General features: G+C 61.7%; 45 protein-coding genes. 15 read left to right on the plus strand and 30 right to left on the minus strand.

Annotated elements, in window-relative coordinates:
- Window positions 1-139: 139 nt before the first annotated feature.
- The gene (locus tag Q1A32_RS23095) at window positions 140-1,861 is read right to left on the minus strand and encodes a calcium-binding protein (RefSeq protein ID WP_299658187.1); all 1,722 of its coding nucleotides are present in this window, start codon (window positions 1,859-1,861) and stop codon (window positions 140-142) included.
- Window positions 1,862-2,168: 307 nt separating this feature from the next.
- On the minus strand, window positions 2,169-3,305 hold the full coding sequence (gene glf, locus Q1A32_RS23100; RefSeq protein ID WP_299658189.1) for a UDP-galactopyranose mutase: 1,137 nt from the start codon (window positions 3,303-3,305) through the stop codon (window positions 2,169-2,171).
- Between the two features lie 161 nt (window positions 3,306-3,466).
- Here glf and Q1A32_RS23105 point away from each other — a divergent pair, with 161 nt between their 5' ends.
- The 3 genes from Q1A32_RS23105 (at window position 3,467) to Q1A32_RS23115 (ending at window position 7,367) form a co-directional block, all read left to right on the plus strand.
- Window positions 3,467-3,901, plus strand: coding sequence for a hypothetical protein (locus Q1A32_RS23105; protein ID WP_299658191.1), 435 nt, complete (start codon window positions 3,467-3,469; stop codon window positions 3,899-3,901).
- A 13-nt stretch (window positions 3,902-3,914) separates the two neighbouring features.
- On the plus strand, window positions 3,915-6,224 hold the full coding sequence (locus Q1A32_RS23110) for a M10 family metallopeptidase C-terminal domain-containing protein (protein ID WP_299658193.1): 2,310 nt from the start codon (window positions 3,915-3,917) through the stop codon (window positions 6,222-6,224).
- 105 nt (window positions 6,225-6,329) lie between these two features.
- Entirely contained in the window at window positions 6,330-7,367 is a 1,038-nt protein-coding gene (locus tag Q1A32_RS23115) for a hypothetical protein (protein ID WP_299615892.1), read from the plus strand.
- Window positions 7,368-7,372: 5 nt separating this feature from the next.
- Here the strand turns inward: Q1A32_RS23115 and Q1A32_RS23120 are convergent, their stop codons facing one another.
- Both Q1A32_RS23120 and Q1A32_RS23125 read right to left on the minus strand, forming a co-directional pair.
- On the minus strand, window positions 7,373-9,412 hold the full coding sequence (locus Q1A32_RS23120; RefSeq protein WP_299658196.1) for a glycosyltransferase: 2,040 nt from the start codon (window positions 9,410-9,412) through the stop codon (window positions 7,373-7,375).
- Entirely contained in the window at window positions 9,402-10,460 is a 1,059-nt protein-coding gene (locus Q1A32_RS23125; protein WP_299658198.1) for a hypothetical protein, read from the minus strand. The genes Q1A32_RS23120 and Q1A32_RS23125 overlap by 11 nt, the downstream gene beginning before the upstream one ends.
- A 429-nt stretch (window positions 10,461-10,889) precedes the next feature.
- On the opposite strand from Q1A32_RS23125, the gene Q1A32_RS23130 reads away from it, so the two are divergent.
- Window positions 10,890-15,242 (plus strand): calcium-binding protein, encoded by a 4,353-nt coding sequence (locus Q1A32_RS23130; RefSeq protein WP_299658200.1) that lies wholly within the window; start codon window positions 10,890-10,892, stop codon window positions 15,240-15,242.
- 75 nt (window positions 15,243-15,317) lie between these two features.
- Here the strand turns inward: Q1A32_RS23130 and Q1A32_RS23135 are convergent, their stop codons facing one another.
- Window positions 15,318-16,193 carry a hypothetical protein gene (locus Q1A32_RS23135; protein ID WP_299658202.1) on the minus strand — a complete coding sequence of 292 codons (876 nt, stop codon included), beginning with the start codon at window positions 16,191-16,193 and terminating at the stop codon, window positions 15,318-15,320.
- 264 nt (window positions 16,194-16,457) lie between these two features.
- Between Q1A32_RS23135 and Q1A32_RS23140 the strand changes: the two genes are divergently transcribed.
- Window positions 16,458-17,513, plus strand: coding sequence for a hypothetical protein (locus Q1A32_RS23140; protein WP_299658204.1), 1,056 nt, complete (start codon window positions 16,458-16,460; stop codon window positions 17,511-17,513).
- Window positions 17,514-17,538: 25 nt separating this feature from the next.
- Here Q1A32_RS23140 and Q1A32_RS23145 read toward each other — a convergent pair whose 3' ends face one another.
- The 8 genes from Q1A32_RS23145 to Q1A32_RS23180 form a co-directional block, all read right to left on the minus strand.
- Complete coding sequence (locus Q1A32_RS23145; RefSeq protein WP_299658206.1) at window positions 17,539-18,525, minus strand: glycosyltransferase family 2 protein; 987 nt, start codon at window positions 18,523-18,525, stop codon at window positions 17,539-17,541.
- 20 nt (window positions 18,526-18,545) lie between these two features.
- Window positions 18,546-19,097 carry a hypothetical protein gene (locus Q1A32_RS23150; protein ID WP_299658208.1) on the minus strand — a complete coding sequence of 184 codons (552 nt, stop codon included), beginning with the start codon at window positions 19,095-19,097 and terminating at the stop codon, window positions 18,546-18,548.
- A gap of 24 nt (window positions 19,098-19,121) precedes the next feature.
- Window positions 19,122-20,291, minus strand: a complete 1,170-nt coding sequence (locus Q1A32_RS23155) for a glycosyltransferase family 2 protein (RefSeq protein WP_299658210.1) — start codon at window positions 20,289-20,291, stop codon at window positions 19,122-19,124.
- Window positions 20,292-20,480: 189 nt separating this feature from the next.
- The gene (locus tag Q1A32_RS23160; protein WP_299658212.1) at window positions 20,481-21,485 is read right to left on the minus strand and encodes a hypothetical protein; all 1,005 of its coding nucleotides are present in this window, start codon (window positions 21,483-21,485) and stop codon (window positions 20,481-20,483) included.
- 75 nt (window positions 21,486-21,560) lie between these two features.
- Window positions 21,561-23,444 carry an FkbM family methyltransferase gene (locus Q1A32_RS23165; protein WP_299658214.1) on the minus strand — a complete coding sequence of 628 codons (1,884 nt, stop codon included), beginning with the start codon at window positions 23,442-23,444 and terminating at the stop codon, window positions 21,561-21,563.
- 2 nt (window positions 23,445-23,446) lie between these two features.
- Complete coding sequence (locus Q1A32_RS23170; protein ID WP_299658216.1) at window positions 23,447-24,409, minus strand: glycosyltransferase family 2 protein; 963 nt, start codon at window positions 24,407-24,409, stop codon at window positions 23,447-23,449.
- A 24-nt stretch (window positions 24,410-24,433) separates the two neighbouring features.
- Window positions 24,434-24,973 carry a hypothetical protein gene (locus Q1A32_RS23175; protein WP_299615917.1) on the minus strand — a complete coding sequence of 180 codons (540 nt, stop codon included), beginning with the start codon at window positions 24,971-24,973 and terminating at the stop codon, window positions 24,434-24,436.
- Window positions 24,974-25,104: 131 nt separating this feature from the next.
- Entirely contained in the window at window positions 25,105-26,004 is a 900-nt protein-coding gene (locus tag Q1A32_RS23180; RefSeq protein WP_299658218.1) for a Hint domain-containing protein, read from the minus strand.
- Window positions 26,005-26,190: 186 nt separating this feature from the next.
- Between Q1A32_RS23180 and Q1A32_RS23185 the strand changes: the two genes are divergently transcribed.
- On the plus strand, window positions 26,191-26,526 hold the full coding sequence (locus tag Q1A32_RS23185) for a hypothetical protein (protein ID WP_299658220.1): 336 nt from the start codon (window positions 26,191-26,193) through the stop codon (window positions 26,524-26,526).
- 36 nt (window positions 26,527-26,562) lie between these two features.
- Here Q1A32_RS23185 and Q1A32_RS23190 read toward each other — a convergent pair whose 3' ends face one another.
- From Q1A32_RS23190 to Q1A32_RS23230, 9 genes are all read right to left on the minus strand, one after another.
- A complete protein-coding gene (locus Q1A32_RS23190; RefSeq protein ID WP_299615923.1) occupies window positions 26,563-27,063 on the minus strand; it encodes a GNAT family N-acetyltransferase in 501 nt (166 codons plus the stop codon).
- A 75-nt stretch (window positions 27,064-27,138) separates the two neighbouring features.
- Complete coding sequence (locus Q1A32_RS23195) at window positions 27,139-27,588, minus strand: hypothetical protein (RefSeq protein ID WP_299658222.1); 450 nt, start codon at window positions 27,586-27,588, stop codon at window positions 27,139-27,141.
- Window positions 27,589-27,650: 62 nt separating this feature from the next.
- Window positions 27,651-28,178: a phage tail protein gene (locus Q1A32_RS23200; protein WP_299658224.1), complete on the minus strand. Its 528-nt coding sequence runs from the start codon at window positions 28,176-28,178 to the stop codon at window positions 27,651-27,653.
- A 176-nt stretch (window positions 28,179-28,354) separates the two neighbouring features.
- Window positions 28,355-30,049, minus strand: a complete 1,695-nt coding sequence (locus tag Q1A32_RS23205; protein ID WP_299658226.1) for a glycosyltransferase — start codon at window positions 30,047-30,049, stop codon at window positions 28,355-28,357.
- Window positions 30,039-31,286, minus strand: a complete 1,248-nt coding sequence (locus Q1A32_RS23210) for a tetratricopeptide repeat protein (protein WP_299658228.1) — start codon at window positions 31,284-31,286, stop codon at window positions 30,039-30,041. Before Q1A32_RS23210 ends, Q1A32_RS23205 begins: the two co-directional genes overlap by 11 nt.
- A 217-nt stretch (window positions 31,287-31,503) precedes the next feature.
- Window positions 31,504-32,487 carry a UDP-glucose 4-epimerase GalE gene (gene galE, locus Q1A32_RS23215; protein ID WP_299615934.1) on the minus strand — a complete coding sequence of 328 codons (984 nt, stop codon included), beginning with the start codon at window positions 32,485-32,487 and terminating at the stop codon, window positions 31,504-31,506.
- Window positions 32,488-32,493: 6 nt separating this feature from the next.
- Window positions 32,494-33,390 (minus strand): UTP--glucose-1-phosphate uridylyltransferase GalU, encoded by an 897-nt coding sequence (gene galU, locus Q1A32_RS23220; protein WP_299615936.1) that lies wholly within the window; start codon window positions 33,388-33,390, stop codon window positions 32,494-32,496.
- 210 nt (window positions 33,391-33,600) lie between these two features.
- The gene (locus tag Q1A32_RS23225; protein ID WP_299658230.1) at window positions 33,601-34,470 is read right to left on the minus strand and encodes a sulfotransferase family 2 domain-containing protein; all 870 of its coding nucleotides are present in this window, start codon (window positions 34,468-34,470) and stop codon (window positions 33,601-33,603) included.
- Between the two features lie 28 nt (window positions 34,471-34,498).
- On the minus strand, window positions 34,499-35,668 hold the full coding sequence (locus Q1A32_RS23230) for a nucleotide sugar dehydrogenase (protein WP_299658232.1): 1,170 nt from the start codon (window positions 35,666-35,668) through the stop codon (window positions 34,499-34,501).
- Window positions 35,669-35,841: 173 nt separating this feature from the next.
- Here Q1A32_RS23230 and Q1A32_RS23235 point away from each other — a divergent pair, with 173 nt between their 5' ends.
- Complete coding sequence (locus Q1A32_RS23235; protein WP_299658235.1) at window positions 35,842-36,900, plus strand: NAD-dependent epimerase/dehydratase family protein; 1,059 nt, start codon at window positions 35,842-35,844, stop codon at window positions 36,898-36,900.
- A 661-nt stretch (window positions 36,901-37,561) separates the two neighbouring features.
- Here Q1A32_RS23235 and Q1A32_RS23240 read toward each other — a convergent pair.
- From Q1A32_RS23240 to Q1A32_RS23250, 3 genes are all read right to left on the minus strand, one after another.
- On the minus strand, window positions 37,562-38,602 hold the full coding sequence (locus Q1A32_RS23240; RefSeq protein ID WP_299658237.1) for a DUF2793 domain-containing protein: 1,041 nt from the start codon (window positions 38,600-38,602) through the stop codon (window positions 37,562-37,564).
- A gap of 313 nt (window positions 38,603-38,915) precedes the next feature.
- A complete protein-coding gene (locus Q1A32_RS23245) occupies window positions 38,916-39,455 on the minus strand; it encodes a GNAT family N-acetyltransferase (protein WP_299658239.1) in 540 nt (179 codons plus the stop codon).
- A 69-nt stretch (window positions 39,456-39,524) separates the two neighbouring features.
- Window positions 39,525-40,541 (minus strand): replication initiator protein A, encoded by a 1,017-nt coding sequence (locus tag Q1A32_RS23250; RefSeq protein WP_299658241.1) that lies wholly within the window; start codon window positions 40,539-40,541, stop codon window positions 39,525-39,527.
- Window positions 40,542-40,948: 407 nt separating this feature from the next.
- On the opposite strand from Q1A32_RS23250, the gene Q1A32_RS23255 reads away from it, so the two are divergent.
- Both Q1A32_RS23255 and Q1A32_RS23260 read left to right on the plus strand, forming a co-directional pair.
- The gene (locus Q1A32_RS23255; RefSeq protein WP_299658242.1) at window positions 40,949-42,331 is read left to right on the plus strand and encodes an AAA family ATPase; all 1,383 of its coding nucleotides are present in this window, start codon (window positions 40,949-40,951) and stop codon (window positions 42,329-42,331) included.
- 28 nt (window positions 42,332-42,359) lie between these two features.
- On the plus strand, window positions 42,360-43,412 hold the full coding sequence (locus Q1A32_RS23260) for a ParB N-terminal domain-containing protein (protein WP_299658245.1): 1,053 nt from the start codon (window positions 42,360-42,362) through the stop codon (window positions 43,410-43,412).
- A gap of 38 nt (window positions 43,413-43,450) precedes the next feature.
- Here Q1A32_RS23260 and rfbA read toward each other — a convergent pair whose 3' ends face one another.
- Genes rfbA through rfbB form a run of 3 tightly spaced genes read right to left on the minus strand, consistent with a single transcriptional unit; the run spans window position 43,451 to window position 46,208 of the window.
- A complete protein-coding gene (gene rfbA, locus Q1A32_RS23265) occupies window positions 43,451-44,323 on the minus strand; it encodes a glucose-1-phosphate thymidylyltransferase RfbA (RefSeq protein ID WP_299658247.1) in 873 nt (290 codons plus the stop codon).
- A complete protein-coding gene (gene rfbD, locus Q1A32_RS23270) occupies window positions 44,320-45,165 on the minus strand; it encodes a dTDP-4-dehydrorhamnose reductase (RefSeq protein ID WP_299658249.1) in 846 nt (281 codons plus the stop codon). The genes rfbA and rfbD overlap by 4 nt, the downstream gene beginning before the upstream one ends.
- A complete protein-coding gene (gene rfbB, locus Q1A32_RS23275; RefSeq protein ID WP_299658251.1) occupies window positions 45,162-46,208 on the minus strand; it encodes a dTDP-glucose 4,6-dehydratase in 1,047 nt (348 codons plus the stop codon). The genes rfbD and rfbB overlap by 4 nt, the downstream gene beginning before the upstream one ends.
- 186 nt (window positions 46,209-46,394) lie before the next feature.
- Between rfbB and Q1A32_RS23280 the strand changes: the two genes are divergently transcribed.
- Window positions 46,395-46,607, plus strand: coding sequence for a hypothetical protein (locus tag Q1A32_RS23280; RefSeq protein WP_299658253.1), 213 nt, complete (start codon window positions 46,395-46,397; stop codon window positions 46,605-46,607).
- Here Q1A32_RS23280 and rfbC read toward each other — a convergent pair.
- Window positions 46,581-47,126 (minus strand): dTDP-4-dehydrorhamnose 3,5-epimerase, encoded by a 546-nt coding sequence (gene rfbC / locus Q1A32_RS23285; RefSeq protein WP_299658255.1) that lies wholly within the window; start codon window positions 47,124-47,126, stop codon window positions 46,581-46,583. The two genes, Q1A32_RS23280 and rfbC, sit on opposite strands and share 27 nt — an antisense overlap.
- 133 nt (window positions 47,127-47,259) lie before the next feature.
- Here rfbC and Q1A32_RS23290 point away from each other — a divergent pair, with 133 nt between their 5' ends.
- The gene (locus Q1A32_RS23290; protein WP_299658257.1) at window positions 47,260-48,261 is read left to right on the plus strand and encodes a glycosyltransferase; all 1,002 of its coding nucleotides are present in this window, start codon (window positions 47,260-47,262) and stop codon (window positions 48,259-48,261) included.
- 9 nt (window positions 48,262-48,270) lie between these two features.
- Here the strand turns inward: Q1A32_RS23290 and Q1A32_RS23295 are convergent, their stop codons facing one another.
- Window positions 48,271-49,095 (minus strand): ABC transporter permease, encoded by an 825-nt coding sequence (locus Q1A32_RS23295; protein ID WP_299658259.1) that lies wholly within the window; start codon window positions 49,093-49,095, stop codon window positions 48,271-48,273.
- A 93-nt stretch (window positions 49,096-49,188) separates the two neighbouring features.
- Between Q1A32_RS23295 and Q1A32_RS23300 the strand changes: the two genes are divergently transcribed.
- From Q1A32_RS23300 to Q1A32_RS23315, 4 genes are all read left to right on the plus strand, one after another.
- Window positions 49,189-50,628 carry a sugar transporter gene (locus Q1A32_RS23300; protein ID WP_299658261.1) on the plus strand — a complete coding sequence of 480 codons (1,440 nt, stop codon included), beginning with the start codon at window positions 49,189-49,191 and terminating at the stop codon, window positions 50,626-50,628.
- An 11-nt stretch (window positions 50,629-50,639) separates the two neighbouring features.
- Window positions 50,640-51,293 (plus strand): ABC transporter ATP-binding protein, encoded by a 654-nt coding sequence (locus Q1A32_RS23305; protein ID WP_299615973.1) that lies wholly within the window; start codon window positions 50,640-50,642, stop codon window positions 51,291-51,293.
- Window positions 51,294-51,454: 161 nt separating this feature from the next.
- Window positions 51,455-54,313, plus strand: coding sequence for a hypothetical protein (locus Q1A32_RS23310; protein ID WP_299658263.1), 2,859 nt, complete (start codon window positions 51,455-51,457; stop codon window positions 54,311-54,313).
- Window positions 54,314-54,408: 95 nt separating this feature from the next.
- The coding region (locus tag Q1A32_RS23315) for a calcium-binding protein (RefSeq protein ID WP_369427639.1) at window positions 54,409-55,967 on the plus strand (1,559 nt) is incomplete at its 3' end.

Here is a 55,967-nt window from a genome sequence, read left to right on the forward strand (position 1 = left end):
CGGCGACGTGGCCGTGCTGCGCTCGGACAGCGACCTGTCGGGCTTTGGTACGGATGACATTCTGTTCGGGTGAACGGCCACATATACGACACTCAAAAGGCGCCCGTCGGGGCGCCTTTTTCATTGCGGGGACGCGGTGTCAGATGATGTCGATGTCATCCCCAAGACCAACCGTGCTCATCATGCCTTCAAGCAGGACCGACTGACCGGCGCCAAAGCTCAGCAGAACCCCCTGCCCCGTCACCTCGCCCGCCGCGGCCACCTGCGCCGCATCCAGGCCACCCACAAGGCCCGAGGCCAGTTCCAGCGTATCCACGCCCAGCTCGAAATCGGTGATCACCTCGGTCGAGATCACCGTGCCAAACACAAACGTATCGGCACCCGCGCCGCCCGTCACCGTGTCCCGGCCCAGATCTCCGCCCTGATCGGTGTCCACGAAGCGGTCATCGCCCGCCCCCAGATCCACGCTGTCCTGACCGTTGCCACCAAAGACAAGATCGGCACCGCCGCCCCCGAAGATGCTGTCATTGCCGTTGCCGCCATAGAATGCATCATCGCCGCCGCCACCATTGATCGTGTCGAACCCGTTGCCCGCAAACACCGTATCCCGGCCCGCATCGCCACCCTGCGTGTTGTCGTTGAACACGTCGGCACCCTGGTTGAGGAACACCTCGTCCCGGCCATTGCCGCCAAAGACGGTGTCATCGCCGGCGCCCGCCCGGATCGTGTCGGCCTGGTTGCCGCCAAAGATCAGATCAAAGCCCAGCCCGCCGAAAATGAGGTCGAACCCGTCCCCGCCCGCAAACTCGTCCGCGCCCGCACCGCCGTTGATGGTGTCGTCGCCCAGACCGCCATTGACGGTATCGCGGCCCGCATCACCGCCCTGATCGTTGTCGTTGAAGACGTCATTGCCCTGGTTCAGGGTCACATTGTCCCGCCCATTGCCACCGTCAACCGTGTCGTTGCCGTCACCGCCTATGATCGTGTCGCCCTGATTGCCCCCGAAGATACTGTCATTGCCAGCGCCGCCCTCGATCAGGTCGAACCCGTCATTGCCGAGAAGGGTGTCGTTGCCGCCAAGACCCCTGATTGTGTCATTGCCCGCAAGCGCGTCGATCTCTTCCGGATCGTCGGTGCCCAAAGAAAGATCATCACCCGTCGTGATCGACACTCCGGACGATTTAACGGTAAAAGTGGTTCCGACAGTTGTAATTTCTCTGACCAAGACCAGATTTGACGTCGCACTCAGAACTGGGGCGGAATAACGAGACCCCGCTGCATGAAATTCAATTCTACCATTGGATATCTCGAAGTCGGCATAATCTGCCGAAGAACCATTTATCTTAATCATATCCCCTGCATTAAGCTCTGTGAACGTTGTCCAATCTAAAGCTGAAAGAGAGCTGAGAACGAATACATCATTGCCTTGTCCCCCCGATAACGTTGCAGCGCCAACGCCTCCGATGAGAGTATCGTCGCCTGTACCGCCTATAAGAAAATCGTCACCCTCAAATCCTAAAATACGGTCGTCTCCGCCTGCGCCATTCAAGGTGTCATCGCTGTGAAACCCTTCCAGAAACTCACCGGCTTCGGTGCCAACCTGGTCCACTTCAGCAGCATTAAGAAGTGTGAATAGGTCGCCGCCGCTAATCACAGAATAAAAATCTGGAAAGGTGAATCGATTGATAACCGTACTGGGGCCGGGCTGTGCGCCGCTCAGTCCCGCCTGCCAATCCAGAATTAGCGCGTCGTGCGACAAGGTGATGTCGGTGCTGTCGCCGGTCGCAGACAGAAGGGTGATCTGTCGCACCGGGCTTTGCTGAAAACTCACATCGTCCTGCCGTTCCACCTCAACGATCATCGTCGTGGTTCGCAGATCTGGGTGCGCGCTATTACTTAGGCTGACCACCACCGTGGATGAGCCATCTTGCGGTTCAACAACACTGCTACCATTGAACGCACGCATGAGGACTTGGAATATGCTTTCGCCTTCAATTGGGTGATAGTTTCCGCGAATAGTAAACATTTCTTCTCACTCATCATAAAGGCGCAGAACACATCTGTGCATTGCGTTCGATAGAAATTCAAGCGCTTCTATTCTTCTTCGAAGCGCTCAATTTTTATGAGTTGCTTGTTTCTCGCGGTTTCGACAAGCAGCGCCGTTGCACCTAAAGCGGCGCTTTCACAAATACCGGAGTTTCTGCGCCTTTTTCCAGAAATACCGCTGCCGTATCCAGGGCTTCGCGAATTGTGACGTCCATATCCAGATATCGGTATGTCCCCAGACGTCCCACGAATGTCACGCCACTTTCGGCTTCGGCCTTGGCGACGTAATCGGCCAAAAGCGCTTTTTCGTCCACCTGCCGGATCGGGTAATAGGGGATGTCGTCCGGTTCGGCCAAGCGGGAGAACTCGCGATAGAGCACCGAGCCGTCGTGGCTTTCCCAAGGGGAGAAATGCTTGTGTTCGGTGATGCGGGTGTGGGGCACGGTCTCTTCCCCGTAATTCATCACCGCGCAGCCCTGGTAATCGCCGTCATAGGTGAAGCGTTCGAAGTCGAGCGTGCGGTAGCCCAGACGTCCCAGATCGTAGTCGAACCAGCCATCGAGCGGGCCGGCATAGAACACGTGGTCATAATCTGCGGCCTGATCGCGGGTGAAGGTCGTGTTCAGGTGCACCGTGATGGCCTCGTGATCGAGGATGCGTTCGACCATGGCCGTATACCCGTTTTCCGGCATGCCCTGGAACTGGTGGAAGAAGTAGTTGTCGTCGTAGTTGAAGCGCACCGGCAGGCGTTTGAGGATCGAGGCGGGCAGGGCCGACGGCTGCATGCCCCATTGCTTGATCGTGTAGCCCTTGAAGAACGCCTCGTAGAGGTCGGGGCCGACAAAGCGCAGCGCCTGTTCCTCGAAGGTTTGCGGGTCTTCGATGCTGGTGTCGGCCTGATCCTCGATAAAGCTCCTGGCCTCGTCCGGGCGCAGGGTCTTGCCGTAGAACTGGTTGATCGTGTGCAGGTTGATGGGCAGGGAAAACACCTGCCCCTTGGAGGTGGTTTTCACCCGGTTCTTGTAGGGCAGGAAGGTCTCGAAGCTGTTCACATAGTTCCACACCTCTTCGTCGTCGGTATGAAAGATGTGGGGGCCATAGACATGCACCATGACCCCGGTGTCGGCATCGCGCGTGGTGTGACAGTTTCCGGCAACGTGATCGCGGGATTCCACAATGGTGATCTGGTGGCCGGCTTCTGCCAATGTGCGCCCGATGACAGCGCCGGAGAGGCCCGCGCCGACAAGAAGAATGTGCATCCGAAAACTCCTTAGATTTCGCTTGTGTTTGGCAGGTCCACCAGACAGCGGCAACGGAAATATCCGGCGCATCCCGTGGTATGGGCGCGGTTTCCCGCCGCAAACATGATGACGCCCCATGTCACATTGTGGGCCGTCTTAAAATTGACCAAGTTTTGCATATGATGCCGAGAAGTTTGATCTGTCTGGGGATTTTCGTTGCCATGATCGGTGGTGAGAGCACAAGTGCGCGCAGCGTGGACCGGCCTGCCGTGCGCGTCCAATGCGTGTCGGTCAACGGGTCTGACCGGGATATGCGCCCGTTGTGCCAGCAGATGGTGCAATCGCTGGCGCAGATCATCCCGCAGGCCGCCTTTCGGCAGGTGAGCCAGGCGCAGTGGCGCCCCCACGGCTCAAGAGATATCTCTGTCCGGCTGGAGATGTCCGCAGAGTCCGGCAAGCTCCTGTGGCAAATGGGCCCCATGGGCGAATTGCACACTGGGCCGGACCACCCATTCCATGCCAATAGCTCGGCGCGCGCGTCGGATCTTCGTCAGTTTACCGATGATCTGGTCGCGTCGACGCAGCCGATGTTGGCCGCCACCGCATTGAAGTAACGAGGACAGTTTTATGTGCACAGTTTGTATGATGACGCAGACGTTTGATCCGCTGCGTCACGACCCGGATCAGCCGATCTTTGCGGATGTCGACGAAACGACGGATGCCGCCGAAAATACATCGACCACATATTCGATGTCGGTGGGCGACACGTTCAACGGCACGATTTCGTCGTCCTCGGACGAAGACTGGATCAGGGTCGAGCTGACGGCGGGTGAAGCCTATGAAATCAGGCATAACGGCGTCTCGCTCAGGGATCCGCTGGTCCGGCTCTATGATGCGTCGGGCACGGAAATCACGTCGGATGATGACAGCGGTGGAAATCTGAACTCCCTGCTGGTTTACACACCCACCTCGTCGGGCACCTACTATATTTCAGCCGATGCCTATGGCTTCAACACCGGCACATACGAGCTGTCACTTTCTGAAAACATCCCGACACCGCCGCCCGGCACGCTCGGCACGCTGGACGAGTTGGCGACCTTCCTTCAGGAGGGGACACAAGGGTTCAGCCGGTCCTACAACACCAACCAGTCCAACCAGATCACGGTCAACCTGTCCGGTCTGACCGCTGATGGCCAGCAACTGGCCCGCTGGGCGATGGAGGCCTGGGAGATGGTGGCCGATCTCGACTTTGTCGAGGTCAGTTCGGGCGAGATGATCACTGTCGATGACGAGGATGACGGGGCCTTTGCCTACTATCCCAATGCCGGCTCGACCGATGATGGGGTCGAGTTGAATGTGTCCCGGCAATGGCTGGTCAACTCCGGCACCACGATCGACAGCTATTCCTTCCAGACCTATGTGCACGAGTTCGGCCACGCGCTGGGGCTGCGTCACCAGGGCAATTACGACGCCTCGCAAGGGCCCGTCACCTATAATGACGACGCCTATTTCACCAATGACAGCTGGCAGATGACAGTGATGTCCTATTTCAGCCAGACCGAGAACACCTCGACCGATGCGTCCTATGCCTATCTCAGCGGGGCGATGATGGCCGACATCGTCGCGATTCAGGATTATTACGGCGCGCCGGGCGCCAGCACCGCGACCACGGGCAATACGGTCTATGGGCAGGGCTCCAATCTGGGCAACTACCTGGACGAGGTGTTCGACTGGTTCGCCAACGGCACGACAAGCGATGACATCGAAGGCAACCTGATGGCGTTTACGGTCTATGACCGGGGCGGCTATGACACGTTCAATTTCGGGTTCCTGACGGATGACGCGCGCCTTGATATGCGCGACGCGCAGTTTTCGGATTTCGGGTCCTATGTCGGGATCCTGGGCATCGCGCGGGACACGGTGATCGAAAACGCGATTGTGGGCAGTGGCGATGACACCGTCACCGGCAATGCCGTTGCCAATACGCTGACCACCAATGGGGGCGATGACAGTGTTTCGGCGAATGCGGGCAATGATACTGTCTATGCCGGGGCAGGTGATGACACCGTCTATGCCGGTGAGGGCGACGACATGGTCTGGGGCGGGGACGGGCAGGACCTGATCTACCTCAACCAGGGCAATGACGTGTTCAACGACAACGGCCAGGGCGGCGATGCAGGCCGCGATACCGTGTTCACGGGGCTGGGTGACGACACGATCGAGGGCGGCAATGGCGATGACGAGTTCCATGGCCAGCAGGGCAATGACGTGATCAACGCGCGGCTGGGCAATGACGATGTCTTTGGCGGCGGCGGCAGCGACACGATCAGCACCGGCGAAGGCAACGATACCGTGGCAGGTGGCAACGGGCGTGATCTGGTGTTCCTGAACCAGGGCGACGACGTGTTCAACGACAACAGCCAGGGCGGCGAGTTGGGCCGCGACACGGTGTTCGGCGGCAGCGGCAACGACACCATCAACGGCGGCAGCGGCAGTGATCTGTTCAACGGCGGGGATGGCGACGACGTGATCGCTGGCGGCGACGGGTTCGACACGATCTATGGCGGCGACGGGAACGATGTGATCACCGGCGGCAACGGTCAGGACCGCATCTATATGGGTGCGGGCGATGACCGCTATGTGGATACGGGTCAGGCGGGCGATCTGGGCCGCGACGGCATCAACGGCGGTGAGGGCGCGGATACATTCGTGTTCGGTGCGGTCATTTCCGAGGACACGATCTTTGATTTCGAGCTGGGCGTGGACACGCTGGAACTGGCGTCGGAGCTTGTGGGAGGCCTGAGTGCCGCACAGGTGGCCGCAGCCGCGTCCGCCGTTGGCGCAGGTGTGTTGCTGAGCTTCGGTGCAAGCCAATCCATCCTGCTTGAGGGGCTGCTGAGCACGACCGGGCTGGAGGATGATATCAGCATCGTCTAGGGCCACGCCCCCGGGGGGCGCCGATCGCGCGCCCGGGCGCTTGTGCACGTTGCACGTATTGGTAAGAGAGGGGGGACGATAGGTTCGCGACCTCGGAGGTTTCTCATGTCCAAACGCACCCTGTTTCTGCACATCGGTGCACAGCGCACGGCAACCACATCCATCCAATCCTTCATGCACGCAAATATCGATGCGTTGATGCCCCTGGGCATTTTCTACCCGCTCCGGGTGGCGCGCCATATCGAGGTGATGGATCAGATGATGCCGCGCCATCCCGATGGGCGGCCCCGGCCCGGGGTCCCGGCCCGTGCGCCCTCCGATGTGGCCGCCGAGATCACGCGTCTGGCAGACAAGAAGCAGCACCCGCTGGACCGTGTCGTGCTGAGCGACGAAGGGCTGTCGCTGCGCCGGGATCTCAAGGCGCTGGTGCCGCTGAACGATCATTTCGACGTCAAGGTGATCTTCTTCCTGCGCCGTCAGGATCTGTGGCTTGAAAGCTGGTATTTCCAGAACATCAAATGGCAGTGGAACCGGGCGCTGGCGCATCTGACCTTCAACCAGTTCCTTGCCGGGATGGAGCAGTTCCACTGGATCGACTACGACCGGCATGTGACCATGCTGGAAAACTGTTTCGGCGCGGAAAACGTGCATCTGGCCGTGTTCGAGCCGGGGCAGATGCCGGACGGGCCCGTGGTGGAGTTCTGCCGTCTGATCGGTCTGAACGATCTGACGGGGCTGGCCCAGCCAAGTCATGAGAATGCCAGTCTGTCCCCGACGATGGTGGAATTTCTGCGTCATCTGCCATTGGATCAGGCCAATGACGGGGTGCGCGACAGCATCCTCGCGGCGTGCCGTCATGTCGACAGCGTGGTTCTGGGCAATGATCAGCGCAGCAGCGAACGCATCCTGGGCCTTCAGGATCGCCAGAAACTGCTCAATCTGTTCGAAGCGTCCAACCGCCGGTTGGCGCGGCGCTATTTCAACCGCGATGCCCTGTTTCAGGAGCCGTTGCCCGGCGCGGATGTTCCATTGGCAAAGCTGCGCCTGCCCGACAACAGCGCAGAGCTGATGGGGCAGCTTGTCGGCCCCCTGTTCGAACAGCTGATCGCAACGCAGACCCTGCAGCGGCCTGCGGGCAAGTAGCTCCGTTACTCCGCGGCCTTGGTCAGGCGGTTGCCGTCGTCGGATGTCTCCGAGGCCGGGACCGGACCGGCGGCCTTGATGTCGGTGTTGGCCGGGACAGTGTCCGCGCCTGCGCCATCCAGCTTCAGCGCGCCCTGCCAGAAGCCGGTGCCCGTCAGTTCGGGATAGGCTTTCTGCCAACGGTCCTTGAGGCTGTCATAGTCTTTCCAGAACTGGCGCATCAAACGGTAGGTTTTCAGGCTTTCGCTCAGCGCGCGCCACTTGGAATGGGTCACCGTATAGGCCTGGCCGTTGGCCTCGTTGCGATAGGTGATCTGGGCGGCCCCCCAGATCTCGCGCGGGTTCCAGCGCTTCTCTGCGGGCACGGTGACCCTGTTGCCGAAGCGGCTGAAGAAGGGCAGCAGGTGCCCGTTCAGGGTGATCTTCATCAGGCCCCGCTGCCAGCTTCGATGCGGGTTGAGCCACCGCCGCTCGGCCGGGGGTTCGGGCATGGCCTGCCAGGCCTCGATCTTGCGCAGGGCACCGATCTGGCCGCGCCGGGCCGCCATGTCGGCGTTTTCGGCAAAGAATTCGGGGCCGCGCATGACGTCTTCGAGGGCCAGGTTGATGGCGGCCATCGTCTCGTAATGGTGCGGGATCAGCGTGCGCGCCCAGAACCACAGCGCAATGCGCGCAGTGCCCCGCTTGCCGATGTCCATCGACGGCAGGCTGAGGTGGTGCGCCAGATGGCTGCGCAGGTCCAGATACCAGGTCAGGGGGCTGTCTTTTTCGGTAAAGCTTTCCTGAAACGACACCACGCCGGGCAGGGTCACGATGTTGAAATCATGCGCCAGGCTAAAGCTCACATCGTCGCCCCGCACGAAGAACGGGAAGGGCATGTGTTTCACTTCGTCCACGGGGAAGGCGAAATACCACCAGCCGCCATAGAAGTTGTGCGGATTGCGCGGGGTCGAGGCAAATTCCATGTCAAAGACCTGGGCCTGGTCCCGCAGGTCCGTGCCCCCGTATAGCGGTTTGCAGGCCCCATCGAAGGTGGCCCCGTTTTCCCACAGCGCCCAGGCATGGCGGGTCGAGATCATGGCCCCCGCCACGGCGGTGCCGGGGTCGCGCGCATAGGCCAGAAAGGTCCATGTCCGTTCAAAGGCATCCATGGGCGTGGCGGCGTCATCATCCGTGAACAGACAGTGGCTGTGCCCGCGTTCCCTGGCAGCCAGCAGCCCGCGCGAGAACCCGCCTGCACCGCCGAGGTTTTCGTTGTCGATGGCGGTCACATGGCTGTCGCTTTGAATGCCGGCGCTGCGCCCGTTGTCCACCACGATCATGTGCAGGTGGTTGCGCAATTTGGACTTGGCCATGAAGGCGCGGAACCGCTCCACGGTTTCGGCCACCGCGTCTTCGCGCCGAAATGTCGTGACGGCCAGCGCCAGGTCCGGTGTGCGGCGCGGGGCCTGGGTCGTGTCCCAGGCGGCCCAGTTCAACAGCCCGTCGCTCAAGGTTTTCACCTCGAAGAACAGGATCCCCTGCTCGGGCGCGTAGGGTGTCAGGTCCATTTCGAACCGCTGCGCCCGATCCGGCGACAGATCGACCACTTCGTTGACCAGCCGCCCCCAGGACCGGTCCGGAAAGGCGAGGAAAACGGTCAGCTCGACCGTGCCCCGTCCCGCCAGTTGCAGACCGATCGTTTTCAGGCCGCAATGGGTGTACCATTTGCCGACGTTGAACAGGTTGAAATAGGTGTTGAACTGCAGGTGCGCCCCTTTGGAGAAATGTATCTTCTGCGCTTGCAGGGAGACACCCGAGGGCCCGTGTGCACGAAAGTAGAGATCCTGTTCCGAACACAGGGCGGGCTCTGGCCAGGACAGCGGCTGCAGAAGCTGGCTGTTGGGCAGAGCGGGTTCGGCGGGCTGTTGTGCATACGATCCGCCGGATGGCGCAGTGTGCGCGGCCCGTGGTCCGGCGACAGGCCCGCGCTTTGGGGCAGGGCTTCCTGCCGGGCGAATGCGTTTCTTGGATTTGGGCGCCAGACGGGATGCTTTAAAGGTCATTGCTGTTCACAATCCAGATTTTAGAAAGCAATTGAGAGGTGAGGTCCACGATCTCTTCTTCGGTGATCCGGCCCAGGTTGCCCTGGGCTGGATGGTCGGGGCGTTCGGGAAAGAACGGCCCCTCGAGATCGGGAAAGAAGGTCTGTTTGAGCCAGGAATTCGCAGGTTCGAAATGGCGTATGATATGACGTGCGGTGCCGGCCGCCATGACGGGGCGCGGATGTGTCGGCATCTGGCTGATATACGGGGTCAAGAGCGTACGCTGCGGATTGGGCTGGCCGTCCTTCATGAAGGCGATGTTGGGGTGCAGCCGTCGTAGCAGTTCCAGCATGGGGGCGGAAAGACCGCGGTTGTCGTCCCGGGACGGCTCGAACCCATCGAGGTTGGGGTCCCATGTATTCAGCACGATGCCCAGGAAATCAGCAAGAATGTCACCGTTGATGAAATCGACAGACGAGAAGCGGCGTACGATCATGTTGTCCGCGCCCCAGACCTTGACCCATTTCGACAGCTCGCGGCGGTAGTAGAGATAGGGTGTCGGACTGTCAGGACCCATGCAGACATCCACGAAATCCCGGAACAGGTCATTGCTGAAGCCCCGGCGCATATACTCCCCATACATCGACAGGATCGCATCATCCTGCCGACGCACGTAGATCACGATCTTGATGTCGTCGAAATGCTGCTCCAGAAGCTGCTTGAGGCGCGCGATCTCTTCGGGGTGGTACATGTTCCCGGTCAGGTTTTCCGAGGACATGATCATGGTGTCGATGCTGTCGTCCAGCTGACCCTTGTGCCACTCGATCCGGTCCGACACCCTTTGGCGGAACTCTGCCAGCTCTTCCATCGAATGCAGCCCGTAATCGCGCGCAAAGTCGTGCACTGCGTTTGCGCAGGCAAAGAACAAGGTGATGTGGTTGGCGTCAGGTGACAGGACCTTGCCATAAGCCAGCCCATGTTCCGCCAGCCACTCCGGATTGTTTTCCAGACTGTTCTGTATAAGCGTCGATGCGGTCTTGGGCGTCCCGATGTGCAGAATGAGTTTCACTTTCCGCCTCTTGGTTTTGATCACGTCACATGCGGGATATCGCAGGTTGACCTGAAACCACCACCGCTAAAATTCACGGGACCGCCGCCATGTGGGTGCAGTGTTGGATTCGTGGGCAGACCCGGCCGATCATGAGCATGGAAGCGCTGCTTGTCTCACCTTTCGGGTGCGCCCATCCCGCGCCGGTTCCGCCACGTCCCTGTTGTACTTGGTCAGCGTGTCGTCCCTTGGTCGCGCGTCTTTTCCGAGACCCTGGAAAAGCGGGCGCGGCACGGGGTCGTAAACGCTTAGAGATTAAGTCAAATGTGACGTCAAACTGCCGTTTTATTCCGGAGTTTTTACACGCCCCAGACATAAATTAGTCACGTTTTTCCCCGACAAAAACGCTCTTGAAGCACGAGTTTTGAAAAGCGGGACATAGGCGGGTTTATGACGGAAACGGTGGTCGTATCTGACAACAGCAGTATCTGGATTGGCATTGATGGGTGGTACGCCCACAACAGCGCGTGGAACCGCCGCGATCTGGAAAACGGGACGGATTTCACGCAAAGCATAACCGTGCCCGGCGTTATGTCAGTCACGGAGGCGACAGTTGATGGCTCCACCATCGACTGGGATTGGCCGGAAGAGGCCAATGACGCCTTTGTCTATGGCTATCCCACGCTGGTCATCGGCCAGGTGCCCTATAACCCGCTGCCCACCACTTTTGACCATTTCCCGATCCAGGTGGACGACATTGTCGACCTGACGCTTGATTTCGACATGGACTGGACGCCGCAGGGACCCGATGACGATTTCAACGTCTCGGTGTCGATGTGGCTGACCAGTGATCCCGACGGGGGCGCAGGCGCCATCGAGGAAGAGATCATGATCTGGTTGCGCAACAGCGACCACACCCCGGCGGGCGACTTCACCGGCATTCAGGTCGAGGACAACCTTGGCACTTACGAGCTGTGGGCCCAACCCGACCAGACGGACGCGTCGGGCCAGACGGACAATGTATGGGACTTCTATATCCCGACCTATTGGACCCAGTCGCTGACGGAGGGCACGCTGGATCTGGATGACATCCTTCAGGTGATGATCGACAACGGTCTGATCTCCGGTGATCGCTGGCTGCACTCGGTCGAGCTGGGCCCTGAAATCGTGCATGGCGCAGGCAGCCTGACCATCAACGAGATCGATCTCAACCTTGTTGAGGTCGAGGGTCTGGGCGAGGAAATGAACGGCGATGGCGGCGACAACGCCCTCAATGGCCGGCACGGCAACGACACCATCATCGGTCTGGACGGCAATGACAGCCTGACCGGCATGAGCGGCGATGACAGCATTTCCGGCGGGGCAGGTCAGGACACCCTGCGCGGCGGCTGGGGCGATGACACGCTGGATGCCGGGGCGGACAACCAGCGCGATCTGATCGATCCGGGCCGGGGCAACAACCACGTGATCATGTCCGGCACGGACGGGGCGTGGGACAACCTGTTCTTCACCGATATCGGCCAGACCACGGTCACCGGCACCGGCACCGGCGATGACCGGATCGGCCACCACATGACCTTTACCGACCAGCGCGTCGGCATCACTCTGGATCTGACCACCGGCTTTGCGACCAGCAGCCTGCTCAGCGTCGATTTCTCGGCCGCGGGTGTGTTCAATGTGATCGCGGCCACCGGTTTTGACGACATCCTGACGGGCGGCAACACGGCCTTTGACAGCTGGGAACAGTTCACCGGCTATGCGGGCAACGACGCCTTTGACGGCGGCACCGGCACGGATGCGGTCAGCTTCGTGGCCGAAGAGACGCAAGGCTACTGGGACGTGGCCAACAACCAGCTGTATCTCGGCACGCAGGGCGCAGTCGTGGATCTGGCCCTTGGCACCGGCACGGACCTTTATGGCGACGCCGATACATTTGCCAATATCGAAGTGCTGCTGGGCTCGGGCTTTGGCGACAGCTTTACCGGCGGGGCCGAGGACAACTACTTTGTCGGCTACGACGGCAATGACACGCTGATCGGCGGCGAGGGCGGGGATTCCTTCCTTGGTGGCCGCGACAGCGACAGCATCGACGGCGGGCTGGGGATCGATACGATCAACTTCCAGTTCGAGATCAACAATCTGGGCGGCACGCAAGCCGTCAACGTCAACCTGGACACAGGTGTTGTCATCGACACGTTTGGCAACACAGACACGGTGCTGGGTGTCGAGGATATCGTTGGCACGCATATGAACGACACCATCATCGGCGGTGCTGCGGGCGAATTCCTGTTCGGTCGGCAGGGCGATGACACGCTGGCCGGTGGCGCGGGCGACGATTCCGTCGCGGGCGGCGAGGGCACGGACAGCCTGCGGGGCGGGGCTGGCAATGACAGCCTGACCGGCGGGGCCGAAAACGACACGGTCGAAGGCGGCGAGGGCGACGACCTTGTCAACGGCGACGCGGGCAATGATCTGGCAATCGGCCAGGGCGGCAATGACACCGTCTTTGGCGGTGAGGGTCTGGACACCCTGTTCGGCGGCGGCGGTGCGGATTCACTGTTCGGCGGCACAGAGGATGACACCCTGTTCGGTGTGGATGGGGACGACAACCTGCAAGGCGAACAGGGCAATGACGCAGCCTATGGCGGTGCGGGCAATGACGCGCTTTATGGTCACGAGGGCAACGACACGCTGCAGGGCGGCAATGGCCAGGATTCCGTCTATGGCGGTCTTGGCAACGACCTTATTCAGGATACGGGTGAGGATGGTCCGGCCGGGTCCGACCTTCTGGTCGGCAACGAGGGTGAAGACACCATCTTTGGCTGGGGCGGTGATGACACCGTGTCCGGGGGCGCTGATGCGGACCTTGCCTATGGCGGTCGCGGCAATGACACCCTGTATGGCGGAAGCGGCAATGACACCCTGTCCGGTGGGGTCGGCAATGACAGCATGTTCGGCGGGGATGACGACGACACGCTGTATGGCGCAGCTGGTGACGACAACGTCCAGGGCAATGGCGGCAATGACGAGATCTATGCCGGGGCGGGCAGCGATTCCGTCTACGGTCACGAAGGGTTCGACACGTTGCAGGCCGGCAATGGCCGGGATTCCGTTTATGCCGGGGGCGATGCCGACATCATCTATGACACCGAAGAGGGCGGAGATGCAGGCGCGGACCTGTTTGTCGGCGGCGGTGGCGATGACAGCATCTATGCCTGGGGCGGTCACGATGAAATCGCGGGCGGGGCCGGCAACGACCTGGCCTTTGGCGGCGTCGACAATGACACGCTCTATGGCGATGACGGCGACGATACGCTGTCGGGCAACCAGGGCGATGACCACCTGCATGGTGGCGCAGGCCGGGACACCCTGTACGGGGGCCTTGGCAATGACGAGTTCTTTGACGTGGCCGAAACCGGCCCCGAGGGCAACGACCAGTTCTTTGCGGGACAAGGCGATGACACCGTGCGCGGTGGCGGCGGCAACGACACCGCCTGGGGCGGCGACGGCAACGACCTGCTCTTTGGGGGTGTCGGCAATGACCGCGTGATCGGCAACCAGGGCGATGACACCCTGGCCGGAAACGAGGGCGCGGACGAAGTCTTTGGCGGGTATGGCAATGACCTTATCCTCGACGAAACCGTCGAAAGCGGCGCGGGTGACGACACCCTGCGCGGTGACTGGGGTGACGATTCCATCTATGGCGGTTTCGGCAATGACCTGGCCATTGGCGGTGAGGGCGCGGACCTGATCTATGGCGGCGCAGGCAATGACACGCTGATCGGCAACCAGGGCAATGACACCCTGTCGGGCAACACGGGCATGGACCTGGTCTTTGGCGGCTTGGGCGACGACATGATCTTTGATGCGGCCGAGGATGTCAGCGACATCCTGCATGGTGAAGCGGGCAACGACACCATTGTGGCATCGGGCGGCGACGACACGCTCTATGGTGGCGATGGCAGTGACGAACTGACCGGCGGCGAAGGTGACGATGTGATCTATGCCGGGGGCCAGGCCGACGTGGCCTATGGCGGCGCGGGCAACGACACGCTCTATGGCGGCGGCGGGCTTGATACGTTGTACGGTGGCAATGGCGACGATGTCTTTGTCGACACGGACCAGAACGATGCCTTTGGCGCGGATGCGTTTTACGGCGGGGCCGGCAATGATGATCTGCAAGGCGCGGGGGGCAATGACACCCTGTCCGGCGGTGACGACAATGACACGCTGACCGGCGGTGTCGGCGATGATGTCCTGTCTGGTGATGACGGGCAGGATCTCCTGAACGGCGGCGACGGCAATGACAGCCTGTTCGGCAACCTTGGCGACGACACGTTGGAGGGCGGCGCCGGGGCGGACAGTCTCTTTGGGGGCGGTGGCAATGACATCCTCACCAGCGGCGATGCCACGGACCTGACCACGAACGAGCTGCATGGCGCTGCGGGCAATGACACGCTGATCGGCGGCGGCGGCGATGACAGCCTCTTTGGCGGCGATGGCGATGACGTGTTCAACGGCGGTCTGGGTGATGACTTCATGCGCGGCGATGCCGGCATCGACACCTTCATCTTCGACGACACCAGCGGCAACGATACGGTTGGCGCCTTTGACACCAGCGGCGATCTGCTCGACTTCTCGGGCCTGACCGAGGTCACGGGATACCTGCAGGGCTTCAGCCTGTTCCAGGTCGGCGGCAACGTGGAAGCCCGGATCTTCGGCGATGACGACGTCGTGGATCAGGTGGTCACGCTGAACTTCACCTTCCGGGGCGACTTCTCGGCGGATGACTTCATCTTCTGAGCGGATGCCTGATGTTTGACCCCTGTCCTGTGGCGGCCCTTGGTGCGCCACAGGGCGCACGGCACCCCGTGGCTGTCAGCTGTCGAATATGCCGAGATCCAGAAGATCCATCTGGGCATCTTTCTGGATCAGCGACCGATCCTGCGCATACAGCGTCTTGAACCTTTCCTGCCGCTGCGCGCCAAAAGGGGCAAACCCGGGATTGTCAGCCGACTTCGGAAATTCGCGGATCATCTGACCCACATCCTGCCGCACCACGGGCCGGGTTTGAGACAACGCCTTGAGGCGGTTGATTGCCTTTTGGGAAAACCCGGGCCGTTCCCGGCTGTTGTCGATGTGCAGGGCCGGGACGGGGACACCTGTCAGGGCGGACAGAAACGCGCGTTCGTGTCCGCGCAGCTCCTCTGCCAGATAGACGACCAGGGGCACGCCCGGATACATGCGCGCCAACCGCACCAGCATCGGATGCCACAGCAGGCCTTTGGGCACATGTTCCATGAACTCGAGGAAAGGGCGAAAGGGTGTGGATTTCAGGGTCTCGCAATAGAGCGAGGGCAAATAGCCATCCAGACGCCGGATGCCGAACAGGATCAGATCGGGCGTGTAGTCCAGGTGGTCCACCACCGCGCCGACGCGCTCTTCCAATTGAGGATAAAGACCGACATCGGCGGATACGGCGTTCTGAACCAGCCCGGGAATATTCTCGTCAAACAGGATCGTCTTGCTGGATCCGATGGGGAACTCGGATGCGGGGGCCGGGGCCTCTTCGAAATTGTCGAACAGCAAGGGACGGGTGTATTTGTCGCGAAACGTGTCGAGATTCATATAGGCGACACCCGCCTGCGCCAGCGCATCGGCAGACGCGTCCAGAATACCCTGCAGGAATGTCGTGCCGGTCTTGTGTGCCCCAAGCCAAAGGACACGCCGGGCCGCCGAGAGTTGATCGTACATAGTGTGGTTCTTGATCCTCAACGACAGTTGCTCCGGGGTTGTTTGAGCACATGATCCGTCCCACGGTGCGTTCACGCAGTGATAGCAATACCGAGCATGGGCCGCCAATAGGTTCTTTGGTTTGGCCATCCCGAAGACATATTGGCTTGGGGTGCGGCCCTCCGCGCACAGGCGTGCTACAGGATTGCTTTCAACACATGCGGGTGCTAGGGATGCACCTGCTTTTCTGTTTGAACCCACTGAATTATATGGGAAAATAATATCATGGAGGCTGACAAACGCCGATTGATACTGCACGCAGGCATGCACAAGACGGGCAGCACATCCATTCAGCATTGGCTGCGCAACACGGCGTTCGAGGATGCGCATTACTTCAAATGGCGTCAAAGCAACCACAGCAATCTTTTTGTCTTGTTGTTTGAAGACAACCCGCACGAGTATCTTGGCCTCAAGAGAAGCGGCCTGACCCAAGAAAGCGCGGAAGAGCTGCGCGTTGAACAACGCAAACGCATGATCCAGCAAATCAATAACAACGACAAAAGCACATTTGTATTTTCAGCAGAACGAATTTCATCAGCACCGCGATCCGCGGTTCAAAGAATGAACACGTTTTTTTCTGAGTATTTCAACGACATACAAGTCTATGCCTATGTGCGCCGACCTGCTGGCTTCATGACCAGCATGTTTCAGCAGCATCTCAAGACAGGTTCAGTGCAATTGAACACCAAACAGCTCTGGCCTGACTACAAAGGTCGATTTGCCCGGCTGGACGAGATTTTTGGACAGGATAGCGTCCGTCTTCGTCTGTATGATGATCTGCAAGCCCGGAATACGGATGCTGTTACAGATTTCGGCAACTGGATTGGGTTACCACCTTCAATCGACACTGAGGTACGCCGCAATCAGTCCATGCGCTCGTCAGCTGTCGCGCTGCTCTATCTTTATCGCAAATATGCCGCTGAAATGCTCACCGAGAAGCAGCGGAAAGATCGCGACAAATTCGTTGTCCATAATCTTTGGCAAATCGAAGGCCAGCCTTTCTCTTTCAAACCGGTCACAGGCGATCTTCTGAAGGATCAAAAGCTACAGGACGATATGGGCTGGATGGCAAATCGACTGAACATAGACATAAACGATTTGGATCAGGACATAGGCGCGCGCGTCGTTTTTTCATGCGAAGATGATTTGGTGCGTGAAGCGATCCAATCCAGTCATCTCATGTTTCCGCAGGGATCAACACCGCAGCTTGACCCAGACACGACCGGAGCGCGGGAAGAGGCAATTCGCCGTGTCGCTCAGTTTTCAGAACTGGGGCAATAAGGCCTTGTTGATGTAACGCCTCTTTTCAACTCAATTTCAGCAGCAATTGCGGTTGTGTGCCAAGCGTCAACGACTCCGACGCGACGCCCGGTGCGTTGTCAAAGGCCTGCAGGAACAGGCCCGGGTCCATCTGGCGATAAGACGCCCTGACGCGGGACAGGAATTCCTGCCGCAACCCAGGGTCCATCCGGCCATTGATCCACTTGAGCAGCTCCAGCTTGAACTGCAGAAAGTAATGATAGTAGCGACGGGTCATGATTTCGTCGTTCAGGATCATCCTTTCGACGTCGCCCAATGCCTCGAACGCGTCAAAGCGGCGGGCGTCGAAGACGTTGGTGATCTGCTCACGCTGCGCGAACACGCGGTGCTTGATCAGGGTCTCGTTGTAGAGACAGATTTTGGACGCATGCAGATAGATGTGCCAATGGGCATAGATGTCATTGTTCACGGACGTCTTGGAAAAGAACAGGCCCGTGCGTTCGATGAAGTCACGACGCACGATCTTGTTCCAGGGGTAGTTCACCGTCAGCAGAATGCGTGGATTGGCCCGGACCGGCACGTCCTTGACCTCCCGCTTCTTGGTGACGATGGCATCCCAGATGCTGAGATCCTTGGACAGCATGCCTGTGACGTGGCCACTTTCAGATGTCATGTAGCCGTATTTGAAGGCCAGGACATCACACCCGTGCTCGTCCATCAAGTGAACGGCTTTTTCCAGGCCCCCGTCGGAAAGCACGTCATCGGCATCCAGGAAATAGATGTATTCCCCGCGCGCATGTTTCATTCCGATATTGCGCGCAACACCGGCCCCGCCGTTTTCCGGGCATGAAATGACTTTAACGCGGCTGTCGGTTTTCGCGTAGTCCTGGCAGATCGCCAGGGTATCGTCGGAAGAGGCGTCATCCACGATAATGGTTTCTGTTTCGACATTTGCCTTGCTCACGGTCGAGAGCGTTTGCAGAATATAGTCTTCAACATTGTAAGACGGTATGACGATGCTCAGCTTTACCATTGGATAATCCCCCAGCGTTTCTAAAAAACGGTGATTTCGTCAATTAGAATGTCTTGACTAAGGTTCTGGTATTGCAGGATCAAAAGGGGATTGAACAATGAGCTGTCGGACATGATGTCACGAAAGTCGGCCTGGGATATGTCGCACACCCCGTTTGCGCCCTCGTTCAGAACGATTGACCTCATGTTGTGGTTTTCAAAGGTTCCATCCGGCCGGTGCAGCCGCACCAGAGCAGATATTATGGTCCGGGCACTGACCGCCGCAGAGATGCGGTAGGCGCAGAAATTCCGCTCTTGCAGCAGTGCGGGGTTCAGGGACACGACCGAGGAAAACCAGCGGAATTTCGAGTCCTTTTTCTGCGTGATATGCAGCTTGCCGTCCTGCGTGCCGATCTCGCAGCGATGTGCGTAGTCTTCGTTCGCGTCGAATTTGAAGTTCGGGGCCGTCTCTTCGGAAAAGGCAAACGTCACCCCATCCGGCATGGGGTCGTGCGCCGCGTTCCAGTGCATGTGATACTGCGCAGGCTGGACGTCGCCCAGTGCAGCTTCATTTTCGAATTCATCTCCGACCATGTGTTCGCCCTTGCCGCGTTCTGTCTATTGTTCGTTGGATGTGTAGAGAAGGGTGGCGCGTATCAGCCTGTCCAGGGTCAGAAGCTTGGCGTTCATGTCCGAACGAAGCTTTTTGACCTCTGCCTCCAGCTTGGCGACCTTTGAGTGCGTGTCGCGCAACCGTTCCCATGACATTGTGTTTTGCTGTGGGCCCGACAGCAGGATCTGGATGAACTGGCCCAGGTCCTGAAACTTGGCGGCCGTCACGAGGCTCCAGCCATAGGTGCCCACGTTGTTCCGCGCCAGGGCCGAGAAGATCGCCTGTTCGCTGTGGTTGCTCATGACATCCACGACCTCGTTGTAAAGGTCCATCCAGAGCGCGCGCGTGATCTTCTTGGAGGTCCACTCGATCTGGGACACGATCCATGTGATCAGGTCGGTCTCGAATTCTTCGTATGTGTCTTGGGCACGCAGCCAGGCCAGCGTGGATTCGTAATGCCGGTAGAAGAACAACAGCTCCCGGCCGTTTGACGCCATGGTCTGCCCGGGCCGATTGACCCGGTGATAGCACATGATCTTGTCCAGAATGGCGATCCGCGACGCCTTGATCGTGGTGAACCAGTGCAGCGGGTTGTCTTCAAAGAAGAAATCCCCCTCCGGAAAGCGCAGCTGATGCGCGTGGATAAAGCTCGCGCGGTAGAGCTTGCGCCAGGGCACCGGCGTGAAGCGCAGGATATGGCGCCGGATCACATCGGGGTTTTCATTGTCCCGGAATTGCTGGTTCAGCAGATCCCATCTGTTGGCATCCGCCGGGTCGATAATGGTCTGGTTCGCCTCGTCGAAATTCTTGTAGTTGACCATGACCGTGTCGGCGTCATCGCGTTCGGCGATCTCCAACATCTTTTCGAGCATATCCGGCTCGTACCAGTCATCCCCGTCCGCAAAGGCAATGTAGTCGCCGGTGCATTGATCCAGCCCCATATTCGCCGGGATGCCGACGCCGCCCGGCGTGTTCTGGGTAAACGAGATGATCCGGGCGTCCGGGACATCCCCAAGCAGGGCCTGCGCGATGCTGAGCGTCTCGTCGGTCGAGGCATCGTCGACAAGGATGATCTCAAGCGGTTGGTGGGTCTGGTTGAGGATGGACGCAATACACTGTTCGATATACGGACCGACATTATAAGTCGTTATAATGACAGATATTTTTTTGTTCATTGTATATCGCACGCGGGGTCAAATGCGTGAATCCTATAGGGCTTTGGCGCATCGTTAACGTATCGTTTCTGAGAGGTCGAGTGTCTTTCACAGTGTGAGCGGCTATACTTCGCGCACGTCACGAACCCGATGAAAAACCAACCAAAAAGGCGTCGGAACAGCCTTGTTGTGATTGATGTGCCCCGGGGCTCAGGCGTTCTTCTTCATCAGCTCTCTGAGCAGGACCGAAACCCGGCTTAGCGTGTGCACGTCCGCCTCTTCCGGCTGGGTGTCGAAATCGCCCGCAGGGCGGGCTGCCTGGCTGACTGGATACGGGTTCTTTTGCTGACCCCAGAATGTCTTGGCCAGCCATGTGTTTTGCGGCGCGAACCGCTCGCGCAGCATCTGGCGCGATGCCAGCGACAGCACCCCGCTGCGTGTGGTCTGGAATTTCTCCTTGTGGTCCTGCACCACTTTCACCAGATCAACGACGAACCCATGATGGCCCTGTTCCTTGGTTAGGTACGGGTTGGACAGCCGCAGATATTCCAGGGCGTCCGGCGGCAGGGACACCTTCTGCAGAATGTCCACGCTCGGGCTTTGCAACCCGGGGGGGACCTGAAGCTCGAGCGCTTTGAAAAACGCGCCGAACAGCTCGCCCGTGCGGGTGGCCTCTTCGAAGCTGTGCACGGTCACGGCAGGGCGCCCAAAGACATCGATCCACTTTTCCAGCATGGGTCTGTTGGCCAGAAAGAACGGGTTCTCCTCGGCCAGGTACTGCGTCAGGGTCCGGGTCTCGCGGGTCGAGAAATCCTTGACGAACTGGTTGTAAAAGCTCTGCACAAAGGTGTCGGGACTGCGCACGAAGCAGACGACCCGGACATCGAAATGCGCCTTGAGATCCGCAAGGCGTTTCGGGGGGATCGAAAAGGCGAACTCTTCTGCGCTGACAATGGCGATCTCGGCTTTGCTGGTGCGAAACTCGTCCATCATCCCGCGCCATTCGGGGATCGCGTCCAGGGCGGCCCCTTTGAAATCCGCGTGACGCAACTGCCAGCACAGCTTGAAATGTGCGTTGTGAATGCGCCCGGATTTTGGATACAGGATCCCCGCCTTCAAAAGACGGTCCGCATTCCGCGCAAGGACGTTCTGGATGTAGGTTGTGCCCGTTTTATGTGTGCCGATGTGCAGCACGAGTGTCTTGCGTTGTGTCATTCTGTGTCCAGCCGTTGCCCCACCGCCTTGCGCCTTCGAAACAAACACCACATTGGGCGCCCGCACTACCGTGAATTACGTGTTGGAAACCGCCTGCATCATCCGGATCATTTCAGGCTGCCAGCGCCAGTCTTCCTGTCGCATCATGCCGTGGGTGACCGGATCGTGCTGCATGTCATGGGCCCGGCGCTCCACCAGAAAGTCGAACCCGTCGATCCCCACGGCGCGCAGCCTGTCCGGGGCAATCACGGTGCCATAGGTCTTCTGCAGGACCGCAACAAATTCGACCGCCGCCTCGACATAGATCGGTTTGAGGTCGTCCCGCAGCCCGGCATAGGACCATTGCATCGTGTTCAGCAGCGACTGGATGACCATGTCGATGTTCGACCAGCTTTCATCGAGGGACCGCAGCAGAATGGTGCGGAACATGTTGAAGCTGTAGAAATGCCGCTCGTCGCCTTGCTTGATGTCCTGCGCGGGGTGCTGACGGTAGTGATAGCTGTGGCCGCGCACATGGGCGAGGGAGCCACAATATTGCGCCACCAGCATCTGAAAGATCTGGTCGTCGAACGCGCGCACATGTTCGGGAAAGTAGATGTTCTTGCGGTCCAGAAAATCGCGCCGATGCACCCGGCGCCAGATCGTGGGCTGCCCCACGGCGATGGCCTCGCCCGAAATCCACATGTAATCATGCGCGCCCAGCCCGTGGTTTCCGGGCGTGTCATAGATATCGGCCTCGTAGCTGGGGTCGCGCCGCTCGGTCCCGTCCGCGTCGACATGCAGGAACTCGAACTCGCCCTCGACCACAAAGGCCCCGGTATAGCGCGCCGTCTCAAGCAGGGCCGTGAACAGGCCCGGGTCCACACGGTCATCGGCATCGATAAAGGCGATATGCGTGGCATCCGACTGGGCCCGCCCGTAATTGCGGGCCGATGCGCAGCCGCCATTGGGCTTGCGCACAAGGCGCACGCGGGCATCGTTGCGATACTGCCCGGCCACCAGATCACCGCAGCCATCGGTCGATCCGTCATCGACGACAATCACCCGGATATCGTCGTTGCCATCGGCCAGAACGCTGTCGATGCAGTCGGTGATGTAGTCCTTGGTGTTATACATCGCGACAACGACATCCAGCCGGGCCTTGCGGGTGGCAAAGTTGTCCTCGTAATCCCGGCGCAGCGCGTGCGCCCCATAGCGCAGGTAATATTCCCGCGCCCCGGCCCCTTCTGCGGGGGTGAACAGGGTCGAGGGGACGTAATCGTAAAGCTGCCCCAGCATGAACCCGACAGGGCAGTCCCGCATCCGCTCCGCAATGGCCGTGACACTGCCCACAACATCCAGCTTGAGCAAGTCAGGGGCCAGCGCAGACAGGGCCGAGACCGGCAGGCAGGGCACCCTCAGCGCGTCCTCCTGATCGGTGTCGGCGGGCAGGGGGGCCAGACGCCGCCCCAGCGCGGTCAGTTGCTGGAAGGGCTGCGGCTGCATGTGATCGGCAAGGGCCGCCGCCCACGCCGCCAACCCGTCGGGGTCGGGGGGCGCAATGTCGGTGTCGGGCATATCAGGATGAAACCCGGCCGTCACACAGATCACATTGCTCAGGGCGTTGGCGGTCGCATTGGCGCGGATCCGCTCTGCGGCGTCGGGGTCCGGCTCAAGGCACAGGACCTGCCAGTCGGGAAAGGCCGCCGCAAAGGCAATGGCAAACCAGCCGTCCCCGGCGCCCACATCCACGCACAGCCCGGCCTTGGGGATCACCCGCGACGCCAGAAAAAACTCATAATCCGAGGTCAGCATCTCCATCTGGCGCGCCGCTTCAGGCGCGTCATCCGCATGGGTCAGCGTGACCGTCGTGCCAAAGACCTGATACGTGGTCTGCGCGGTCACAGGCTCAGAAACAGCTACGGGAGCGGCCTTTGGGGCCTCTTTCTTGGGGGCGGGTGTCGTATCGGTCTCGGACATGCTCACCTCACACGCTCTCTGGCATAGTGCATCAACCCGTCGCGTTCGCCCCGCGGGTCCGGGGTTGACGGATCAATGACCAGATACAGACGGTTCACGGATTTCAGGCTTTGCCCCAGGGCCACCTTGTAGGCGGGTTTGTGATAGGTGGGGATGGTGTCTTCGCACCAGCGCAACAGGCGCAGCGCCCCGATGGACAGCGCCCCCCTGATCCGCGGATGGGCGAAATCGGGATGCCGTTCAAACAGCTGAAACGCCACGCGGGCGGTGCCGATGATGTCGAACCGGCTCAGCCCGTTCGACGCGGTCAGCTGGGGCCGCAACTGGCGCTGAAAATAGGTAAAGCTGCGCGACGGCAAGATCTCCACCGATCGGGCATGGGCGATGGCGGCGCTGTGAAACAGGATGTCTTCAAAGAAGTGGTCATTGGGAAAGCGCAGGGCACCGCGTTCGATCAGGGCGCGGGCAATGAACTTGTTGGCCGATTGCGGCTCGCAACTCATGGCCCAGGCCTTGCGGTCTGCCAGGGTCATCTCGCCCTTGGCCGCGGCGGCCTCGTACCCGTCCATGGCGCTTTCATCCAGAAACGGGGCCAGCGGGCTGCGCTCTCCGGAGAACACGCCGCGCACGATGATCAGCTCGGGCGCGCTTGCCTCAATGGCCGCCGCGACATCGGCCAGCGCCCAGGGCGCACGCACATCGTCGGCATCCAGAAAGCAGATGTAATCCCCCGTGGCATGATGCAGCGCCCGGTTCCGAGCCGAGGACAGCCCGTCATTGGATTGTTCCAGCAACATGATCCGCGGATCATCAAAGCCCGCCAGCACCGCCTTTGTCTCGGGGCCGGACCCGTCATCGACCAACAGCAGCTCGAAATCGGTATGGGTCTGATGCAGCAGCGAATTGACAGATTGAACAAGAATGTCCCTGTCGTCGAAAGTGGTCATGATGCATGAAAATTTCATGGGGATCCTTGCACATACGACACGTCAGCGCGTTCCGGCAGCGGACAGGTCAAACAGGGTCAGACTGTGCTCATCGCTGGACAGGAACAGCTGCAGATCGACGCGCTCGATATTGGCCATCCGGTTCGGGGACAGCTCAAACACGCAGCCGGACGTGGTTTTTTCAGACGTCACGGCCAGCGGCGTGGTGGCAAACAGATCGTGAAACTTGTCGGAGGTGAACAGGCGCACGGCAGGCACGATTTCAACAGGGATGTTCGAAGACGCGGTGGCCTGCACATAGATACGGCGGCAGTCGCGCCACCCATCGCCCTTCAACGTGACCGAGATTTCGGCCCATTCATAAGGCCCGTTCGTTTCCCTGGTCTCAAGATGCAGCGCCCCGTCTGTCCTGAAAGACAGAACCCCGCTGACATCGCCGATGCCGACACGCAGCCCCGGTGTAATGACAGCCACGGATTCGGTGCTGCCATCGGCGTCCAGATCATTCAGGGACATCACATAATTGGGGTGCACACCACACCTTTCGATGGCTTGTGAAAGCAGCGCAATACACCGGCCCATGGCATGTGCCAAGTCGTCAGATCATCCTGCAGCGGGACCATGGCTGCAGGTGGTCGTCACAAGGGGCACGAAGACCCGGACAGGCGCCGTGGCCTGTCCGGGTCGGGTTCACGCCCCAAGGGCAGCTGCCGTCAGGCCGCTTGGTGTTCTGCCAGCCGTGCGCGGATCGCCGGCGGCACCAGACGTGCAGCCGAAACGCGGGGCAGGTTCATCTCCGGGATGGTCCGCACGTCGCCATAGAGCTCAACAAATTCCGCGTAGTTGTGGAAGTTGCTGCGGCCCAGATAGTCGATATAGGTCTCGGTGGCGGTGCCTTCGGCCAGGATCAGGTCGTGGTTTTCTGTTTCCACGTGATAGACCGTGTAGCTGCCGTCGAATTCCGACAGGGGCACCCAGGTGATTGTGCTGTCGTTGACCAGGGCGCTGGCGTTGATCAGCATGCCGTCAATATGCAGCGCATGGTCGCCGGTCAGGGTCAGATCCCGCTTGGGCAGACCATTGCCCAGTGCACCGGCCTGAACACGGACAGGCATCAGACGCTCTGGCGGCTGGAAGGCGCAGACCACTTTCTGCCAACCGACCCAGCGCACGGGAACGGTGGTGCCGTCTGCGGTCAGGACTTCGTCACCGATGGCCAGCTCTTCAACCGCTTTTTCACCATCCGGTGTCGCGATGCGGGTGCCGGTCAGGAAGCATTCAGTCAGATGCGACGCCTGGGCAAAATTCAGATTGCCTGGAAGAGTGTCCGAGTCGAAACCCGCAGGCGTCACGACATAGACTTCACCATTGTTGATCGTCGCACCGCTGTTGTCGGCTGAAAAGATCGGATATTCGGTGCCGTTGATGTTGAGTGTCCCGACAAAGGTGCCCTGACCATCGGAAAACAGGTTGCCATCATTGTCAAACACGGCTTCGCCGACGCTGAACGTTGTGTCGACGGCATTGTCCGAGATGGCTTCTCCCGGATCAACATCCGCACCAAATAGCACCCCATCGAAGTAAAGATGCGCTGTGCCCTCATATGTGGCCATGTCGTATTCCTTTCAAATGCCGGACACCGGCTTGGGTAAGGTAAATTTGCCATTAATGTTTAGGGTATTGCCCTTGTGCTGTCGAGCGTATTTGAGTTGTCCCGCAGGCCAAGACACGGCAATACCTCTCTTTTTCGCAACACTGCATGGGCAGTTTTGGCAAACATATGCCGATTGGAACACAGAATGACATTCGACCCGATGACCGCAGCCCCCCAGGATTTCGATGCTTATGTCGGTGACAGGTTCGAGGTTCGGGCTGAAACAGGGCCGGTGACGCTCATGCTGGACAACGTCAAGATATTCGAAGGCTCGACCATACGCGACAATATCGTCGTGATCGACGATGCCGAAATTCCCCCGCGCAAGGCGTTTGCCCTGACATTCGAGGGCCCGGTGCAGCCCGTGCTGGCCAGCACGGTTTACGCCATGACGCATCCGGCACTTGGGGACATGGATTTGTTCCTGTCCCCGTTCCGGCAAGACAGGGACTGCATGCTTTACGAGGCCGTGTTCAACTAGGGTCGGGACCCTGCGCCGCACAGGCGCCGTGACGCCTCAAACCTCGCGTGGGCCGGTGTGCGGGCGCCATTCCAGTGCCAGATGCTGGCCCTGATCATCCGTCTGCGTGAACCCGTGACGCAGGTAAAGCCGCAGCGCCGGGTTGGTCTTTTCGACCATCAACCGCACGGGCACCTTGCCCCCATGGGCTTCGTTCAAAAGGCTGCGCAGGATGTCGGTGCCAATGCCGCGGCCCTGATAGCCGGGCGCCAGCGTCAGCTCGATGATCCGCAGGTTGTCGTCCTGACGGTCCACATAAAGCCGTCCGATATCCACCCCGTCCAAAGTGATGATCCGGCGGATCGCATTGGGATAGACCCGTTGGTAATGCAGGTCCTGCGCCTCGAACTGGCCTTTGAGAAAATCCGCCTTTTCATCGTCCTTCCAGACGGTCAGCTGAAATTCCCAGTCCCGGGTGCTGGCATAGAGCGCCTCCAGAAACGCACGGTCCGCGTCGTGGATGATACGAAAAGACACCTGTCCGCGGCCGTCGCGCATGGCGGGCTCCCTGAGTGTTGGCATAAAAAACGCCCCGCCGAAAAAGAGGCGAGGCGTTTCAAAAAGCAAGGCTGATCAGTTCAGCACGATCTCGATCACGTTGGATCCGTCCCGGCGCGGAACCGGCCCGGCCATGACATCTGCGCGGCCAAGACCCGTCGCCCCAACCCGGTACAGCCTGTGTCCGGCTTCGGCGAGGGGGGCAATGTCGGGGCCGTCAAAAACCGCGACAACCCCTTCGGTCCGGGGCAGGTGGGCCGGGCGATCCGCGCCGCTGTCCACGGCCGAGACCTCGATCAGACGCATCACCGTGCTGTGGCCATCCTCGTCCTGAAATCGGAACCGCTGACCGACATGGGCCGACAGTTCGGCAGCCCCCGAGGTGATCCAGTTGAACGGACCCACGGGGGTGACAGCCTCGACGGCGGCAGGGGTGGCTGCGACCGCGGGCATTGCGGCCATGGCGGCCCCGGCGGCGTTCATCGCCACGAAGCCGCGTCTGCTGATGCAGTTCTTGGTGCTCATGAGGGCACTCCTTTCTGTGGACGCCCCCTTGTCCTTGAACAAAGGGCCGCCTGTTCACGGGATCAGCTGCGCGACGGGAAGATGCCGACCAGTGCGATCTGGTAGTTCAGAACAAGGAAGGGCTGCATGTTGTCGACCGCCTGTCCGCCCCCGGTGTTGGACACAGCGATCGCATCCGACGACAGGGTCCGATCGGGAACAGGGCTTGGCGCCGCATAGAACTGGCCCGAGCCCAGCATGTTGTCGGTCGCGTTGCTTTGATCGGCCGGTGTGATTTCTGCACGCAGGCTGGCGGTGTGGCTGTGCGCCGGCATGTTTGCCACAGTCATCGTTGTGGTTTCTGCCCCGCCAGCCTGGCCAATTTGCCTCGGCGTCAATCCGGGACCATTGCCCATGCCGACGGCCACGCGCCCGGACAGGTTCGGCAGGCCGAATGTGGTGCGCCCGTCCCCGCCAAAGTTGGTTCCCAGCAGCGAAAACAGCGCCGTGTTTTGCGAGATTGGGAGCAACTGGCCCTGACACAAGGCAAAGCCACGCGCTGCAAAGTTGTAACCTACAAGATAGATCTGTCCGATAAACGGTTCTGACATGGGGGGTTCCTTTTTCGTCCTTCAGGAATGACTTTTCGAAATTGTACGAAGCTCAAACAAAATACGCTTTTTCCGGAGAACACGGCGGCTGAACCGCGGGTGGAGTCCGGATACAAGATTCAACTTGGCGGCGATATCTTGCCCGGTCAAGCGCTAATGGTTTTGACCCACCGCAGTCAGTTATGTGCCGTATGGGCCAGCGTCTGAAGTGCAGAAACCACGCGCCCCGTCGTGCGGAAAGTGCCTGTGTGCCAGTAGCTTGCAGTGGTTTTGTAGGGCAGCTTCACATGGGGCAGCGTATGGAGAAACATGTGGGATTGCGGCAGCATGGTCGTGTCGCGGCGTGCATCCTGCGGATGTGCCAGCATGTGCCAGGCCACGGCGCGTGTCAGCAGCCCCGGACCCGTCTTTGACCATGTGCTGTCATTGTCCCGTCCGATCAGGGCCGCCTTTGCCATGGTGATGGCCTGACCGATGGCGGGATGTCCGGGCGGCGCGCAGATCAGGTTGTTGGCCAATGCGCCAAAGGGTTCGCGGAACACGATCAACCCCGGCCCCTTGGCGACAATATCATCGGGATGGCCGGTCAGCATGTCATCGGCATCCGCATAGATGCCGCCCTGCCGGTAGAGCACGCACAGGCGCAGGAAATCGCTTTCCTCGGCGACGTGGCGGGCCACCTCGAAGGCGCGCGCATGTGCGGCGTCATAGGCCTCGGTCAGCCACGCGATGGCGCGCGCCCTGTCAAAGCGCTCATAGCGCCAGCCCGGCGCATCCGCCCAGGTTTGCATGACCCCGTGGATTGCATCGGGCACCTTGGCGGTGTTCCAGTACTGAAAGATATGCCGGGGCGTGAAATGCGGCGCGGTATGTTCGCCGGACCCGGCTGCTTGCGTGTCCCACATGTTCAGGACGTCGTTGGCCGCCTGAAAATTGCTGGCGGCAAGGTCGGGGCCGGGATGCGGCTCTGCCTGATGTTGCAGGGATATCCGGTACAGGCGCAGCTCATTGAGCCGCGCGCCAAAAAGTGTCGTGCCGAAATGCGCGCGCTTCCTGCTGGCGTGGCGTGGATTGGTCTGGATGGCCGTGGCGGTGCGTTCTGCATCCTCCAACCGGTTCAGGACACAGAACAGCTGCAGCAGCGTCGTGTCATCGGGCGGCCTTTGACCGGCTGCGATCCCGGCCTCGATCAGCGTCACCACCTCTTCCGGCCGCCCCAGGGCCAAAAGCAGTTTCATGCGCAGGTCCTCAAGCGCCTGCACATTCTTTGCCCCGCGGTGACTGTCGAGCCATGCCAGCCCCGCATCCGGAAGACCGGCCTGGATAAAGGACTGTGTCAGCGTGGTCAGAACCGGAAGCGCATTTGGCCAGCGCCGGGCACTCAGGCGCAGATAGCGGATCGCCAATTGCTTGCGCCCGTTGTCGATCAGAAGCTGTGCCAGATCCGCCGCTGCACGGGGGCTGCGCTGGCCTGTGCGGATCTCCAGCGTCCGCTCCAGTGCGGCCTGCGGCCCCTTTCGCATCCGCGCGGCCATGATCCGAAAGGGGGGCTGCAGGGCCGGGGCCATACGGGCGCACAAGGCGTCCTCGGTGCGCTCGGCCAGCGCTTCGTTCTCGGCCACATGGGCGATGCGCAGCACCACCTTGGCCAGGGGCATGTCGATCAGCGACCGGGTCTCGACATGCGCGATGGCCGCAGACATCAGGTCCGGCTGATCCGACGTTTCCGCCACTTTGATGAACTGTCTCAGCTGTGCGTTGTTCAATGTGCCCAACCGGTCCGCAAGCCACGCCGAGACGACGGCCGCCTCGGCCATCCTGCCCGCCCTGAGATAGAGGCTGAGCAGTGCCAGCGCGCGATCAGCCGTCATGACCGGTCTTCTTGAACACGTTCTGCTGCATCAGGGGATCCTGCTCCAGCAGCGCAATGGCAGTGTCGATGTCCCCAAGGGCCTCGGCGATTTTGGCGCGCTCGCGCCGGGCCGGCCAGTTGGCGGCCTCAACGGACAGGACCTGCGCATAAAGCGCATCCGCCGTCTCCAGGTCGCCAAGGGTGCGATGCAGGTTTGCCAGTGCAAGCGTGGTGGGGATGTGGTCCGGCTCCGCCTCCTGCAGCACCCCGAGGATGTCCAGCGCCTCCTGCGGGCGGCCCACGGCCTGCAGCACATGGGCCTGCCTGCGCCGCAAAAGGGGGCTGCGGGGGCCATGGGTCCGCCCCGCCTCGCACAGATCAAGGGCCGCGTCATGGTCGCCGCGCGCAAGGGCGGCATCGATCTGTCCCACCAGCGCGCCTTCATGTCCGGGCTCAAGCTCAAGGAGCTTGGCATAAAGCGCATCCGCCGCCTCCAGATCGCCAAGGGCGCGCTGCAGGTTTGCCAGCGTCAGAAGGATCGGGACGCGCTTGGGATGCGCCGCGTGCAGGGCCTCAAGGATATCCAGCGCCTCCTGACGGCGGCCCACGGCCTGCAACACATGGGCCTGCCTGCGCCGCAACAGGATGCTTCTGGGGCGCAGGACCTGCCCCGCCTCGCACATCTCAAGGGCCGCATCATGGTCGCCGCGCGCAAGGGCGATGTCGATCTGCCCCACCAGCCCGCCCTCATGGCCGGGCTCAAGATCAAGGATCTGCGCATAAAGCGCCTCCGCCGCCTCCAGATCGCCAAAGGCGCGCCGCAGGTTTGCCAGCGGCAGAAGGGTCGGCACGTGGGTCGGGTGTGCCTCGTGCAGCACCACAAGCATGTCCAGCGCCTCCGCACGGCGGTCCAGCGCCTGCAGCACATGCGCCTTCTTGCCCTGCAACAGGGCACTTTTGGGCCGCAGGCCAAGGGCCGCATCACACAGCCCAAGGGCGGCCTCATGGTCGCCGCGCGCAATCTCGGCATCGATCTGGCCGGCCAGCGCCTCTTCGTGCTTGGGGGCGACGGTCAGCACCTGCGCATAAAGCGTGCCGGCCATGTCCAGATCGCCAAGGGCGCGCGCCGCCGTGCCAAGCGCCATGCGCACCGGCACCGACCTTGCATCGGTGGCCGAGGCGGCAGGCAGCGCGTTCAGCACCTGCCAAAGGGCGCTGCGGGTGTCCGCATATGTGGCTGATCCGGGGGTGTTCATGCAGATCCTCGCTGAAAATCAGGGGCAGGCCGCTGTCCTGCGCCGATCCCGTCCGTGGCCAGCATCTGAAACAGGGGGGCCGGGCCGCCCCGAGTGTTAATCCATCGACGCGGTGCTTTCCATCCCGGACACCTTTGCCCGGCCCGCCCGACCCAAAGCGTCATAATGTGGATTATGTGAAATATATTCCCATGACCTGTTGCCATGACCGTCAACGCTACTTCTCGTAAGCGCCTGTCCGGTGCCAGGTCCATGCATCCTCGATCATCTGGCGCATGTTGGAGCGATCCGGCGACCAGCCCAACGACTGCGCGGCGCGGGACGAGCCCGACACCAGCTTGGTGGCGTCTCCGGCCCGCCGCGGGCCATGGGTATGGGGCACGTCCTTGTTGGTCACCGCACTTGAGGCATCGATGACCTCGCGCACCGAAAACCCGTCTCCGGTGCCCAGATTGAACACCTCGCTGCCCTTGCCGTCTTGCAGCCACTTCAGACCCAGCACATGGGCGTCTACCAGATCGCACACATGGACATAGTCGCGAATGCAGGTGCCATCGGGCGTGTCATAGTCGGTGCCGTGGATGGTCAGGGCATCGCGGGTGCCGTCGATGGCCTCCAGCATGACCGGGATCAGATGGGTCTCGGGGCGGTGATGTTCACCCACCTCGCCTTCGGGATCAGCCCCCGCCACGTTGAAATAGCGAAAGATCACGTGGTTGAGGCCATAGGCCGCCTCAAAGTCGCGCAGGATGTTTTCGACCGCGCGCTTGGAGGCGCCATAGGCGTTCAGCGGCTCTTGCGGGGTCTGTTCGTCCAGCACGACATTGTCATGCTCGCCATAGGTGGCGCAGGTCGATGAAAAGACGAAGTTCATGCAGCCCGCCGCCACCGCCGCTTCGATCAGGGTCAGCGAGCCGCCCACATTGTTGCGCCAGTAAAGCCCCGGTTCGGACATCGCCTCTCCGACCTGGCTGAGGGCTGCAAAATGCATGACAGCCACCGGCTTCCAGGTGGCAAACACCGCGTCCAGCCGGGCCCGGTCCGACAGGTCGCCCTGTTCGAAGGGGCCGAACTTGACGGCATCCTGCCAGCCCGTGACGAGGTTGTCGTATGTGACAGGCACATAGCCTGCCGCCTTGAGCGCCTTGCAGGCGTGGCTGCCGATATAGCCCGCCCCCCCGGTCACCAGAACATGTGTCAAAGGGCCTTACTCCGCCGCGTTTCGGTAGGCCAGCATGCTTTCCAGATACTCATGCAGCTCATCACGCAATTCAGCGCGCGCCAGACCAAAGGCCACGGTGGCTTGCAGGAACCCGGACTTGGACCCGCAATCAAAGCGCTGCCCCTGAAAGCGGTAGCCATAGACGCCGGCCCTGTCCTCGCCAATCTCTGCGGCGATGGCATCGGTCAGCTGGATTTCACCGCCCGCCCCCGATTTCAGCTTGTTGAGGGTGCGCAGCACGCTTGGGTTCAGGATGTACCGGCCAATGACGGCAAGGTTCGATGGGGCGTCTTCCTGCGCAGGCTTTTCCACCATGCCCTTGACCGACGCGACAGCGCCCATGTCCTGATCAATGTCCAGAATGCCATAGCTCGAGGTCTGGTCGGGGCGCACCTCCATGGCGGCCACCATGTTGCCCCCGGTCTCGGCATAGGCGTCGACCATCTGCCCAAGGCAGGGTCGTTCCGCCGCGATCACATCGTCGGGCAGGATGACGGCAAAGGGTTCATTGCCGATCAGGCGGCGCGCGCACCAGACCGCGTGGCCCAGGCCAAGGGCCTTGTGCTGGCGCATATAGGCAACCTCGCCCGAGTCCATATTGGTGTTCTTGAGGATCTCCAGAAGCGCGTCCTTGCCCTTCTTGCGCAGCTCGTTTTCCAACTGCGGGGCATGGTCGAAATAGTCCTCCAGCGCACCCTTGCCGCGCGAGGTGACAAAGATGAATTCCTTGATCCCCGCCGCGCGGGCTTCGTCCACCGCGTATTGGATCAAGGGCTTGTCCACCAAGGTCATAATCTCCTTGGGAACGGATTTTGTAGCAGGCAGAAAGCGGGTGCCAAGGCCCGCCACTGGGAAGATGGCTTTGGTAACTTTACGGTTCATGGCAGCCTCAACAATAACCAGAAATACGGCCAATGCCTCTCATATGCACCTATGGATATCAACCCACGATGACGGCGGCGCGGCGCATCTCTGCCTATGAAACAGGCGCTGCCCAAAATTTGGATTTCCAGCCCTGAAAGCCCGCGGACCACGTCCCGACCCGCCCCCGCCCCGCCCCGTCGACAGGCGCTCACGCGCCGTCCTTGCGCGTCAATCGGGCCCGGGCAGCGGGGACGCGTATTCAAATGCCTCATAATCGGGGGCGAAAATCTCGGCACAGTGGCGGCGGGCGGCGGGCGAACAAAACACCGATATATCCATATCCGCCTGAGGGTTTTTCCGATATTCCGCCCCCCGTGGCGCAGCACCCAGCTGCGCTGACAGCGCTTTGAAATAGGCGGGCACATCCTCCATCCGACCGATCAGCGTGGGGCGGTAGACCTCGGGCTTGATAAAGGCCGTCTGCGGGCGCCAATGCCCGTTCAGCCTGTCCACGCCACTGGCGTCCATCTGCCAGGCAAGGAAGGCCAGAAACCGCTCAAACCCCTGCACCGTGTCGGTGTGTCGGTCCCAGTCAAAGCCCACGGCCGCATCCATCTCGAACCGCTCGCGGGCAAACCAGCGCGCCTTGAGGTGGTGCGACTTGCAGATGTACCGAAAGCCCGAGATCGCCCGCTCAAGCGGGTCGCGCACAACGCAGATGCGCTGCTCCAGTTGCGGCAGCGCCAGAAGATCCGGCATCGACAGCCCCTGATGCAGGGCCCGGCCAAAGATGCCGTGTTCGGGCAGCGTATGGATCGCGGCATCCGGGTTGATGTCGTGCAGCGGCGTCAGGTCCGCGGTCAGGGGATGGCCAAACTCCGCCTCGTAAAGCGCATGCAGCGTCGAGGTGGACGCGCTTTTGCCGACCGAGATGAAGCTCCAGCGCAGCGAGGGGGGCAGGATGATCTGAAACAGGAACTGCCCTGCCGCATCCTTGTCGGGGAACGCCTCCGGAGAGGCCCGCTGCGTGGCCTTGACCGCCTTCTTGCGCCGCCCCGCACCTGCGGGTTTGAAAGGGCGAAAGGGGGGCTTTGGCATCCGGGGCGACCTCACTTGGCTCGAAAGGTCAATTTACCCCAAACAGATCCCGCGTGAACACCTTGTCTTCGACATCGGCCAGTTCCGGCGTCCTGCGGTTGGCCACGATGACGTCGGCCTGCTGTTTGAACGTCTCGAGATCATGCAGCACCTCCGATCCAAAGAAATCCGCGTCCTCAAGGGCGGGCTCATAGACGATGACATCGACACCCTTGGCCTTGATCCGCTTCATGATGCCCTGGACCGAGCTTTGGCGGAAATTGTCCGAGTCCGATTTCATCACCAGACGGTGGATGCCCACCACCTTGGGCGCGCGGGCGAGGATCTGTTCGGCCACGAAATCCTTGCGGGTGCGGTTGGCGTCGACAATCGCGCGGATCATGTTTTGCGGCACGTTGGCATAGTTCGCCAGCAACTGCTTGCTGTCCTTGGGCAAGCAATAGCCGCCATAGCCGAAGGACGGGTTGTTGTAGTGATCACCCACGCGCGGATCCAGACACACCCCGTCGATGATCTGGCGCGACTTGAGACCATTGGCCAGCGCGTAGCTGTCAAGCTCGTTGAAATAGGCCACGCGCATGGCCAGGAACGTGTTGGCAAACAGCTTGATCGCTTCGGCCTCGGACGCGTCGGTGAACAGCATCGGCACATCCTCGTCCTCGGCCCCCTGCGCCAGCAGCTCGGCAAACCGGCGCCCCCGCGCGCTGTCCTCGCCCACCACGATGCGCGACGGGTGCAGGTTGTCGTAAAGCGCCTGCCCCTCGCGCAGGAACTCGGGGCTGAAGATCACCTGATCCGTGTTCAGCTCTGCACTGATGCGATCCGTGAAGCCCACCGGGATGGTCGACTTGACCACGATGGTGGCCTGCGGATTGACCGCAATGGTCTGGGAGATCACCGCCTCGACGCTTGAAGTGTCAAAGAAGTTGGTGGTCGGATCGTAATTGGTGGGGGTGGCGACAATCACGAACTCCGCATCGCGGTAGGCCGCCGCGCCGTCCAGCGTCGCGGTCAGGTCCAGCGGCTTTTCCGCCAGAAACTGCTCCAGCTCCGGGTCGATGATCGGGCATTTGCGGTTCTTCAAAAGGTCCACCCGCTCCGGGTCCAGATCCACGGCCACCACGCTGTTGTGCTGCGACAGCAAGACCGCGTTTGACAGGCCGACATAGCCAATACCGGCAACTGCAATTTTCGTCATGACGGCCCGTCTCCAATTGAACACCTGTTGCCCGCTGCATAGCTCAGCGCCGCCGGGTGGGCCATAGGTTTCCAGATGCAGCAAAATGGCGCCCCCTCACGGGGCATCACAACAGACGCGATTGCGGGTGACACTCCGGGTGCGGGGCGCTAGAGCTTGCGCTCAGCCGTCACTTGCTCCGTATCAGAGACCTTCCCCTGCCCCCCCTATTGTCCACACCCCGCCGCATCCTGGTGACCGGCACCGCCGGATTCATCGGCTTTCACCTGGCCAGACTGCTTCTGGCCGAGGGCCATGTCGTGCACGGCTTTGACGGCATGACCGATTACTATGACGTGTCCCTGAAACGGGCCCGCCACGCCGCCTTGCTGCAAAACCAGCATTTCGCCGTGACCGAAGGCCTGCTCGAAGACCAGCCGCTGCTGGACCGGACCGCAGACGCGTTCCAGCCCGACATCATCGTGCATCTGGCCGGACAGGCCGGGGTGCGCCACAGCCTTGAGGCACCCCGCGCCTATATCGACAGCAATGTCATGGGCAGCTTCAACGTGATCGAGGCCGCCCGGCGGCACGGCGTGGCCCACCTGCTCATTGCGTCCTCGTCCTCGGTCTACGGGGCCAACACATCCATGCCCTTTGCCGAGGTCGACAAGGCCGACACCCAGCTGACGATCTACGGGGCCACCAAGAAGGCGGGCGAAAGCATGGCCCACGCCTATGCCCACCTGCACGACCTGCCCACGACCATGTTCCGGTTTTTCACCGTTTACGGGCCATGGGGGCGGCCCGATCTGGCGTTTTTCAAATTCGCCGACGCGATCCTCGATGGGCGGCCCATCGACATCTACAACCACGGCCAGATGTATCGCGACTTTACCTATGTGGACGATCTGGTGCGGGGCATCCGGCTCCTGATCGACGCGGTGCCGCAGCGCCCCGACAGCCCGGAAGATATCGCGGCAGGAGACTCGCTCAGCCCCGTGGCCCCCTACCGCATCGTCAATATCGGCAACTCGACCAAGGTCCGGCTTCTGGATTTCATCGACGCGCTCGAAACCAGCCTGGGCCAAAAGGCGGTGCGCAATTACATGGGCATGCAGCCCGGCGATCTGGAAGCGACATGGGCCAATGCGGACCTGTTGCGCCAATTGACCGGGTATCAACCCCAGACCGACGTGCAGACCGGCATCGATGCCTTCGTGCGCTGGTTCAGAGACTATTACGACAAATAGAGACGGCGACGCCCCGTCTTGCGCGCACTGACCGGACCGGGATCAGAAACGGCTGTGCGGACGGAGCGGTTATTCGTTATTGTCACCTGTCCGCTTCGGAGCTCCGCCAGTGATGCGCTTAACGAGTGAAACAGGCAAAACAATTATTGCGATGGAGACGACAAGGATCGCCCCAAACACATGATGCAACTTGTTGCCAGCTCTCCAAAACCCATGGGCTAGTGCCGAAACAGCTATCAAGAAGCTCGCCATCAGATTTCGCACGAATTCAGTCCTGTATACGCTTAGGCACTTTGACAATACCTCAGCAATCAAATCTGCACAAAAGGCTCCTAGCTGACATTCACCTCCTGGCACTGCGCGATGCCGATACTGCGCGTCCTGGCCCGGAGCCAAGCGCGCAGCGCGCCGGGCCGCGCCCGACCTCCCCCCGGGAGGGCGCATGACACCGTTGGCGCGCAGAACGACCGTCGCAGGCAAATACGAACCATAAATCACACCGCTCGACGTGCGGACGCCCGCCCGAGGTCGGGCACGGCCCTCTGTCTGTCTGGGATTCGATGACCACGCAGGGCTCAATCCAGCCAGTCCCCCAAAAGCACCTCGGCACGTCCCGAAGGTCAATCTGGCCTCGACCCATCGGCACAACGCCCTGATCCCGTCAGTCGAACATCACGTAAATCGTGCCCACCAGTTTCGACGCACCTTGCGTGCCCGAACAGACCAGCGACAGCGCCGTGCCCGCAGGGATGACACGCGGGGCGGCCGAGAAATCGGCCACAGCCGTTTCGACATCCCCCGATCCGGAATAGTTCAGCGACACCCGGAACGCGGGATCGGTCACGTCGTCCAGCGCCAGATCAAAACTTGTCAGCCCGCCCGATCCGCTGCGGATGGACAGGGTCGTGGCCACGACGCGCGCGTCGAACGGCACAACCGGGCCCGCCGTATCCGTGGCCCCATTTCCAAAGGACATGTTCATGCCGGCCGACACAGTGCTGTTGCGCTCTGCCACAAAGGCCACGACCTGACCGCCCATCGGCCCCGCCGCGGATCCCGTGCCCGCGATCCCGTTGGGAAAGCGCACCGCCCCGCTGGCCGCATCGACCACAAGGCCGTCATGGAAGGTGGTGCCATCCGCCGACACCTTGACCGAGAAATCATCATTGCCCGCACAACCCATTTCGGCCCGGCCCGACCAGTTGGTCTGAAACAGCAGGGAATTGGTGTCGGATATCCCGGCCTTGTTGACCTTGAGCTGATGGCCACCCCCCGCATGGGTCAGCAGCGACGCATCCGACGACACGGCAAAGCGGTTGAGGTCATCCGCAGCCGTGCCGATGCCCAGCTCCGCAAAGCTGCCAACCGCGGATTGCCAGTCGCCCCCGCGGTGGACCAGCAGGGCAGTTGTCTCGATATCCCAGGCCAGCCAGCCCTCTTGCGGCGCGATGAAGTGCCAATAGGTCCCGACCCATTGCGCCAGCATGCCGGCCTGACCGGCCCAGTCCCCCGTCGGGGCAGGCCCCAGCGCATAGATCTCTCCCTCGGCGGGCAGGGCGGGTGGGGTTGCAGCGCCATGTGCGCTCACCACCAGCTGCGTGATGCCATCCAGCAGAACAAGCGCTTCGTTGTGGGTGACATGCTTTTGCGCCTGCGAGGGCATAATCACAGGCAGGCCCAGGCGGGCGGTCGTGTCGGGCATGGGGAAAGGTCCTTGCGTGAGGATCGGATCGACACGTGTTTTATGAACAGAGCGTTAACGACCGCTCAGCAAAGCGCGCGGTGGGTTAACGGATGGTTCAGCTTTGGGGTGGGCAAGGAAGAGGGACACGGCCCCCACGGCAGCCGTGCCGCGTCAGACCGCGGTCTGGCCCCTCTCCGCAGATTTAAATCGCCTTGACCCCGTGCACACAGGCGGCGCGCCATGTCTCGGGCGCGAACCACAGGTCTCGGAATACCTGAGACGTCGAAAATCACGTCACGCGTTGAACTCCACGAGTCAGGCCGCAGGTGCTTCAGGTCCTGTCAAAAGCCCCATGGCTGTCCATCCTGTGCACCCACACCTCCGCCTCCGCGTCATGGGCGGCCCGTGTTCCGTCCGTGACGGCGCCCAGCCTTCTTGCCACAGCCTGTGACCGCGTATTGTCGATGTCTATATAGCTGTAGAGCCGCTCCAGCCCCAGATCCTCAGAGGCCCATGTCTTGACGGCCATCGCGGCTTCCGTGGCAAAGCCCTGTCCCTCCGCGCCTTCAAACAGATGCCATGCCAGCTCTGTGTCCGGCCACCCCGCATGCTTGATCAAACCCACCCGGCCGATCGCATCCCCCGTCCGCTGGTCCACAACCATAAAGAAGCCGAAGCCGTGCCAGTGCCAGTGGCCAATGCCGCTCAGAAACCCGAACCAGGCCTGCTCCGCCGAGATCGTCTCGCCCTGCGCTTTCATCGACGGGGCACTGGTCATGAAACGGGTGAAGGCGGGTAAATCCTCCCGCTCGGGTCCCCGCAAAACCAACCGCCCGGTCGTCAGCCTGGGCGCGGTTGAGAGATTTTGCATGCGCCGCCTTTCCATTCGCCCCCTCGGGGTTCAGCCCGGGTCGGCATCCCCTGAACATCGCGCTCAAACTCACCGCTTCGCAGCCACCCCCGCCTGCGACTTGACCCAGCCCAGGAACGCGCGGTCCGGATCGCTCAGGCGCGGACGACCACTGTCGATCCAGAACCCCTGCCAGGCCGCCTCCAGCGCATAGACATCCGCCCCCGGTGCCAGCGCGCGGGCCGCCTCAAGGACCTCCGTGCCCAGCACAGGCCCCTCGCCCACCGCCAGCACCTGTGCCTCCCGGCGCACCAGCACCAGATCGCCCGGCAATTCACTCAGCGTATAATCGGGCAAAAGATCATCCTGCATCATCCGCCGCACGGCGGCCCGGAACACGCGCAGGGGGGCCGCCGATCCGGCCTTCTTGTGCAGGGTCGTCACGCTCACCCGCCATTCAGGCTGCCGCCCGCAATGCTTGCGCGCCAATTCATAGATCCGCCGCTCCAGCGGTTTGCGCAGGGCAAAGTATTCACGGTTCAGCGTCAGCACCGATTTCGACTGCACGGCGCGGAATATCCACTCGCTCAAGGTGACCATGACGCTGACCATGCGCCCGCCCCTGCCCCCGGCTGCGGGCGCCTTGCGCACGATCTCCCAGCTTTCGATCAGGCCGAAGCCTTGGGTGACCTCGACGCCGCCCGTGCTCAGATTGGTGGTGATGCGGGTGCCCGCCAACCGCTCGAACGCATCGCGCAGCCGCCCGTAGCCGTCGCCCGACGTGTCGCGCCGCGTGGCCACCAGCAGGTCATGCGCCTTGATCTGCAAGGTGCGCGAAATGGTGCGGCCCGCATTCAGCGCCGCCATCAACTGGCTGATGCAATAGATCAGGATGTCCTTGTCATGGATCGTCGCGCGGCCCCGCACGCTTGGGGTCACATCCACCTGCACGTCATTGTGGGTATAGGACAGGATGCGCCGGTCAGGCCGCGTGCTCAGCGAAAAGATCGGATGCTCCATCGTGCCCAGATCATCCTTGGGACTGGCATCGAAAATATCGCACACGAAAAATGCGCTGCCGCCCCTCTTTGCGATTGCCTCTGACATGGCTGCCCTGCCCGTGTTGCCGGCGCTGTGATCCAGCGCCCGAATCTGCCCCCTGTTCTTCGGGGTTTCAGTGACGCTGACCCTAAAGTTATCCACAGGATGCGTCCAGCACCGCTTCGGCGGATCAGAGTCGCTTCAGCGGGGGTTCAGAGTCAGTCTTTCGGGGGATCAGAGTCACTGCATCCCAAAATCCATGGATCAATCCCTTGATTCAAAGGCAAAATCACACACGCACCAGATCCCGTAACGAATAAATAACAACAAACTAACTGAAAAAAGCGATCAGCACGGTTGCCAGCGCCCTCATATGCTTAGAAAAATAGGGGAAACAGACATCTCTGTTGCACGATTTGTTCCATGTTGCGCTTTTTGTGGTATAAGGGCCAAAACAAGGAACATGAGCAGAGATGACCGGACGCACCCCAAGCGACCCGCCCCCCTATTTCAACATTGATCCGGACACGGCGGCAAGCCATCTGGGCACGCCCAGCACAACAGATGCGTTTGGCGCATTGGCCAAGGCCTGTGCCGCAGGGCGCAGCGATCTGGCCAGCCGGGGTCTGCAGGAAAACGGGCAACGACAGCTGCGCCTGTTCTCCACCTGGGAGATCACCAAATACCTCATCCCCATCGCCACCGGCCATTTCCGCCGCGTGCTGCGCCAGAACCCCGACCTGCCCCAGGGCACGTCCGAGACCGAAGGCGGCGCCAAGTGGTTCACCCTCGACGAGGTGCTGCGCCTGCGCGCCCATTTCGGACAGGAAGGGTCAAAGGCCAAGGAATACCTGCCCTACCGCCCCGAAGGACAGCCCGCGAAAATCACCGCCGTCGCCAACTTCAAGGGCGGCGTGGGCAAGACCTCGATGGCGGCCCATCTGGCCATGTCGGCGGCCCTTGATGGCTACAAGGTGCTGGTGGTCGATCTGGACAGCCAAGGCTCCATGACCTCGATCTTTGGCGGGCAGGTGGCGGATGAATGGCAAACCGTCTTTCCCCTGATGGCCCGGCACTACGCCCAGCATCTGCGCGGCGAAAACCAGCGCCGCATCGACCGGAACGAAGCCCCCCTGCCCCTCGACGACACGCTGACCGAGGCGCTGAAGACCAACGCCGCCGATCTGGTCCAGAACACCCACTGGCCCAATATCGACCTGATCGGCGCGCAGCTGAACCTCTACTGGGCCGAATTCCAGATCCCCGTCTGGCGCATGCAGGCGCGGGGCTGGAAGCTGTGGGACGCGCTCACCGACAGCTTTGAACAGGACGGGCTGCTGGACCAATACGATGTCATCCTGCTCGATACGCCCCCGGCCCTTGGATACCTGACGATCAACGGGCTGGCGGCGGCCGACATCCTGCTGGTGCCCATGGGGGCGTCTTTCCTCGAATTTGACAGCACGGGCCGCTTCTTTGACATGCTGCACGCCACGTTTGGGTCCATCGAAGAGGCCGAGAATATGGCCGCCCGCGCCCTGGGCCGGGACGAGATGGCGTTCCAGTGGGATGCGGTCCGCGCCGTCGTCACCCGCTATGACGGGGCGCAACAGGCCGAACTTGCGGCTCTAATGCAGGCTTATTTGGGTGAAACGCTGTCTCCGCACCGGCAAGGGTTTACCGCGCTGATCGGTCAGGCCGGTGAAAAGGTCCAAGGCATTTACGAGGCCGATTACCGCGACTTCAACCGCGAAACCTATGCGCGTGGGCGCGAAACCTTTGACGCCACCTATGCCGCGTTCAAGCAATTGCTGATCGGCAGCTGGCGGCGCGACGCACAAGAGGACGCGGCATGACCCGCGCCCCCGGAAAGGGAGGACCAACATGGCCAAACGCAAACGCCTGACGCCCGCCAATCCCGCCTTCATGGGCCAGCCCACCACGCCCGGTTCTGCGGGGCAGCCCACCACGCCCGGTTCTGCGGGCGATACCCCCCTGCCCGGCTCCGGCCTGCGTCCACCCATTGCCGACGTGGCCTCTGATGCCGCCGCCACTTCCGCCCTGCGCGACGTGAGTGCGGCCATGACAGAGGCGCGCGAAACGGGGCGCATGGTGGCCCAGATCCCGCTGGATCAGATCAAGCTCGACTATCTGGTGCGCGACCGCGTCGCCGCCGACGATGCCGAGATGGACGCTCTTGTCACCTCGATCCGTGACCGCGGCCAGCAGACCCCGATCGAAGTGGTGGAACTGGCCCCCGGCGCTTACGGGCTGATCTCGGGCTGGCGGCGCTGTCAGGCCCTGCAACGCATCGCCAGCGACAGTGCCGACCCCGTGCAGGCACTGGCGCTCCTGCGGCGGCCAGAGACGGCTTCGGACGCCTATCTCGCCATGGTCGAGGAAAACGAGATCCGCGTGGGCCTGAGCTACTTTGAACGGGCGCGCATCGTGGTCAAAGCCGTGGAACAGGGCGTGTTCGAGGATCAGAAACAGGCGCTGCGCGGCCTCTTTGGCACCGCCTCGCGCGCCAAACGGTCCAAGATCGGCTCCTTTGTCGACATCGTGCAGGCGCTGGATGAGGTGCTGGCCCATCCCCACCGCATTGGCGAACGGCAGGGCCTCATGCTGGCCAAGCGGCTTGAGGATGAACCGACCTTTCCCCGCACCCTGATCCGGCTTCTGTCCATACAACCCGACCGATCCGCCGAGACGGAACAGGCGTTGCTGTCAGACCTTCTGGCCAAGGGCCCGAAGTCTCTGGAACCCGCGGAAACAGTCCCTAAAAAGGCAAAAACGGCCCAGATGACCGAACGCGAGTTGCGCCCCGGCGTAAAGGTCAGCGTCGACCGCGTCAGCGGGTCCATCCAGATCTCGGGCCATGCCGTGACGCCGGATTTGCGCGACCGCCTGTTCGAATGGCTGGAACGCGAAAGCTGATCAAAAGGGGCGAATGTTTCGCGCGCGAAACATTTGGCTCAGCGCAGCAGGTCCAGCAGATATTGCCCATAAGATGTCTTGGCCAATGTCTTGGCACGGTCCTGCAGCTCCGCATCACTGATCCACCCCTTGGACCACGCGATCTCTTCGGGGCTGCCCACCTGCAGGCCCTGCCGCTCCGACAGGGTTCGCACGAAGTTGCCCGCATCCAGCAGGCTCGCATGGGTGCCGGTGTCCAGCCACGCATAGCCCCGCCCCATCTGCTGCACATGCAGTTGCTTGTCGTCCAGATAGCTTTCCAAAAGCGCCGTGATCTCCAGCTCGCCCCGCTCTGACGGGGTGACGGCACGGGCGCGCTGGGGTGCTGTGCCATCCAGGAAATACAGCCCCGTCACCGCATAGTTCGACGGCGGCACCTCGGGTTTTTCGATGATCTGGCGCACCGTGCCATCGGTGTCAAAATCCACCACACCATAGCGTTCCGGATCGCCCACCCGGTAGGCAAAGACAGTGCCGCCGGTGTCCAGATCATCCGCTGCCGCCAGCTGTTCCGGCAGGCCATGACCGAAAAAGATGTTGTCCCCCAGCACCATGGCCGAAGGCGCGCCGTCCAGAAATTCCTCGGCCAGGATATAGGCTTGGGCAAGCCCATCCGGGCTGGGCTGCACGATGTAGGTGAACGACAGCCCCCATTGGCTGCCATCCCCCAAAGCCCGCTGGAACTGGGCCTGATCTTCGGGGGTGGTGATGATCGCGATCTCGCGCAGACCCGCCAGCATGAGGGCCGACAGCGGGTAATAGATCATCGGCTTGTCATAGATCGGCACCAGCTGTTTCGACAGGCCAATGGTGATGGGATAGAGGCGCGTGCCCGACCCCCCGGCCAGAATGATGCCTTTGCGTGCGGTCATGGCAGAAGCTCCTTGATCACTTGGGCCAGATCGTCCCGCCAGTCAGGCGGGGTGATGCCAAAGTCTTGGGTCAATGTGGTGCAGTCCAGTTCGGAATTCAGCGGGCGTTTGGCCGGGGTCGGATAGTCTTTGGTGGCGATCTCGGTCACCTCGACCGACCGTCCGGCCAGCGCAAATGTTTCGCGCGCGAAACGCGCCCATGTGGTGGTGGGCTGGCCCGCGTAATGCCACGTGCCGCTGAAGTTTCCGTCATCCTGCATGGCCTTTGCCATGGTCAAAAGTGCGGCGGCGATGCCCCGTGCAGGGGTTGGCCCACCGCGCTGATCGCCCACGATGCTCAGGGCGCTGCGGGTTTCGGACAGGCGCAGCATGGTCTTGACGAAATTCGCCCCATCCGCGGAAAACACCCACGCCGTGCGCAGGATGGCGTGCTGCCCCCCTGCGGCGCGCACCGCCTCTTCCCCGGCCAGCTTGGTGCGGCCATAGGCGTTCTGCGGGGCCACCGGCGCGTCGGGGCTCCAGGCCCCCTGCCCGTCCCCGTCAAAGACGTAATCGGTCGAGATATGCAGGAACGGAATGCCCAGATCAGCGCACGTCCGGGCCATGGCACCGGGGGCGTCGGCATTGATCTGATGGGCCAGCGCCTCTTCCTCTTCGGCGCGGTCCACGGCCGTGTAGGCGGCAGCGTTGATGACGGCCCGAGGGGCATGCTGGCGGATCTGGTCGGCGCAGGCGTCGGGGTCGGTCAGGTCGGCCACGTCCCGGCCAAGGGCGGTCACGGGGGCCGCCCGCACAAGGGCGCGCGCCACCTGCCCTGTCTGGCCAAAGACCAGCACTGTCATGTGCCGGTTCCCAACCGGTCACCCACCCCGTCGCGGGCTTGCAGTGCCTGCCACCAGGCGGTGTTGTCCAGATACCAGCGCACGGTGAGCTCCAGCCCCTCGTCCAGCGTGACAGAGGGGCGCCAGCCCAGTTCCTCGCGCAGGCGGGTGGGGTCAATGGCATAGCGCGCATCATGGCCGGGCCGGTCGGTGACAAAGGTGATCAGATCGGCATAGGGCGCGCCGTCCGCGCGGGGCTGCAACCGGTCCAGAATGGCGCACAAGCTGCGCACCAGTTCCAGATTGCTGCGCTCGTTCTCGCCCCCGATATTGTAGCTGCGCCCCACCTGCCCCTTTTGCAGCACCAGCAAAAGCGCGTCGGCGTGATCCTCGACAAAAAGCCAGTCGCGCACGTTCGACCCGTCGCCATAGATGGGCAACGGCTTGCCCGCCAGCGCGTTCAGGATCACTACCGGGATCAGCTTTTCGGGGAAATGATAGGGGCCGTAATTGTTCGAACAATTGGTCAGCACCACGGGCAGGCCATAGGTCTCGTGCCAGGCGCGGACCAGATGGTCGCTGGCGGCCTTGGACGCGGAATAGGGACTGCGCGGATCATACGGCGTGTCTTCGGTGAACAGCCCCGTCTCGCCGAGGCTGCCAAATACCTCATCGGTGGAGATATGATGGAAGCGGAACGTGCCGGGGCGCCCCTGGGCCTGCCACTGGCTTCGGGCGGCTTCCAGCAATGTGTAGGTGCCGGTGATATTCGTCTCTATAAAGGCCGCAGGGCCATCAATGGACCGGTCCACATGGGATTCCGCGGCCAGATGCATGATGGCATCGGGGGCATGGGCGGCCAGCACACGGTCAAGGGCGGCCCGGTCGCGAATGTCGACCTGTTCGAAATGATAGGCGGGGTGATCCGAAACGTCGGCCACATTGTCGAGGCAGGCCGCATAGGTCAGCGCATCAAGGTTGATCACCTCATGACCCGCTGCAATGGCCTGACGCACAACGGCCGATCCAATGAAGCCGGCGCCACCCGTGATAAGAAGTTTCATTTTGTGTCCAATACTTTGAGCCTGTGATTATCAATCTGTGCAGATCGGGTAAATGGGGTCCAGACCGGCACATGCAGACCGGACGGATTGGGGGCTTTACTTCCATGCTGTCATGGCGGTGTAGTCTGGCCCTGAAACCGGGCGGTGCGGCGCGCCCGAAGACTGCCAATCAGAGAGAGTGCCACAGTGATCAAATGTATTATGGAAGATGGCCGGGTCCGGTATTTTGCACTGCATGTCGTGCAGGGGATCGACATCGTCGACAATGACGAAATGGTTCTGATGTACCGGCGCCCGAACGGGCAAATGGCCAGCCCCCGCATTCGCGACTTCATGATCCTGGAGGCCGGGACATGGGTCACGGCACTGACGTCAGAACGGCGTGTCGAAGGCGGATAAGGGCGGGGCCGCTGCGTCCTTGTCGCTGAGCAGGGGGGCGGCCCCCTCAAGGCCCCAGTCAATGCCGCAGCTGTCCCAGTGCACGGCCCCGTCGGCAGCGGGCGCATAGCCGTGCGAGCATTTGTAGATCACCTCGGTCTCGGGTTCGCGGGTGACAAAGCCGTGCAGGAACCCTTCGGGGATCAGCAATTGCCGCCCGTTGTCAAAGCTGAGGTCGACACCGACCCACTGGCCATAGGTGGAAGAGCCGCGGCGGATGTCGACGGCCACGTCAAAAAGCCTGCCGCGCCCGCAGCGCACCAGCTTGGCCTGGGCATGGGGCGGGGCCTGAAAATGCAGACCGCGCAGCGTGCCGGGCGTCAGGGACATCGAATGGTTGTCCTGCACGAAATCATAGTTCAGCCCGGCCTGTGCCATCCGGTCCCGGTTCCAGCTTTCGCTGAAAAACCCGCGCCCGTCCTGATGGCGCGCAGGGGTCAGGATGACGACACCTTCAAGCGCTGTCTGTTCGATTTGCATGGACCCTGTGCCCTTTCCGTTTTCCCCCTACAGGACATGGCATGATCGTGCCCGTTGGAAAAGGGGGGCGGGTTTGACAAGCGTGCGGGACTGTGGCCTTTGCTGGGACCGTATGACGGGAATGGAGAGCGGTGTGACCGAGCAGGACACCGACGGGCGTCGGTTGGTGGCAGTTGTGGTCACGCATGACCGGCTGGCGCAATTGCAGGTGACCCTGTCGCGGTTGCTGCAAAGCCCCAAGGGCCAGCTGCAGGGTGTTGTGGTGGTCGACAACCAGTCCAGTGACGGCACGGCGGACTGGCTGGCCGCGCAGGCCGATCCGCGTCTGACCGTGCATCGCAGCGTCACCAACCGGGGCGGGGCAGGCGGGTTCGAAGCGGGCATGCGCCTTGCCATGGACCGGTTCGACCCCGATTGGCTGGTTGTGATGGATGATGATGCGCGCCCGCAGCCAGAGGCGCTGGCCGCCTTTCACGCCCTTGATCTTGATGCCTGCGAGGCGGTCTCTGCCGCCGTGTATTTCCCCACCGGCCAGATCTGCGACATGAACCGCCCCTCGCGGAACCCGTTCTGGCATGGGCAGGAGTTTTTGCGCACGCTGCGCCATGGGCGGGGCGGATTTCACCTTGGCCCGGCGCATTACGAGGCGGGGCAGGGCCTTGAGGTCGATGTCACCTCTTTCGTGGGCTTCTTCATTTCGCGCCGTGGGGTGGAGCTGGCCGGATACCCGGACCCGTCCCTGTTTCTATATGCCGATGACGGGCTGTATACGCTGCGTCTGCGGCAGGCGGGGGGGCGCATCCTGTTTCAGCCCAAGGTGCGGTTCGAGCATGATTGTTCCACCTTTGGCGCCCGTCAGCGGGGCCGCTTTCAGCCCCTGTGGAAGGTCTATTACTACCACCGCAACCTGTTGATGCTGTACCGGTTGGCGGCGGGGTGGCTGTTTGTGCCGGTGCTTTTGATCATCGTGCCCAAGTGGTTGCTGAAGGCGCGTGCCCATGACGGGGAGCGGGCCCGCTTCATGGGGCTGATGCTGCGCGCCGTGCGCGACGGCATCCTGGCCCGGACAGGGGTGGAGCATGCGGTTGTCCGCCGTTGGGCAGGGTCTTCAAATGTTTCGCGCGCGAAACATTAGAGTCTGTTCCTAGCTTTCCAGAATGGTCCGGTGGTGCCGGTGCAGCAGCAGCATGCCGATGGCCGCGGTCCCCAGACTGCTGGCCAGCACAAAGGGAAGCGAGACGTAATCCGGCACATATGTCGGATATATCCCGGACCGCATGATCCCGGAGATATGGATCAGGGGATTGTACCACAGCACGGCCTGCACAGTGCGGGGCAGGTCTTCGAGGATGTAGAAGATGGCCGATGCCAGAAACAGGGGCCGGGTCACGATGGACCAGATCAGGTCCCATGTCGGATACAGCCCCGACAGGGCGCAATTCATCACCCCGACCCCAAATCCAAACAGCACCGCCAGCCCGAGGCTGAGAAGGACCGGCCCGATATCGATCGTGGTCCGTGTCTGCAGCAGGGAAAAGATGATGAACAGGATGATGATGCTGACCATGATGCTTGTCAGCGCATTGAGAATGAGCCGCGCCAGCACCGCATCGATCCATGTAACGGCCGGATAGAACAGCAGGGGTCTGGAAAACTGGATCCCCCGCGAGACCGTGAGCGAAATCTGCTGGTACATGTTGAAGGTCAGGTAGCCCGAGGCATAGAACAGGATGAAATTGTTGCCCAAGGACGGGGCACGCACCAGCAGGGAAAAGCCGAAGGACAGCAGCAGGATCGCGCCCAGCGGTTCGACAACCGCCCAGACATAGCCCCCCGGCGACCGGCCGTAACGCGTGGACATTTCCCGCAATATCAAGGCGGTAATCGTCCGCAGGCTGCCAAATGACCGGCGGCTCCGGGTGGCATCCGGGCGCTGAGAGGCAGGAGGTGGCGCGTAATCAACGGTCATCCGAAATGTTATTGCCTTGCTGGAAGTTGGTCTGGATCTTGAGTAAGAAAGGCCGAAAGGCTTTTCAAGCATCCAGTTGCGGGGCACGGGACCATGAGCGGGTCGGACAAGGTGGTTGATATGCCTGCAGGGCAGGACGCCGACCGGGCAGGGCGGAAGCCCCGGACATTCCGGCTCGGAGGGGGCGACCCGGATATTCCAATGGACCATGATCCTTCTTCACACCCGGCCTCTCCTGCGTCGCAGGGAATGGGTGCACGGGGTGCGGGGCCGCAGGGTCCCGGACCAAGGCCGGGCGCACCACAGCAGACCGAAACGGTCTTCCGGCCCGGAGAGATGCAGTCCGATGTGATGCCGCGCCGGGTGATCGACCAGTCCGTGCGGGAGCAGTCCAATGCAGGGGTCGCCCCGCCCGCCCATCTGCGGCGCCACCACTGGGGCGTGTTCTTTGCGATGATGCTTGTGGTCATCCTGCCGCTTCTGGGCACGGTCGGCTATCTGTTCGGCGTGGCCAAGGACCAGTACGGCTCTGTCACGGCCTTTACCGTGCGCCAGGACGAGGGCGGCAGCGCCAGCGACCTGCTGGGCGGGCTGGACCTGTTTGCCGGGGCGGGGGGCTCGTCCGACACCGATATCCTGTTTGAATACATCCAGAGCCAGGAACTGGTGGAGATCATCGACGCGCGGCTGGATCTGCGCAGCCATTACGAACAGCATTGGGATGTCGACAAGGTCTTTTCCCTGTGGCCGGAGGCCTCCATCGAGGATCTGGTCTGGTTCTGGAGCCGTGTGGTCCGCATTTCCTATGATCAGGCGGCGGGGCTGATGGAGATTGAGGTGCGCGCGTTCGATCCCGACTATGCGCAGGCCGTTGCGACGGAAATCGTGACCGAGAGCGAACGCATGATCAACGAGCTGTCCGCGACGGCGCGTGATGATGCGACCCGCTATGCGCAGGATGATCTGGACGAGGCGCTGGAGCGGCTCAAGACCGCGCGCGAGGCCCTGACCGCGTTTCGCACCCGGTCCCAGATTGTCGACCCGGAGGCCGATATCCAGGGCCGCATGGGCGTGATGAACAACCTGCAACAGCAACTGGCCGAGGCGCTGATCGAAGCGGACCTGCTGGCGCAGACCAGCAATGCGAACGACCCGCGCACCGCGCAGGCGCGCCGCCGCATCGAGGTGATCCGGGCCCGGATTGCCAGCGAGCGGCAGGCCTTTGCCCAGGGTGACGATGATGTCGGTGCGCTGGTGGGCGATTACCCGTCGCTGATCTCCGAATTCGAGCGGCTGACCGTGGATCGCGAATATGCCGAAGAGACCTATCGCGCGGCGCTGACCGCGCTGGATGTGGCGCGGGCCAACGGGATCCGGCGCAGCCGCTATCTGGCCACCTATATCGAGCCGACGGGGGCGGGCAGTTCGGAATATCCGCAGCGCTATATCCTGTCGGCCCTTGCGGGGCTGTTCCTGCTGCTGACATGGGCGATCCTGGCGTTGATCTACTACAGCCTGCGCGACCGGCGCTAGGACCCGGCCCTGTGATCCGTTTCGAGAACCTGACCAAGAGCTTCCGGGTGGATGGGGAACGCCGGGTGGTGATCGACAACCTGTCGCTGGAGCTGCCCACCGGCAAGTCCATTGCCCTGCTGGGCCGCAACGGGGCGGGCAAATCGACCCTGCTCAAGCTGATTGCAGGCACGATGCTGCCCGATTCCGGCCAGATCGTGTCGGATGGGACGATTTCCTGGCCCGTGGGCTTTGCCGGATCGTTTCACCCGGATCTGACCGGGGCCCAGAACGTGCGCTTCATTGCCCGGATCTATGGCGTGGACACCGAAAGCCTGATCGCCTTTGTCGAGGATTTCGCCGAGATCGGGCGCCATTTCCACATGCCGGTGCGCAGCTATTCGTCGGGCATGCGGTCGCGGCTGGCCTTTGGCGCGTCGATGGGGATCCGGTTCGACACCTATCTTGTCGACGAGGTCACAGCCGTCGGCGACCAGCAGTTCCGCCGCAAGAGCAAGGCTGTCTTCGGCGCGCGGATGCAGACCTCAAGCGCCATATTGGTGACCCACAACATGCCCGAAGTGCGCGAGTTCTGCGATGTGGGTCTGGTGCTGGATGACGGGGCCATCACCTATTTCGAGGATCTGGGTGCGGCCATTGCCTATCACAAGGAACTGATGGACTAGCCCTGTCGTCCGGGCCTGCGATCTGGGCCTGCGATCTGTCCCTGCGCCGCTGCTAAAATTTTCCACGAAGTGTTGGTTTAGTTCTTCATCTGGCCCCAAAGCCGACCGCCGTTTGCCGTGCCGCCCCCCCATCTTCCGCTTGAGTAACGAGTGGGGTTGTAATGGTTGCGTTGAGGGTAACCGGTTCTGTGGGCCAAGGGCTTGGACCGCTGGCGACGGGCGTTGATCACCTTGAGGTGATGGCAACGGCCGTGGGGCCGGCGGTTGTTGCATTGTCTGCAGCAGGCGGTGGTCTGGTGACGCTGACCTTTGGCGGGGCCGGTCAGGCTCAGATCGCGGATACACAGTCTCTAACACAGGCCTTTTGGGATCAATCGAACGGCAACCTGTCCCTGATCGACACCGGCGACACCGTCTTTGTCGCGGTGGGCAGCGAAGGCAACAACCGGCTTCTGGGCTTTGAGGTGGACGGGGCCAGCATCGGCCCTGCCGCAGCCCTTGAGGGCAATGGTCTCAGCGCGTCGCAGGATGCGGTGTATCAGGTCAGCGGCAATGGCTACCTGTTTTCGGCCGGAACCGACGGCACCCTGCGCTGTTTCCGGGCCGGGGACGAGAGCACCTTCAACGCAGGGCAGGTGACGCGGGACGAGGGCGATACCTTTCACGCCACACCCGGCGCCGTCGCGGCGCTGTCCTTCGGGGGCCACGATTTCCTGATCACGGCCTGTCTGGAAGACACCGGCATTTCCGTGTTCAAGGTCGACCCCAATTCGGGCCATGTGGCGCATGCCGGTGCCATCAGCACCGAAATGGGTCTGGGCCTGTTCGAGACGGCCGTCGACATGGAGACAGCCGTTGTGGGCGGGCAGGGCTTTGTTCTGGTCGTGACCCGGTCTGAGACCAGCGAAAGTGCCGCCCTGAGCGTCATTGCGGTGGATACGGACGGCCAGCCCCGGGTGACGGATCATATTCTGGACAACCAGCTCAGCCGGTTCGGATCGGCCACGGAGCTGGAAGTGGTCCACCATGACGGCTGGACCTATGTGCTGGCCTCTGGCGGCGATGATGGCATCAGCCTGTTTGCCCTTGGCCCGTTGGGACGGCTTGTGCATCTGGATACGCTGGAAAGCACCACGGGCGCGATGCTGGACAGCGTGTCGGGCATGGCTGCGGCCATTGCGCAGGATGGCAACCTGCAGGTCCTGCTGGCGCAGCACACCGCAACGGGCTTTGCCCAGCTTGAGGTCGATCTGGCCGGGCAGGGCGAGGTGCGTGTCGGCACGGGGGGCACCCTGTCGGGCACGGACCGCGATGACATGCTGGTGGGCTCTGCCGGGGCCGACGTGATCGAGGGCGGTGCGGGCAATGACATCCTCGAGGACGGGGCCGGGCAGGATGTGCTGCGCGGCGGCGCCGGGGCCAACACCTATGTGCTGGTGGGCGATGGCCAGCATGATGTGATCGACGGGTTTCGCGCAGGCGTGGACCGGATTGATCTGTCGGATGTCTCCTTTCTCTACAGCACGGATCAGATCGCATATTCCAGCCGGGCCTGGGGCGCGGTGATCACCTATCGCGGTGAAACGCTTGAGCTGCGCAGTGCCGATGGCGGCATGGTGTCGGAATGGCAGGTCATGGCCGCCATCGACTGGACCATCGACCGGCCCCTGCTGGTCTTGTCGGAGGCCGACCCGGACCCCGAACCCGAGCCTGAGCCCGAACCCCGGACGGAAGGCACCAATGGGGCCGACACGCTGGTGGGCGGTGCCGGCAATGACACGCTTCAGGCGTTTTCGGGCAACGACGTTCTGGACGCGGGGGCTGGCAACGACCTGATCGAGGGCGGAACGGGCAATGACACGATTTACGCAGGCACCGGGGCGGACACGGTGGTGGGCGACAGCGGCCGCAATCTGGTGTTCCTCGGCGCGGGCGCTGATCGCTTCGAAGGAGGCTCGGAAGCAGGCTCTAATCAGTCCGATACGATCTTTGGCGGGGACGGGGACGACACCCTGAGCAGCATTGCAGGCGGGGATGAGATGCACGGCGAGGCTGGCAATGATCTGCTTTATGGCAGCCTGGATGCTGACACGCTGTTTGGGGGCATAAATTTCGACACCATCCATGCCGGGGCCGGGAATGATGCCGCCTGGGGCGGGGACGGTCAGGACCTGATCTACCTCAACCAGGGCGATGACGTGTTCTTTGACAACGGTCAGGGGGGCGATCTGGGCCGGGACACGGTGTTCGGGGGCCTGGGCAATGACACCATCGAAGGCGGCAATGGCGACGACGAGTTCCACGGCCAGCGCGGCAATGACGTGATCAACGCACGGCTCGGCAATGACAATGTCTTTGGCGGCGGCGGCAGCGACACGATCAGCGCAGGTGACGGCAATGATGTCGTCTATGGCGGCAACGGGCGCGATCTGGTGTTTCTGAACGAGGGCGATGACGTGTTCTTTGACAACGGTCAGGGGGGCGAACTGGGCCGCGACACGGTGTTCGGAGGCCTGGGCAATGACACCATCGAGGGCGGCAATGGCGATGACGCATTTCACGGCGGCACGGGCAATGACGTGATCAACGCACGGCTCGGCAATGACAACATCTTTGGCGGCGACGGGTTCGACACGATCTTTGGCGGGGACGGGGATGACCTGATCTTTGGCGGCAACGGTCAGGACCGCATCTATATGGGCATGGGCAACGACCGCTATGTGGATACGGGGCAGGCCGGTGATCTGGGCCGGGACGGCATCAATGGCGGTGGGGGCGCGGACACATTTGTCTTCGGTGCGGTCATTTCCGAGGACACGATCTTTGATTTCGAAGTGGGCGTGGACACGCTGGAACTGGCGTCGGAGCTTGTGGGAGGGCGGACGGCCCAGCAGGTCGTGGACCAGATGTTCGAGCTGGGCGACGGGTACGCCTATTTCCGGGCCGGGGAAGGGCAGGGGATCTATCTCGACACTCTGTCGAACCTTGATGGCCTCGCCGGATCAATCGAGATCTTCTAGGCAGCGCGCAGTCTGAACCCCATGAAAAGGGGGCAGACTCACCGGGCCCGTATTGGGGGGTGCACGGAAGTTCTTTCTTGATTTACAAATGCTTCATGACAAGCAATCCCAGTACCGTATTCGAGCCGACCGAAGTAGGCGGCACCATTTCCACCATCAACAACGAAGCCGACATCGTCGTTCTGGCCAACGGCGATACGATTGTCGTCTGGACAGCGCGCCTTGCGGGGCGTGACTTTGTTTACATGCAGCGCTTTGATACCGAGGGCGTTGCGATTGGCAGCGCCGAAGAGCTTGGCGCTGGCGGGCAGGCCCAGATCGAACGGCTGGCCGATGGTGGGTTTGCGGTTGCATGGAACACCGGGTTCAACCTTGTCGGTCGGCGCTTTGACGCGGCAGGCACGGATATCACCGGCAGCATCGAAATCTTTCAGCCCCCGGACATTGACCTGCCACCCCCCGATCCGGGTGTACAGAGACTGTATATCGGCTTTACCGGGACGCTCGAGCAATTCGGCACCGAGATCTTTGGCGAGTATCTGATCGGTGAGGACAACCTGCCGGCATTCTCCAACAACACCGCCTATGAAGGGTTCGCGCTGAGCGCCCTGACGGGGGGTGGGTTTGTCCTGACGGGGAGTTTCTACCGGGGGCCGGATTCCGGTTTTGACATGTTCGCCATGGTCTATAGCGCGACGCCCGGAGAGTTGGTGCCCATTGCGGTGCGCTTGCCGGACGAGCTGCATCCGCTGGCCTCGGATCAGGACGAACAGCAACGTGCCCTTGCAACCGAGGCGCTGGCCGATGGCGGGTTTGTCCTGCTGTGGCGCAATGACGATGTCACCACCGGCGCACCGTCCGAGCTGCGTCTGCAGCGATTTGATGCCACCGGCGTGGCGCAGGGTGGCCCGCAGACCGTGGCCACCAATCCCGAGGGGATCTTTGACCCGGTGGTCACGCTTCTTGCGGATGGCGGATTTGTCGTGGGCTGGAGCGGGGCGGCCAATGATGCCGCCACGGGCGATTTCAGCAATGTGACGCTGCGCATCTACAATGCCGACGGCACGCCGCGCACGACAGAGTTCGTCGCCCATCCCTTGCCCGGTACGCATCTCAACCCGGCGGTGGTGGCCCTGGACGGGGGCGGGTTCATCGTCACGTGGAGCCAGTTCTTTGCCTCCACCGGGGAGTGGGAGGTGTTTGGCCGCGGCTACAACGCGGATGGAACGGTGATCCCGGCCCTGCAAAGCACCGGGATTTTTCCGCTGGGGCTGTCGCTGGGCCAAAGCTATGTGGATGCCGCCGTGGCTGTCACTGCGGACAACGAATTGCGGGTTGTCTGGACGGAGCAGGCGCTGTCGGTGCTGGGCAGCGAATCCATTTTCAACAATGTCGAGTTGATCGGGTTCGAGGCTCTGGTGGCCGCGCCCACCGGGCCGACCACGGGCGATGACCTGTTGATGGGCACGCCGGATGGCGACACGATTGATGGCCTTGCGGGCAACGACACGCTGAGCGGTGGCACCGGCAACGACGTGCTGTCTGGCGGTGCTGGCAATGACAGTATCTTCGGGGGCGATCAGGCCGACACGATCAGTGGCGGTGACGGCAACGACACGGTTGACGGCGGCAATGGGCGGGACAATGTGACCCT

The sequence above is a fragment of the uncultured Tateyamaria sp. genome, from assembly GCF_947503415.1.
In the GTDB taxonomy this organism is placed as follows: domain Bacteria; phylum Pseudomonadota; class Alphaproteobacteria; order Rhodobacterales; family Rhodobacteraceae; genus Tateyamaria.

What these genes read in the sequence shown, in the direction of transcription:
- Q1A32_RS23115 (WP_299615892.1), top strand. Translation starts at nt 6,330, where the DNA reads ATGTCCAAACGCACCCTGTTTCTGCACATCGGTGCACAGCGCACGGCA.
- Q1A32_RS23130 (WP_299658200.1), top strand. Translation starts at nt 10,890, where the DNA reads ATGACGGAAACGGTGGTCGTATCTGACAACAGCAGTATCTGGATTGGC.
- Q1A32_RS23155 (WP_299658210.1), bottom strand. Translation starts at nt 20,291, where the DNA reads ATGAACAAAAAAATATCTGTCATTATAACGACTTATAATGTCGGTCCG.
- Q1A32_RS23140 (WP_299658204.1), top strand. Translation starts at nt 16,458, where the DNA reads ATGGAGGCTGACAAACGCCGATTGATACTGCACGCAGGCATGCACAAG.
- galU (WP_299615936.1), bottom strand. Translation starts at nt 33,390, where the DNA reads ATGAACCGTAAAGTTACCAAAGCCATCTTCCCAGTGGCGGGCCTTGGC.
- Q1A32_RS23255 (WP_299658242.1), top strand. Translation starts at nt 40,949, where the DNA reads ATGACCGGACGCACCCCAAGCGACCCGCCCCCCTATTTCAACATTGAT.
- rfbC (WP_299658255.1), bottom strand. Translation starts at nt 47,126, where the DNA reads ATGCAAATCGAACAGACAGCGCTTGAAGGTGTCGTCATCCTGACCCCT.
- Q1A32_RS23245 (WP_299658239.1), bottom strand. Translation starts at nt 39,455, where the DNA reads ATGCAAAATCTCTCAACCGCGCCCAGGCTGACGACCGGGCGGTTGGTT.
- Q1A32_RS23120 (WP_299658196.1), bottom strand. Translation starts at nt 9,412, where the DNA reads ATGACCTTTAAAGCATCCCGTCTGGCGCCCAAATCCAAGAAACGCATT.
- Q1A32_RS23145 (WP_299658206.1), bottom strand. Translation starts at nt 18,525, where the DNA reads ATGGTAAAGCTGAGCATCGTCATACCGTCTTACAATGTTGAAGACTAT.
- Q1A32_RS23170 (WP_299658216.1), bottom strand. Translation starts at nt 24,409, where the DNA reads ATGAAATTTTCATGCATCATGACCACTTTCGACGACAGGGACATTCTT.
- Q1A32_RS23160 (WP_299658212.1), bottom strand. Translation starts at nt 21,485, where the DNA reads ATGACACAACGCAAGACACTCGTGCTGCACATCGGCACACATAAAACG.
- Q1A32_RS23250 (WP_299658241.1), bottom strand. Translation starts at nt 40,541, where the DNA reads ATGTCAGAGGCAATCGCAAAGAGGGGCGGCAGCGCATTTTTCGTGTGC.
- Q1A32_RS23210 (WP_299658228.1), bottom strand. Translation starts at nt 31,286, where the DNA reads ATGAACACCCCCGGATCAGCCACATATGCGGACACCCGCAGCGCCCTT.
- Q1A32_RS23135 (WP_299658202.1), bottom strand. Translation starts at nt 16,193, where the DNA reads ATGTACGATCAACTCTCGGCGGCCCGGCGTGTCCTTTGGCTTGGGGCA.
- Q1A32_RS23165 (WP_299658214.1), bottom strand. Translation starts at nt 23,444, where the DNA reads ATGTCCGAGACCGATACGACACCCGCCCCCAAGAAAGAGGCCCCAAAG.
- Q1A32_RS23110 (WP_299658193.1), top strand. Translation starts at nt 3,915, where the DNA reads ATGTGCACAGTTTGTATGATGACGCAGACGTTTGATCCGCTGCGTCAC.
- Q1A32_RS23190 (WP_299615923.1), bottom strand. Translation starts at nt 27,063, where the DNA reads ATGCGCGACGGCCGCGGACAGGTGTCTTTTCGTATCATCCACGACGCG.
- Q1A32_RS23150 (WP_299658208.1), bottom strand. Translation starts at nt 19,097, where the DNA reads ATGGTCGGAGATGAATTCGAAAATGAAGCTGCACTGGGCGACGTCCAG.
- Q1A32_RS23175 (WP_299615917.1), bottom strand. Translation starts at nt 24,973, where the DNA reads ATGGGCCGGTGTATTGCGCTGCTTTCACAAGCCATCGAAAGGTGTGGT.
- Q1A32_RS23180 (WP_299658218.1), bottom strand. Translation starts at nt 26,004, where the DNA reads ATGGCCACATATGAGGGCACAGCGCATCTTTACTTCGATGGGGTGCTA.
- Q1A32_RS23095 (WP_299658187.1), bottom strand. Translation starts at nt 1,861, where the DNA reads ATGATCGTTGAGGTGGAACGGCAGGACGATGTGAGTTTTCAGCAAAGC.
- Q1A32_RS23300 (WP_299658261.1), top strand. Translation starts at nt 49,189, where the DNA reads ATGAGCGGGTCGGACAAGGTGGTTGATATGCCTGCAGGGCAGGACGCC.
- Q1A32_RS23225 (WP_299658230.1), bottom strand. Translation starts at nt 34,470, where the DNA reads ATGCCAAAGCCCCCCTTTCGCCCTTTCAAACCCGCAGGTGCGGGGCGG.
- Q1A32_RS23185 (WP_299658220.1), top strand. Translation starts at nt 26,191, where the DNA reads ATGACATTCGACCCGATGACCGCAGCCCCCCAGGATTTCGATGCTTAT.
- Q1A32_RS23200 (WP_299658224.1), bottom strand. Translation starts at nt 28,178, where the DNA reads ATGTCAGAACCGTTTATCGGACAGATCTATCTTGTAGGTTACAACTTT.
- Q1A32_RS23310 (WP_299658263.1), top strand. Translation starts at nt 51,455, where the DNA reads ATGGTTGCGTTGAGGGTAACCGGTTCTGTGGGCCAAGGGCTTGGACCG.
- rfbB (WP_299658251.1), bottom strand. Translation starts at nt 46,208, where the DNA reads ATGAAACTTCTTATCACGGGTGGCGCCGGCTTCATTGGATCGGCCGTT.
- rfbA (WP_299658247.1), bottom strand. Translation starts at nt 44,323, where the DNA reads ATGACCGCACGCAAAGGCATCATTCTGGCCGGGGGGTCGGGCACGCGC.
- Q1A32_RS23195 (WP_299658222.1), bottom strand. Translation starts at nt 27,588, where the DNA reads ATGAGCACCAAGAACTGCATCAGCAGACGCGGCTTCGTGGCGATGAAC.
- Q1A32_RS23230 (WP_299658232.1), bottom strand. Translation starts at nt 35,668, where the DNA reads ATGACGAAAATTGCAGTTGCCGGTATTGGCTATGTCGGCCTGTCAAAC.
- Q1A32_RS23260 (WP_299658245.1), top strand. Translation starts at nt 42,360, where the DNA reads ATGGCCAAACGCAAACGCCTGACGCCCGCCAATCCCGCCTTCATGGGC.
- glf (WP_299658189.1), bottom strand. Translation starts at nt 3,305, where the DNA reads ATGCACATTCTTCTTGTCGGCGCGGGCCTCTCCGGCGCTGTCATCGGG.
- Q1A32_RS23105 (WP_299658191.1), top strand. Translation starts at nt 3,467, where the DNA reads ATGATGCCGAGAAGTTTGATCTGTCTGGGGATTTTCGTTGCCATGATC.
- Q1A32_RS23240 (WP_299658237.1), bottom strand. Translation starts at nt 38,602, where the DNA reads ATGCCCGACACGACCGCCCGCCTGGGCCTGCCTGTGATTATGCCCTCG.
- Q1A32_RS23295 (WP_299658259.1), bottom strand. Translation starts at nt 49,095, where the DNA reads ATGACCGTTGATTACGCGCCACCTCCTGCCTCTCAGCGCCCGGATGCC.
- rfbD (WP_299658249.1), bottom strand. Translation starts at nt 45,165, where the DNA reads ATGACAGTGCTGGTCTTTGGCCAGACAGGGCAGGTGGCGCGCGCCCTT.
- Q1A32_RS23205 (WP_299658226.1), bottom strand. Translation starts at nt 30,049, where the DNA reads ATGACGGCTGATCGCGCGCTGGCACTGCTCAGCCTCTATCTCAGGGCG.